This is a genomic window from Nocardia macrotermitis (genome assembly GCF_009604405.1).
GTDB lineage: Bacteria > Actinomycetota > Actinomycetes > Mycobacteriales > Mycobacteriaceae > Nocardia > Nocardia macrotermitis.
In genome coordinates this window covers 1-57671 of sequence record NZ_WEGK01000009.1, presented here as the reverse complement: position 1 = coordinate 57671, position 57671 = coordinate 1, and the positions used below count along the sequence as shown (strand labels likewise).

Genomic DNA, 57671 nt, shown 5'->3' with positions numbered 1-57671 from the left:
TGCGGACGGCCCTGTAGCAGCGCGGCGAGATAGCCTCCGGCGAAGGCGTCGCCTGCGCCGATCGCCTCGGTCACCCGCAGGCGCAGCGCCGGGGTCTCGCACCGGTCCTCGCCGAGGAATCCGGTGACCGAATGCGCGCTGTTCTTGACCACCAGATGCCTTGGCTGCGGGAACATTTCGCGCAGCCGAGTGGGGTCGCCGGTGCCGAAGACCTCCAGTGCCTCGTCCGCGCCGAGCAATGCCACATCGGCCGCGCGTACCTGCCGGGCCAGAATGTCGGCGGCCGCGTCGTCGCGCCGGATCCACAGTGCCGGACGGTAATTCAGGTCGAAGCTGATCACCCTGCCGCGTCTGGGCAGCGCGAGGATCGCGTCGGTCAGGGCGGTCGCCGACGGGGACAGTGCGGTGGTGACGCCGGTGAAGTGGATCAGCTCGCAGTGTTCGAGTACGTCCGCCGTGAGGTCCTCCGGTGACAGGGCGCTCGCGGCGGATCCGGTGCGGTAGTACAGCATTCGGCTCATGCCGGCGGCCAGATCGGTCGGCAGTGCCGAACCGCCGCCGCGTTCCTTGACGTACATGCCGGTCGGCCGGTCCGGGTCGACGTGGACCGCGGAGGTATCGATGCCGCGCTCGTTCAGATGACGAATCAGGTAGCGGCCGAAGCCGTCTCGGCCGACCCGGGATATCCACGCCGTGCCGATGCCCAGTTGGGTCAGTACGGTCGCGACGTTCACCTCGGCCCCGCCCGCGGTGCGCTCGAAGACGGGGGAGTCCTCGAGCGGGCCGGGGCGCGCGACGAGGACGGCGAGCCCCTCGCCCACGGTGACCGCCCGTATCCGGGGCGGCGTAGGCCAGATCACACTCAACTCCTTCGAACGGTTGCGACTGCCGGGCATCCTGTGCAGAATAACCAGGGATAACACGATATGCAATTTGCGTTGCAAATTACGCAATAGCTGTTCGTTATGGTCTGTTCGGGCACGGTGAGAGGAGTGTTGTGGCGAACGTCGGCGCACCGTCCATCGACACCGCGATGGTTACGGCCCTGCACGATCGGGTCCTGGGGCCGGAACACAAATCGCTGCCGCCCGCTGCGTGGGGTTCCACCGTGCGCGAATTCCTCGCCACCGCACCGCATCTGGATGATCTACAGACGCCGGTACTGACCGTGGAACGGGCCGCACTGGATGCGAACCTGCGGTTGATGGCCGGCTGGGCCGCCGCGGCCGGAGTGTCGCTGGCTCCGCACGGCAAGACGACCATGTCTCCGCAGCTGTGGGGTGAGCAGCTGGCGGCCGGTGCGTGGGGTATCACCCTGGCCACCGGCTGGCAGGTCCAGGTGGCGCGGGCGTTCGGGGTGGCCCGGATCCTGCTGGCGAACGCGCTGGTCGATCCCGTCGGATTACGTTGGCTCGCAGCCGAACTCGACCGCGATCCGGGCTTCGAATTCCGCAGCTGGGTGGACAGTGTGGCGACGGTCGAGACGATGGACCGGCATCTGGCCGACGCGCCCGAGGGTGTGCGGGTGGCGGTGCTGGTCGAATTGGGCGGGCCCGGCGGACGCACCGGGGCGCGCGGTGTCGAGGCGGCGCTGGCCGTCGCGGACGCGGTGCGAGGTTCGGCGCGGCTCGAGTTGGCGGGCGTCGGCGGCTATGAGGGCGCGTTGGCGCACGACCGGCAGGACGCGGCGGTCGCGGCGGTGCGCGGCTATCTGGACGAACTGGCCCGGCTGCATCGCGAGCTCGTCGGGAGTTATGCGCGACCGGCCATCGTCACCGCGGGTGGTAGCGCTTTTCAGGATCTGGTGGTCGATCGGCTGGCCGGGCTCGCGGACGATGAGGCGACCACCGTCGTATTGCGGTCGGGCGCGTATCTCATCCACGACGACGGCTTCTACTCCGGTATCTCGCCGCTGGCCGCCACGCGCACCGAACATCCGCTGCGCTCGGCCATGCACGGCTGGGCCCGTACGGTTTCGCAGCCGGAGCCGGGGCTGGCACTGTTGGACGCCGGTAAGCGGGACCTGCCGTTCGATGAGGGATTGCCGGTGCCGCAACAGCTTTCGGCCGGAGGTGCGCTGCCCGGCGAAGCGTACGTGTCGGCGCTCAACGACCAGCATGCCTTCCTGCGCCTCCCCGGTGAGGGTGCGGTGCCGATCGGCAGCGTCGTACGACTCGGCCTCTCACACCCGTGCACGGCCTTCGACAAGTGGCGGCTGATCCCGGTGATCGATGACGCCGCCGCCGACCGTCCGCGCGTCGTCGATCTCCTGCACACCTTCTTCTGAGACGGCGAAAGATGATGGGCAGCATGCTGATTCGCGGAGCGAACGTAGTCGACGGAACGGGCTCGCCCGGCTTCCGCGGCGATGTCGTGGTGGCGGGCGGGCGCATCACCGAACTCGCCGGGCCCGGCACGATCGCCGGGGCCGACCGTGTCCTCGACTGCGAGAACCTGGTGCTGGCACCGGGTTTCATCGATATGCACGCGCATTCGGATCTGCATCTGCTCACCGAACCGGGACATTTCCCGAAGATCAGCCAGGGCATCACCACCGAGGTGATCGGACAGGACGGGCTGTCCTATGCGCCGATCGACGCGGCGACGCTGGCCGTGGTGCGCCGCCAGATCGCCGGGTGGAACGGCAATCCCGCCGATCTGGACTTCTCCTGGCACACGGTCGGGGAGTACCTGGACCGGCTCGATGCGGGGATCACGCCCAATGCCGCTTATCTGGTACCGCAGGGCACGCTGCGCCTGCTCGTGGTCGGCTCCGAGCGGCGTCCGGCGACCGCGCGAGAGATCGGCCGCATGTGCGCGCTCCTGGCCGAGGGTCTGGCGCAGGGTGCGGTCGGGATGTCCAGCGGGCTCACCTACACGCCCGGAATGTACGCCGACACGGCGGAATTGGCGGCACTGTGCGAGGTGGTCGCGGCGGCCGACGGTTTCTACGCTCCGCACACCCGCTCCTACGGTGCCGGTGCGCTGGAGGCATACGCCGAGATGATCGGGCTGGCCCGCACCACAGGCTGCGCGGTGCACCTGACCCACGCCACCATGAATTTCGGCGAGAACCGCGGGCGCGCACCGGAATTGCTCACCATGATCGACGACGCCCTGGCACAGGGCTGCGATATCAGCCTCGACACCTACCCCTACCTGCCCGGCTCGACCACTCTGTCGGCGCTGCTGCCGAGCTGGGCGTCCGCGGGCGGGCCGGATGCGACGCTGGCTCGCCTGGCCGATCCGGCGGACCGGGCGCGGATCACCGACGATGTCACCGTGCGCGGCTCGGACGGGTGTCACGGGGTCACGGTCGACTGGGAGACGATCCAGATCAGCGGTGTCGCGGATCCCGATCTGAGCGAATACGTCGGCCGGAGGATCGCCGATATCGCTGTGGCACAGGATGTTCCGCCGGTGGAGGTCTTCTTCGACCTGCTGCTGCGGGACGAGCTGGCCACCACGATCCTGCAACACGTCGGACACGAGGAGAACGTGCGCGCCATCATGCGCCACTCCCGGCACATGGGCGGCAGCGACGCGCTGCTGGTCGGGGACCGGCCGCATCCCCGGGCGTGGGGCACCTTCCCGCGCTACCTCGGCCACTACGTGCGTGAACTCGGTGTACTCGGCCTCGAGGAGTGCGTACACCATCTGACCGGACGTCCCGCGCAACGCCTGCGCCTGCGGATGCGCGGTCTGATCCGGCCCGGACACGCCGCGGACCTGGTGTTGTTCGATCCCGAGACGATCTGTGACACAGCCACATTCGAGCAGCCGAAACAGCAGGCGCGCGGAATCACCCACGTCCTGGTGAACGGTGAATTCGCCATCGACGGCGGTACACCCACCGGAGCTCTCGCCGGGCGTGCGTTGCGTATGACCACACGCGGCACCGATGTGAAAGGCGAACAATGACATTCGTCGCTCTCCAGCTTCACGGCGCGGGTCGCCTCGGGACCGAGTCGAACGGGGATACCAAGCGGTGCAGGTGAATACAGCTCTGGACGTGATCCGGGCCGACCGGGTGCTCACCGTCGTGCGTGCCCCATCGATCCCCGATCCCGCCGCGTTGGTCGAGGCGCTGGCGGGTGCTGGAATACGTGCGGTGGAACTGACTTTCACGACACCGGGCGTCCTGGACGCCCTGACCGCGGCGTCGGCGGTGCCGGACGCTGTGGTCGGCGCGGGCACGGTCCTGACCGGTGAGCAGGCCGAACAGGCCATCGACAGCGGAGCCCGATTCCTCGTGACACCGGGCCTGCGTCCGGCGGTGGCGGAAGTGGCGGCGCGACACGATATTCCGGTCGTCATGGGCGCTCTCACACCGAGCGAGGTGATGGCCGCGCTGGATCTGAACGCGGCGGCGGTGAAGATCTTCCCCGCCCGCATGTTCGGTCCGGGCTATCTGAAGGATTTGCGGGGGCCCTTCCCCGATGCGGCGCTCATCCCGTCCGGCGGTGTCAACGCCGGTAACGCCGCCGAATTCCTGGCGCACGGCGCGGTGGCGGTCACGGCCGGTACCGACGTCGTGGCACCGGGCGATGTCGCCGCGGGCCGATGGTCCGATATCGCCTCGCGGGCGGCATCTTTCGTTTCATCCATGAAGTGAGGTATGTATGGCCGCCACCGTCGATTGGCTGCGGACCACCACCCCGGGACTGCTCATACTGTGCGGTCTCGCGATCGTCGTACTACTCGTGGCGATCATCCGGTTCAAACTCGAGCCGTTCATCGCACTACTACTGACCGGGCTGTTGCTCGCGCTGGCCGCCGGGCTACCGGTGTCCAAGATCGTTGGCACACCGCTGAAATCCTCGGATTCCCTGTTGGAGACGGGATTCGGCGGAATTCTGGGCCACATCTCGGTGATCATCGGCCTGGGTACGGTGCTCGGCGCGATCCTGGAACGTTCCGGCGGCGCGGACGCGCTGGCGGAGAAACTACAGAATCTGTTCGGGCCCAAGGGCGCTCCGGTCGCGATGGGTCTGGTCGGCCTCATCTTCGGCATCCCGGTGTTCTTCGACATCGGTATCTTCGTGCTCGCGCCGCTGATCTACGTCGCCGCCAAACGGGGTGGCCGATCGCTGGTGCTGTACGCGATGCCGATGGTGGCGGGCCTGTCCATGACGCACGCGTTCCTGCCGCCGCACCCGGGCCCGGTGGCCCTGGGCGGGCTGATGGGGGTGAGCCTGGGCTGGCTGATCATCATGGGTCTGGTGTGCGGCCTGCCGGGATTCGTTGCGGCGGGCCTGGTTTGGGGCACGTTCATCGGCAAGCGCATCGTCGTGGACGTTCCGGCGGAATTCCTGGTGCGGCCCTCGGGCGATGCCGCGGAGCCCGACGGGGACGCGAATTCGTCCGGGGCACAGCAGGAGACGGCGACCGAGGTGCGACGCCCGTCGGTCGGCCTGATCGCCGCGATCATCGCCATCCCGCTGGTGCTGATCCTGGGCGCGACGTTCGGCAGCCAGCTGTTGCAGAAGAAGTCCGGGCTGCTCGAGGTGCTGACCTTCCTGGGCAACCCGGCCGTCGCCCTGTTGATCGCGGTCCTGGTCGCCTTCTACATCCTGGGGCTGCGGCGCGGTTCGACGGTGCAGCAGCTCAGCGTGCTGACCGCGGAATCGCTACGGCCCGTGGGCATGTTGCTGCTGGTGATCGGCGGGGGCGCGTTCTTCGGCGCGGTCATCTCGGCCACCGGAATCGGAAAGGTGCTCGCGCACACCATGTCCGAGGCCGGACTGCCGGTGATCGTGCTGGCCTACATCATCAGCTGCGGGCTGCGCATCGCCCAGGGGTCGGCCACCGTCGCGATCGTCACCACCGGCGGCATCGTCGGGCCACTGGTTGCCGGACACGGGTATTCGCAGATTTCGCTGGCCTTGATCGCGATGTCGATCGCGGCCGGTTCGATCATCCTGAGCCACGTCAACGACGGTGGTTTCTGGATGATCTCGAAATTCTTCAACCTGTCGGTGAAGCAGACGCTCCAGACCTGGAGTGTGCTCGAAACCGTGCTGTCGGTGGTGAGTTTCGCGGTCGCGGCGATCCTGTTCGCCCTGGTGAGCTGATCGCGGCGGGTTAGGCTTTCGCGGGTTCCGGTTCGCTGCCCAAGCCGCCGAACATCTTTCGTTTCAGCGGGGGCAGCGCACCGGCCAGGCGGAAGACCGTGCGAACCATGGTGCGCGAGACGCGGCTGTCCGAGACGGATTGTTCGGCGGCTTGCAGCGAGGCACGCACGGCGGCGAAACCGTAGGTGATCATCTGCGCCTCGTACTCGTGCAGGGCCTCGAGCAGCGGTCGCTCATCGCGGGCCGCGGCGATCAGCGCGCCGGTCAGCTCGTGCGCGTCGCGCAGGGCGACATTGGCGCCGATGCCGCGGAACGGGGTCATGGAGTGGAGGGCATCGCCCAGCAGCGTGACATTCGTCGTCTCCCAGGGCTCCACCGGGACCGAGGTGCGGATCGGCAGCAGCGTCACGGTGTCGGTGTCGCATCCGGTGACCAGCTCGCGCAGCTGCGGTGACCAGTCGGCGGTGAGTCGATCGGCCAGATCCTGAAGTTCTTTGGGCCCCAACGACTCCAGATCCTCCGCGAAGTCGGCGCGTTTGGCGGCGTAGCTCCACAGCACGTAGGGCCGGGTGTTGTCGAACAGCGCGCCCGGATACCGCTGCGCGGCACCGTCGTTGCCGCCGATCGTCGCGGAATCACCGTCGGCGGCACCGAATTCGTGCGGCGCGACGAACATTCCGCAACTCCGGGGCGGAATGACGCTGACCGGGGCGACCTGTAGCCGGGGCGCGAGCCGGCGGCGGCTCTGCTCGGTCAGCATGTACTTACCGGCGATGGCGACGATTCCGGTGTCGACGCGCTGGGCGTGCGGGAGCAACTGGGCGCGCACCCGCGAGGTGGCGCCGTCCGCGCCGACCAGGACATCGCCGCAAGCCGTGGTGCCGTCGGCGAATCGGGCCTCGACGCGGCCGTCCGGCAGCCGGGTGTAGCCGGTGATCGCCTTGTCGTAGTGCACCACGTCGTCCAGGTCGGACAGCAGGATCTGACGCAGCGTGATGCGGCTGACCCCGAAGTTGCGGTCGACGTCGCCGGTCGGATTGCCCTCGATGGTCTCGCGATCCAGATCCAGCAGGGTGCTCATCCGCTCGGTGGCGAAACCGAAGCCGATCTCGCTCTCGACCGCGTTGGAGTGCGCGACGAACGCGCGGTACAGATGGTCGGGCAGGAGCTCGTGCAGGGCGCGGCTGCCGCGTGGGCTGATGTGAATCCGGAAGCCCTGCAACCGATCCGTGCGATGCCGATCGCGTTCGTACACCGCGACGTCGATTCCGGCCTTGCGCAGCCCGTGCGCCAGCGCGAGGCCGCCGATCCCGCCTCCGGCGACGATGACCCGCAGAGATGTCTTGGCGGACATGGTATCCACTTCCAATCCTGATCGATTATCAACAGGGAGAACGAATTTCGCAGGTCTCAGCCCTGGCTCCAGCCGAACGGCCGGTTCCGCTTGCGCGCGGCCTGCTGCTGCTCGGGCCCGTGCCGTTCCCAGTCCTGGGTCAGGCGGGCGAGCAACTCGGTGAGGGTGACCACGTCGGCGGCGGACCATTCGGCGATGACCGCGCCGAAGACCTGCTCCCCGACGTCGAGGAACTGCCGCAGTTCCGCGCGGCCGGTGTCGGTGGCGGTCAGCAGGACCGCGCGGCGATCGGCCGGATCGGGTTCGGTGTTCACCAACTCGGCCTCGGCCAGCGCCCGGATGTGCCGGGTGATGGAGGAGGGGAGGGCATCGAGCCGCTCGGCGACCTCGCCCGCGCGCAGTGGCCCGTGCTCGACGGCCAGCCGCAGCACGCCGAGCCGGACCGCGTCGTACATCCGCGCCTGACCCTGCCGATTGGCCTCGGCGAACTGGAAGACGGTGCGGATCAGATCGGCGATCTGCGACTTGTTTGCTTGCATGAAACAACGGTAAAGTATTTGATCCTGTGAAACAAGTATTATTTCCGGCAACCCCGCTATGAATGGGATTGCATGATCGTGCATAATCATCACATGGCGGATACCTCGAGTGGGCCCGTACTGCGGGTCGCGGTGGCTGGTGCGAGCGGATACGCGGGCGGTGAGATCCTGCGATTGCTGCTGGGGCATCCGGCATACCGAAGTGGGCGCCTCGAGATAGGGGCGCTGACCGCCGGGGCCAATGCGGGGACGCCGCTGGGGGAGTCGCAGCCGCATCTGCTGCCGCTGGCCGATCGGGTGCTGACCGAGACGACGCCGGAGATCCTGGCCGGGCACGACATCGTGTTCCTGGGCCTGCCGCACGGCCAGTCGGCGGTCATCGCCAACGCGCTGCCCGAATCCACGGTGATCATCGACTGCGGCGCGGATTTCCGGCTCACCGACGCGCAGGTGTGGGAGCGGTACTACAAGACCCCGCACGCGGGGACCTGGCCCTACGGCCTGCCCGAACTCCCCGGCGGGCGCGAGCGGTTGCGCGGTGCGACCCGGATCGCGGTGCCGGGCTGCTATCCCACGGTGTCCAGTCTGGCGCTGGCGCCGGCGGTGGCCGCCGGAATCGTGGAGCCGACAGTGCATATCGTCGCGGTGAGCGGCACCTCCGGCGCGGGCCGCAAACCCGATGTGGGACTGCTGGGTTCGGAGGTGATGGGTTCGGTCCGCGCCTACGGCATCGCCGGGGCGCACCGGCACACCCCGGAGATCGCGCAGAACCTGAGGATCGCGGCCACCAGCGCCGCGCAGGGGCGTGAATTCGATTGCGCCGGAGCCGATATCGCGGTCTCCTTCACTCCCGTGCTCGCGCCGATGCCGCGCGGCATCCTGGCCACCTGCACCGCGCCCACTCATGTGGATCTCGCGCAGGCCCGCGCGGTCTACGAGAAGGCCTATGCCGACGAACCTTTCGTGCATCTGCTGCCCGAAGGTCAACTGCCGCAGACGGGTTCGGTACTCGGGTCCAACGCGGTGACCCTGCAGGTCGCCGTGGACGCCGACGCCGGACTGCTGGTCGTGATCGGCGCGATCGACAACCTCACCAAGGGCACCGCGGGGGCCGCGGTGCAATCGATGAACCTGGCGGTCGGCTACGAGGAGACCGCCGGACTTCCCACCGTAGGAGTGGCACCGTGACATCCAGCGATAATTTGGTCCGGAACCAGGGCGTCACCGCGCCGCTGGGGTTCCGTGCGGCCGGGATCGCCGCCGGGATCAAGGCGACCGGTAAACCCGATCTGGCCCTGGTGGTCAACGAGGGCCCGGAATGCGCCGCGGCCGGGGTGTTCACGCGCAACAAGGTCAAGGCCGCGCCGGTGCTCTGGTCGCAGCAGGTGCTCACCGGCGGCCGGTTGCGCGCGGTGATCCTGAACTCCGGCGGCGCGAACGCCTGCACCGGCCCGGGTGGCTTCCAGGACACCCACGCCACCGCCGAGGAACTGGCGAAAGCGTTGAGCAACTGGGGAACCGAGACGGGTGCGGGCGAGATCGCGGTCTGCTCAACGGGTTTGATCGGTGACCGGCTGCCGATGGACAAGGTGATCGCGGGCGTCACCGAGATCGTGCACGAGATGGCCGGTGGGCTGTCCGGCGGGACCGATGCCGCGCACGCCATCATGACCACCGACACCGTGCCGAAGGAGGCGGCGGTCCACCATCACGACAAGTGGAACGTCGGCGGCATGGCCAAGGGCGCGGGCATGCTCGCCCCCTCGCTGGCGACCATGCTGGTGGTGCTGACCACCGATGCCGTGGCCACGCCCGAACAGCTGGATTCCGCACTGCGCAAGGCGACTTCGCGCACCTTCGACCGGCTCGACGTCGACGGTTCCTGCTCCACCAACGACACCGTGCTGCTGCTGGCCAGCGGCGCGAGCGCGGTGACGCCGTCGCAGCAGGATCTGGACGCGGCGGTGCTGGCCGTGTGTGACGATCTGGCGTCGCAGCTGATGGCCGACGCGGAGGGCGTCACCAAGCGGGTGCTGGTCACCGTGCGCGGTGCGGTGGACGAGGAGCAGGCCCTCATCGGTGCGCGCGCGGTCGCCCGGGACTCGCTGGTCAAGACCGCGTTCTTCGGCTCGGATCCGAACTGGGGCCGAGTGCTGGCCGCGATCGGCATCGCGCCCATCGAACTGGAACCCGATCGAATCTCGGTGTCGTTCAACGGGAATCCGGTGTGCGTCGGCGGGACCGGTGCGCCGGGTGCGCGGGAGATCGATCTGTCCGGTGCGGATATCCACGTCGTGATCGATCTGGAGTTGGGCGAGGGCGAGGCCACCATCCGCACCACGGATCTCTCGCACGGTTACGTCGAAGAGAATTCGGCGTACAGCTCATGAGCGATTCCGTTGTGTCGCAATCGGTTCCCGATGTCGTGGCCGGATTGTCCGCGCTGGACAAGGCGCACGTGCTGGCCGACGCGCTGCCCTGGTTGCAGAAATTCCGCGACACCATCGTGGTGGTGAAGTACGGCGGTAACGCCATGATCGACGAGGATCTCAAGCGCGCCTTCGCGGCCGATATGGTCTTCCTGCGCACGGTGGGTGTGCATCCGATCGTGGTGCACGGCGGCGGGCCGCAGATCAGCGCCATGCTCAAACGCCTCGGCCTGGAAGGGGAATTCCGCGGCGGGCTGCGGGTCACCACGCCCGAGGTGCTGGACGTCGCGCGGATGGTGCTGTTCGGTCAGGTCGGCCGGGAGCTGGTCGGCCTGATCAACGCGCACGGTCCCTACGGCGTGGGCCTGTCCGGTGAGGACGCGCGGCTGTTCACCGCGACCCGCCGTACCCTCGAAATCGACGGTGAGACAACCGATATCGGCCTGGTCGGCGATGTCACCTCGGTGAATCCGGACGCGGTGCTGGACATCGTGCGCGCGGGCCGCATCCCGGTGGTCTCGACGCTGGCCCCCGACGCGGACGGCGTGGTGCACAACGTCAACGCCGACACCGCCGCGGGCGCGCTGGCCGCCGCGGTGGGCGCGGAGAAACTGGTCGTGCTCACCGATGTCGAAGGGCTGTACACGAATTGGCCCGACCGGTCCTCGCTGACCACGCACATCGACACCGACACGCTGGCCCAACTGCTGCCGTCGTTGGATTCGGGCATGGTGCCCAAGATGGAGGCGTGCCTGCGCGCGGTGCGCGGCGGGGTGCCGACCGCGCATGTCATCGATGGCCGCGTCCCGCACGCGGTGCTGCTGGAACTGTTCACCGGGGAGGGGATCGGCACGATGATCTCCCCCTCGACCCCGGCGCGGACGCCCGCGTCGTAGGAGGGCACGAAAACCCATGAGTACTCAGGATATTCAGCAGCGGTGGTCCGCCTCGCTGATGAACAACTACGGCACGCCCGCGATCGCGCTGGTGCGCGGGTCGGGCGCGGAACTCTACGACGCCGAGGGCAAGCGCTACCTGGATTTCCTCGGCGGGATCGCGGTGAACAGCCTCGGGCACGCCCATCCGGCCATCGTCGAGGCGGTGACCGCGCAGTTGAGCACGCTCGGTCACGTGTCGAATCTGTATGCCAGCGAACCGGTCATCGAACTCGCCGAACGTCTGCTGGCGCATTTCGGTGACGGCGCGGGCCGGGCGTTCTTCTGCAATTCGGGCACCGAGGCCAACGAGGCCGCGTTCAAGATCGCGCGGCTGACCGGGCGCAGCAAGATCGTCGCCTGCGAGGAGGCGTTCCACGGCCGCACCATGGGCGCGCTCGCGCTGACCGGGCAACCGGCCAAGCGCGCGCCGTTCGAACCGATGCCGCCCGGCGTCGTGCATGTGCCCTACGGTGACGCCGAAGCCCTTGCGGCCGTGGTCGATTCGGATACCGCCGCGGTATTCCTGGAACCGATCATGGGTGAGAGCGGGGTCGTGGTGCCGCCGCCGGACTATCTGGCCACCGCCCGCGCGATCACCGCCGAACACGGCGCGCTGCTCATCCTGGACGAGGTCCAGACCGGCATCGGCCGCACCGGGCATTTCTACGCGCATCAGGCCGCAGGGCTGGTGCCCGACGTGATCACCCTGGCCAAGGGCCTCGGCGGCGGCCTGCCGATCGGCGCGGTCCTCGCCCAGGGCCGCGCGGCCGAACTGCTCACCCCGGGCCTGCACGGCACCACCTTCGGCGGCAACCCGGTCTGCGCCGCGGCCGCCCTCGCGGTCCTGCGCACCATCGACAAGGAAGACCTGCTGCACAGCGTGGAGAAGGTCGGCAAGGTGATCACCGACGGCATCGCCGAACTCGGTCATCCGCTGGTCGAGCACGTGCGCGGCGCGGGCCTGCTGATCGGCATCCAGCTGACCCGCCCGGCGTCCGCGCAGGTGGAACTGGCCGCCCGCGAGCGCGGCTACCTGGTGAACCCGGCCAAACCCGATGTGATTCGGCTCGCGCCGCCGCTGATCTTGACCGAGACTCAAGCCGGGAGCCTACTGTCGGATCTGCCCGGCATCCTGGACACCGCCCTGGAGCAGCACACCACCCTGGAGAAGGGGGACAAGTGAGCATCCGTCACTTCCTACGCGACGACGACGTCAGCCCGGCCGAACAGGCCGAAATCCTCGCGCTGGCAGCGGAACTGAAGGCCGCGCCGTTCTCACGGCGACCGCTCGAGGGCCCGCGGGGGGTCGGGGTGATCTTCGAGAAGAACTCCACCCGCACCCGGTTCTCGTTCGAGATGGGCATCGCCCAGATCGGCGGGCACGCGGTGGTGGTCGACGGCCGCACCACCCAGCTGGGCCGCGAGGAGACCCTCGAGGACACCGGCCGGGTGCTCTCGCGCTACGTCGACGCGATCGTGTGGCGCACCTTCGAACAGCATCGCCTGGACGAGATGGCTTCCACGGCAACGGTTCCCGTGGTCAACGCGCTGTCCAACGAGTTCCACCCCTGCCAGGTGCTGGCCGATCTGCTGACCCTGACCGAACGCAAGGGCGACCTGTCCGGCCGCACCCTGGCCTACTTCGGCGACGGCGCGAACAATATGGCGCATTCGCTGCTGCTGGGCGGGGTTACCGCGGGCCTGCACGTGATCATCGCGGCCCCAGCGGGTTTCGAGCCCGCGGACTGGGTGCTCGACGCTGCCCGCAAGCGCGCCGCGGAGACCGGCGGCAGCGTCGCGGTCACCGCGGATCCGGTCGCGGCGGCCACCGGGGCGGACGTGCTGGTCACCGACGCCTGGACCTCCATGGGCCAGGAGGGCGACGGTCTGGACCGGGTCGGCCCGTTCCGCCCCTTCCAGGTCAATGCCGGACTGCTCGCCCGCGCGGCCGCGGATGTGGTTGTGCTGCACTGTCTTCCGGCGCATCGCGGGGAGGAGATCACCGACGAGGTGATCGACGGCCCGCACAGCGTGGTCTGGGACGAGGCGGAGAACCGGTTGCACGCGCAGAAGGCGCTGCTGGTGTGGTTGTTGGAGAAGAACAGTGCGCGGGAGCGACGATCGTGACGGGTAGACGTTCGTGAGCAGCGTGGATAGGGCGGGCGCCGAGTCGGGCAGATCCGGCCCGGCGACCGCCCGCACGCGCGCCGGTCGCCAGCAGCGCATCGTGGAGATCCTGTCCGGACACGCGGTGCGCAGCCAGACCGAACTGGCCGCGCTGCTCGCCGAGGATGGCATCGAGACCACCCAGGCGACGTTGTCGCGGGATCTGGACGAACTCGGCGCGGTCAAGCTGCGCGCCGCGGACGGCGGTGCCGGGGTCTACGTGGTGCCCGAGGACGGCAGTCCGGTGCGCGGGGTGACCGGCGGCACCGACCGGCTCTCCAAACTCCTGGGTGACCTGCTGGTCTCCACCGACCACAGCGGCAATATCGCGGTGCTGCGCACCCCGCCGGGCGCGGCGCACTTCCTGGCCAGTGCGCTGGATCGCGCGTCGCTGCCGGAGATCGTCGGCACCATCGCCGGGGACGACACCATCGCCGTGATCGCCCGCGAACCGCTCACCGGCGCGGAGCTGGCCGCGAAGATCGAGCGGTGGGCCTGAATCGGTTGGGCGCGTAGCGCATTCAGTCCGGCAGCGCCTGACCCCGGGTTTCCGGTGCGAGCCCGACCATGGCGATGCCGATCAGGAATACGACCGCGGTCGCGCTGAGCGGGATGGCCAGCGATCCGCTCGCGTGGATGCCGTATCCGATCAGGAACGTCCCCGCCGCGGCGAACCAGCGCGAGAGCGTGGTGGTGAACGCGAACGCCGTCGCCCGCATCCGGGTCGGATACTGTTCGGGCAGCCAGATGGTGAAGATCGCGAAATTGGCCCCGCCGAGCCCGAGTATCGGCAGGAAGACGAAGGTCAGCACGATCGAATGCGCCGGATAGGCGATCCCGTAGACCCCGACCGCGCCGATCGCCATCAGCACGAACAACCCGGCCAGCGCGACGCGTCGACCGAACCGGTCCGCCACCCGCGGAATCAGCACGCACCCCAGAATCGTGAACGCGGCCACCGTCATCGAGGAGATCCCGGCCAGCCGCACCGTCGCGGCCGAACCGTATCCCGCGTGATGCGCGAGCTCGGTGATCGCGGTGGGCACGTACGTCGACCCGGCCCACAACCCGATCACACAGACCACCAGCAGCGCCAGATTACCCAGGGTACGGGCCCGGTAGGGTGGGGTCAGGACTTCAATCACGGGCTGCCAGAACGACTTTCGATCATGCTCCGCCGAATCCACGTCTTTGGCCTCCGCTCCGCTCCGGCGGTTCGCGGCCCCCTGGGTCTCATCGGCGAGACGGCCCGCGACCCGACGCCAGCGTTCTGGTTCGGGCGTGGTGCGGCGAATGATGAAGACCGCCAACGCCGGAATGCCGCCGATCAGGAACATCCCGCGCCAGCCCAGTTGCGGCCCGGCCGCGAGATACAGCGCCGAGACGATCAGCACGCCGACATACGCGGCCGAATGCATCAGCCCGCCGAAGCGCGCGCGCACGCGTTCGGGGAGGACCTCGGCCAGAAGCGTTCCGGCCATGGCCCATTCGCCGCCGACGCCGATGGCCGCGAGGAATCGGAAGGCGTTCCACTCCCACAGATTCGTCGCCAGTCCGGCCAGCGCGGTGAAGACGCCGTACATCGCGATGGACGCCGTCATCGCGGGCATCCGGCCGAAGCGGTCGGCCAGCGGCCCCCAGATCGCCGAACAACCCCAGCCGAGCAGGAACAGCGCCGCGCTGATCTGGCCGTACCAGCCGATATTGGCGGAGTTCGCGGCGATTCCGGCGCGCGGCAGCAGTTCGGTCATGGTGGGGGCGAGTACCAGGCCGAAGACGGTCCAGTTGAAACCGTCCATCGCCCAGCCGCCGAACGAACCCCAGAACGCGCGGCGTTGTGCCGAGGTCAGCGGGGGCGCCGAGGTGTTGTCGGAGGCGGCCTGGGCGGGATCGTCGTCGATCGTCACGGATAACTCGTTTCCGGGTGCTGCTGTACCGCGGACGGCCGCGGCGATGTGATCGTTCACACAGTAGTTGGCAGGGTTGGATTTCCGCAGGACTCCGGACGAGCCGATTTCCGATGACGCTCTCCGTTTGCTCACCGCGAAGGTGTCGGGAACGTGAAATCCGTTACCCGCAGTACCAATTGAATGCTCGGTCGGTCGGCGATAGTGTATGCGAACGCATGGAAAGCGTGCGGTTGTCGACGATGTGGAGGCCCTGACTCGTGCGCATTACGGTATTCGGGGCGGGTGGAATCGGACTGTATTTCGCGGGCATGCTGGCGCGTGCCGGTCATCAGGTGACGGTGGTCGGGCGGGCCGAGACCGTCGCGGCCGCGGCGGCCGGGCCGCTGCTGGTTTCCCGTGCGGGAGAAGAGAGTTCGATCCCCGACGTGCAGGTGGTCACCGAATTGCGTGGCGGCGGTGAGCCCGCCGATCTGGTGCTCGTCGCGGTGAAGGCGTGGCAGGTTCGCGATGCCGCCGAGGCGCTGAAACCCGTTGTCGGCCCGCACACCACGATCCTGCCGTTGCAGAACGGGGTCGAGGCGGCGAGCGATCTGGCCGAGGTGCTGGGCGCCGAACGCGTGCTGGGCTGCACCTGCGTGGTGATCGCCGAACGTATCGAACCGTGGTCGGTGCGCTGCCTGGGCTCGCACGCCGCGGTGGAAATCGGTGTGCTGACACCGGATTCGGCCGATCGGGTCGAGCCGGTGGTCGAGGCGCTGACCCCGGCGGGCATCACGGTGAGCCGCACCAACGACATCGAGGCCACGCTGTGGCGCAAGCTGATGCTGATCTCCTCCTACGGCGGGGTCGGCGCGCTGGCCCGGCAGCCGGTCGGGATCGTCTCGACCGAACCCGAGACCGTCGCGCTGGTGCGCGCGGCCATGGTCGAGGTGCTCGAGGTGGCGCGGGCCCGGGGCGTCGCGCTGGATGCGGACGATGTCGATCAGATGATGAAGGTCTACGCGGGTTTCGGGCCCGAGACCACAGCGTCGATGCAGCGTGATCTGGCCGCGGGGCGTCCGTCGGAGCTGCACTATCAGAGCGGTGCGGTCGTGCGGTTCGGCCGGGCCACGGGTGTCGCGACGCCGATTCATCAGACGATCTACGCTTCGCAGTTGCCGTCCGAGACTGCGGCTCGCGAGCACTAGTCAGCCCCTCGTACCACTGACGAAGCACGTCCGCGAACCTGACGGGGCCGTGTTCGAAGCGCCGAAGATATTGCGGCGGAAGCAAATCGGACATGGCCCTGTCGATCGGGCGGCATCTGTACCAGACTGGACGTGACGGACGGCCGATGTAGGAGGAACCGTGCGACGTGTGATCACTGTCGTGGGTGGTGTGGTGCTGTGCCTGATCGGCGCGTTGTGGATCGGGCAGGGCACCGGGAATCTGGCGGGCTCGCCGATGACCGGGCACTCGCAGTGGACCTATCTGGGTGTGGTGCTCATCGTGATCGGGGTGGCGGCGATCGGGCTGACGTTCTATCGGTCCAGGTCACGCTGATTCGGCGCGGAACCGCTGGCGGGTCCGGCCGATGCCCTCGATCTCGAGTTCGACCACGTCGTCCGGCCGTAGATAGGGGAAGCGACCGGACAGCGCGACGCCCTCGGGCGTGCCGGTATTGATCAGATCGCCCGGCTCGAGCACTGAGTACCGGGACAGATGCCAGATCAGGTACGGCACGTCGAAGATCAGGTCGGCGGTCGAGGAGTCCTGGCGCGGCTCGCCGTTGACGAACGAACGTAGCCGCAGATTGCCGGGATCCAGCTCGGTTGCCGGGATCAACGCCGGTCCGAGCGGATTGAAACCCTCGCAGCACTTGCCCTTGGACCACTGCCCGCCGGACTCCTCGAGCTGGAAGCGCCGCTCGGAGACGTCGTTGGAAATCGTGTATCCCGCAACGTATTCCATCGAATCCGCGGGGGAGTCGAGGTAGCGGGCGCGGCGGCCGATCACCACCGCGAGTTCCACCTCCCAGTCGGTCCGCTCCGAGCCGCGCGGGATCGGCACGTCGTCGTAGGGGCCGATCACCGTATTGGGCGCCTTGAAGAACAGCACCGGTGTGCTGGGCGGTTCTGCGCCGGATTCGGCGGCGTGCGCGGCGTAGTTCATGCCGATGCACCACACCGCCTGCGGTCGCGCGATCGGTGCGCCGATCCGTTCGCCGGTGATGTCCAGGGGTGTGAGCCGGCCCTGGGCGAGTGCCGTCGCGGCGGCCGAAAGTCCTTCGGCGGCAAGGAATGTGCCGTCGATATCGTGGGTGAGTGGGGACAGGTCGTATGCCTGTTCGCCGTCGAGGAGTACCGGACGTTCCGCGCCGGGTGCGCCGATCCGCTGGAATTTCACGCGTTGACTCCTTCGTCGTGGGAGGGTCCGTCCGGGAGCGGGACGGGCAGGCGATACACCCGCGCCGCCGTGGTCGAAAGTATCCGGACGCGATCGGCCGGATCGAGTTCGGACAGGGTGCCCAGGGTGGTGCGCCAGACCTCGTCGTAGGACGCGGCGGTGAGCGTGAACGGCCAGTCGCCGCCCACCATGAGCCGATCCGGGCCGAACACCTCGAGCGCGTGATCGACGTAGCGCTGCCAGTGCGCCGCGGCGAATCCGGGCGCGGAAACCGTTGCGAGACCGGAGATCTTGGCCACCACGTTCGGCGCGGCCGCGGCGGCGGTGAGCAGATCCGCCCACGGCTGCCAGCCGCCGCTCGCGATCGGCGGTTTGCCCAGATGGTCCAGCACCACCGTGAGCGTGGGATGTTCGGCGGCGATCCACGGCACCTGGGCCAGCAGTTCCGGAGTCTCGGCGACCGCGTCGAAACTCAGGCCGGTCGCGGCGAGCATCGCCAGGCTCTCCGAAACCTGCGGTCGCAGTAGCCATTCCGGATCCGGATCGCGGTGGATCAGATGCCGCACCCCGACGAGTCGCGGTCGCCGGAGACGCTCGAGTTCGAATGCGGCGCGGGCCGGGTCGTGCAGGGGCAGCCATCCGACCACCGCGATCGGCCGCGGCCACCGCGCGGCGGCGTCGAGCAGCGCGCGGGTCTCGGCCGTCGAATCCGATGCCTGGACCAGCACCAGCGCGCCCACCCGGTGCTCGCCCAGTTGCGGTGCGAGGTCGTTCAGGGTGTAGGTTCGATACAAGACATCGGATGTATCTGTCAGCCAATCGTATTCCACATGGAACTTTCCGCCGCCGATATCCCAGATGTGGACGTGGGAGTCTACAGTCATCGGATGCATGTATTCACATCCTTGAACGTGAAGGAATAGGTTTGTCGGTCACGGACGATGCGATAGCGAAGATCAAGGCGATGATCGTCTCGGGCGATCTGCGGCCCGGCTCCCGGCTGCCCCGCGAAGCCGACCTGGCCGCCGAACTCGGGGTCTCGCGCAATTCGCTGCGCGAGGCGGTGCGGGCGCTGTCGCTGGTGCGGATCCTGGACGTGCGGCAGGGCGACGGCACGTATGTGTCCAGCCTGGAACCGAATTCGCTGCTGGACGCGATGAGCTTCCTGCTGGAATTCCATCAGGACGATTCGGTGCTGGACATCCTCGGCGTGCGTCGCATCCTGGAACCGGAGGCCACCGCGATGGCCGCGCAGCGGATGAGCGAGGACGAGATCGTCCACCTGCGCACACTGGTGCGGCCCGAGGGGGTTTCGGTGACCGATCTGGTCGCCCTGGACCTGAACTTCCATGCCGCGATCGCGAACGCCTCGGGGAACAGAGTGCTTGCCTCCCTGCTGGATTCGCTGTCCATGCCCACGACCCGCGCGCGCATCTGGCGCGGCGTCACCGAGGAGGGCGCGTTCGAACGCACCATCGCCGAACATCGCGGTATCTGCGATGCCATCGACGCGCGCGATCCGCAACTCGCCCACGCGCGTGCGCTGGCACATGTGGCCGGGGTGATGGAGTGGCTGGAGCGGGCCGCGGGCTGAGGCGTTCACCACAGCGCGCCGCCGTCGAGTTCGGCCCAGAGTTCCTGCGGCACAGGGATATCGAGCATATCGAGACTGTCCTCGATTTCCTCCCTCGTGCCGGAACCGAGCACGATCGCGCCGACGGCGGGATGCCGCAGCGGGAACTGCACGGCCGCCGCGCGCAGCGGCACATCGTATGCGGCACAGGCGGTGTGCATCGCGCGGGCGTGCTCGATGATCGCGGGATCGGCGGCGACGTAGTCGAAAGTGCCCTGCCGCAACGGATCCGCGAGGACCCCGCTGTTGAGCACCCCGGCGACCAGCACCCGGATGCCGCGGCGGGCGCATTCGGGCAGCAGTTCGGTCTCGGCGCGGCGATCCAGCAGTGAATACCGTCCGGCGATGAGTACGTGATCGATCGGGGCCTCGCGGACGAACCGCAACGCGACGTCGACATGGTTGACCCCCACACCGATTCCGGTCGCCACGCCCCGCGCCCGCAGCCGTTCGAGTTCGGGTAGCGCCTCGGACAGGGCCTGATCCATATGGTCGTCGGGGTCGTGGACGAGTAGCTGATCCACGCGATCCAAGCCCAGCCGCAGCAGCGATTCCTCGACCGAGCGTCGCACCCCGGCGGCCGAATAGTCCCGTCGCCGTGAGCGTTTGGGCGCGCCGTAGAACATCTCCGCGCCATCGGGTGCGGCCGGATCGTCGTAGAGCAGTCGCCCCACCTTGGTCGACACGGTGAACTCGGCCCGGCGCGCCGAACCCAGGAACCGGCCCAGACGCTCCTCGCTCAGCCCGCCGCCGTAATGCGGTGCGGTGTCGAACGCGCGAATCCCGTTGTCCCAGGCCGATTGCAGCGCCGTCGCGGCGGTCCGCTCGTCCACCGCCCGATACAGTCCGGCGTATCCGGCGCCACCCAGGACGACGCGGGAGCTCGTTGGTCGCACCGGCTTCGTAACGGCCCGGCCGACCGCACCGTCCTCGCGACCCGCGATTCGAAAGTTGGCTTCCTGCTTCGTCTCTCACTCCTGTCGTCGGCCGCTGGCGATGCGGGTGATGACGAGCGCGACCAGGATCAGCGCGCCGTTGATGAACTTCAGCGAATCGGCGCTGACCCCGCCGTAGGACAGCAGTTTCTGGATCAGGGTCAGGATCGTGATGCCGAAGAACGCGCCCAGCACCGAACCGCGCCCGCCGTTGAGCGAGACGCCGCCGATCACACACGCGGCGAACACGTTGAAGATCATGCCGTCGCCCTGGGCCACCTGGACGCTCGCGAACTGCCCGGAGTAGATGAGTCCGCCGATCGCGGCCAGGGCCCCGGCCAGGATCAGCACCACCATCACCACCGAGCCGGTGCGGATGCCCGCGGCCCGCGCGGCGGCCTGGTTACCGCCCACGGCGTAGAGCGCGGGTCCGGCGGTGGTGTAGTTGAGCACCAGGTAGCCGATCACGAACAGCGCCAGGCAGATCAGCACGTTCACCGGGACGCCGCCGAGCCGCGAATTGCCCAGCCACAGTACCGAATCGGGGATCTTCGTCAGGGTGAAGCCGCCGGTGAGGAAGGTCAGCAGGCCGCGCAGCGCGATCAGCATGGCCAGTGTCACGATGAATCCGTTGAGGCCGAACCGCACGATCAGCAGCCCGTTCACCACGCCGACCGCGAGCCCGACCAGCAGGGCGATCGGAATCGTCATCCACGGCGCGGCCCAGGTGAACGCGCCGACCTTCGCGGTGCCCATGGTGCCCCAGATGGCGACGCCGGGCGCGAGCCCGAAGGTCGACTCCAGCGACAGGTCCATGTACCCGACCACCAGGACCAGCACCTCGGCCAGGACCAGCAGGGCGATACCGCTCATGGTGGTCAGCACGTTCGTCAGGTTGGCGGTCGAGACGAAACTCGTATTGATGACGTAGCCGACGATCAGCACCAGCACGATCGGCGGCACCAGCAGGAAATCCCGGAGTGCGGCCCAGCGCACCGGGCCGCGTGGACGGGGCCGGGTGGCGAGGGCATCGGATTCGGTCGCGGTCCGGGTCATGCCATTCCTTCCATGGCGGCGACCAATTCCCGGTCGTCCCAGCCTTTCTCGTATTCGGTGCGTAGCTGGCCCTGCACCATCACCAGCACGCGGTCGCAGTCACGCAGATCGTCCAGTTCGTCGGAGACCACCAGGACCGCGGTGCCGCGATCGGCGGTGTCCCGGACCACCGCGAGCAGGGTCTGTTTGGACCGCACGTCGACACCGGCGGTGGGAGTGATGAGTACCAGCACCGCCGGATCGGTGGCCAGCGCGCGGGCGAAGACGACCTTCTGCTGGTTGCCGCCGGACAGTTCCGACACACCCTGCCCGGGGCTGTCGGCTTTGATGTCGAGACCCTCGATCGCGTTGCGTACCAGGGTGTCCCGGGTGCGGCGGGACAGCAGCCCGAACCGGCCCAGCCGCTGCGGCACGGTGAGGGTGGCGTTGTCGGCCACGCTCATCGCCGGAACGAGACCCTCGTCGTGCCGATCGCGTGGCACGAATCCGATCCCGGCCGCCAGGGCCGCGTGAGTTCCGCTGCTCCGCAATCGAACTCCGGAGACGAGCACCGATCCGGCTGTCGCACGCCGCGATCCGACGATCGTCTCGGCCACCTCGACCCGCCCGCTGCTGCCGCCACCGGCCAACCCGACCATCTCCCCGGGCCGCACCTCGAATTCGACATCGGCGAATTCACCGGTGCGGGTGAGCTTTTCCAGTCGCAGCGCCGGTGCGGCCGTGGGGTCGGGACGTTCTCGCGGTACCGCCCGCGCCAACTCGGTGGATTCACCGGTCATCGCGGCGATCAGCTCGGTCTTGCCGAGATCGGCGACCGGGGCGGTGAGCACATGCCGCGCGTCGCGGAAAACCGTGACATCGGAACAGATTTCGTAGGTCTCGTCCAAATGGTGGGAGATGAACAGGAAGGTCACCCCCTGGGTCTGGAGATCGCGGATGCGGCCGAACAGCCGTTTGATCGCGGTGCCGTCCAACTGCGCGGTCGGCTCGTCCAGGATGATGAACCGCGCGCCGTACGAGAGCGAACGCGCGATCTCCACCAGCTGCCGATGCTCCACCGACAACTCCCGGGCCGGTGTCCGCACGTCGACGGGGACCGACCAGGTGTCGAGCAACTCGCGCGCCCGCGCTCTCATGGTGCGCCAGTTGATGATTCGCCCACCCAGCCCCTGACGGCCGATGAAAAGGTTCTCCGCCACCGACAGCTCCGGGATGATCGTGGAGTGCTGGTACACGCACGCCACCCGGGACCGCCAGGCGTCCCGGTCGGCGATCGCCGGCGCCCGCTGGCCCCGGAATCGCACCTCCCCCTCATCAGGAGGTGCGAGACCGGTCAGGATCGACACCAGCGTCGATTTCCCGGCGCCGTTGCGGCCGACCAGCGCGTGCGTCCGCCCGGCGTGCACCCGCAGCCCGACCCGGTCCAGCGCGAGGGTGCGGCCGAACCGCTTGGTCACGCCGATCGCCTCCGCGATCGGCGGTTCCGCGGACGAATCCGGTTCGGGTGCAGCGGTTTCCGTCATCGTCATCCGCCCGTCAGTGCCCGCGGCCCCACAGGCCCGGGTCGGTGGTGGCCACGGTGTCCATATCGCCGACCTTGCCGCCGGTGTGGGTGACGACCGGGGCGGGCAGCTGATCCTCGAGCATGCCGCCGACACCGGTGTCGATGATGGTCGAGTTGTGGTCGGTGGGGCCCGGCGCGAATTTCTTGCCGTCGATCGCGGCTTTGGCGTAGTAGGTCGCGTACTGCGCGTAGAGATCCGCGGGCTGGGACACCGTCGCATCGATCGTTCCGGCGTCGATGGCGTCGAGTTCGGACTTGATGCCGTCGTTCGACACGATCGTGATGTGTCCGGGTTTACCGGCCTCGACCAGCTTGTTCTCGCGTTGCAGCAGCGCCAGGGTCGGTTGCAGGAAGACGCCGCCCGCCTGCATGTAGATGCCGTTGATATCGGGGTCGGTGAGCAGTTTGTCCTGCAGGCCCGAGACGGCCTTGTCGCCCTTCCACTCGGTGGGGATCTCGATCACCTTGATCCCCGGGTACTTCGAACTCATGCAGTCGGCGAACGCCTCGGACCGGTCGCGGCCGTTGATGGAGGTCAGATCGCCCTGGAATTCCACCACCTTGCCCTTGCCGTGCAGGGTTTCGCCCAGGTAGGTGCACGATTTGGTGCCGTAGGCGCGGTTATCGGCGCGCACCACCATGTAGGCCCCGCCGGTGTCCGGGCGGGTGTCGACGGTGACCACGGGGACGTGTTTCGCGGCCGCGGCCTCGATCGCCGGTTTCACCGCGGCGGTGTCCTGGGGTGCGAGGATCAGCGCCTTCACGTTCTTCGACAGCAGGGTGTCCACATTGGACTTCAGGCGGTTGGAATCGTTGTCCGAGGAGGTGTTCTCCAGTTTCACCCCGGCCGCGGCGGCCTTCGGGCCCAGGTAACCGGCGTAGGCGCTCCAGAAATCGGTATCCGAGCGCGGCTGATCGGCGCCGACGAGAACGCCGTCGGGGGCGCCGGTGCCGACGTTCACCGCCGTGCCGCCACCCTCGCCGGTGGACTCTCGGGAACAGCCCGCGGCCGCCGCCACGAGCAGCACGGCGGCCAGGGCCGCGCCGATGATCCTGGTGTTCATGAGTTCTCGTGCTCCTTTGCCGAAACCTGTGCTGCCGGTGGGGAAGTGGCGGTCGCCCGCCAGCTGCTGCCGTCGGGATAGCGGTGGTCGCGCAGGGTGGCGGGCAGCATCTCGGCGCTGAATCCCGGTGCGCGCGGGGCGATATAGCGCCCGCCGACCACCCGCGCCGGATCGCGGAAGTGCTCGTGCAGATGGTCCACGTATTCGATCGAGCGGCCGGCCATCGTGCCCGAGATCGCGACGTAGTCGAGCATCGCCAGATGTCGCACCAACTCGCACAGTCCGACCCCGCCCGCGTGCGGGATCACCGGAACGCCGAATTCGGCCGCCAGCAACAGGATTGCCAGATTCTCGTTGACCCCGCCGACCCGGGCCGCGTCGATCTGTACGACATCGACCGCTCCGGCCTGCAGCAGCTGCTTGAACAGGATCCGGTTCTGCCCGTGTTCACCGGTCGAGATCCGCACGCCCGGACACGCTTCGCGGATCGCGGCGTGCCCCAGGATGTCATCGGGGCTGGTCGGCTCCTCGACCCAGGACAATCCGGCGGGTGCGAGACGGGAAATCCATTGTGCCGCTTCGGAAACATCCCAGCGCTGATTGGCATCGACAGCCAGGCCGATATCTGGACCGATCGCGTCGCGGGCGATCCGCAGCCGCCGGACGTCCTCCTCGACGTCGCGGCCGACCTTGATCTTGATGGTCTCGAATCCGTCGGCGACGGCCTGACGCGCGAGTCGCGCGAGCTTGGCATCGGAATAGCCGAGCCAGCCGGGGGAGGTGGTATAGGCCGGATACCCCACGGCGCGTAGGTGTTCGGTGCGTTCGGCTCTGCCCGGTTCGGCCCGGCGCAGGATCTCGAGCGCCCGGTCCGGAGTCAGCGCGTCGGTGAGATAGCGGAAGTCGATAAGCGCGACGATCTGCTCCGGAGACATCTCGGAGACGAACTGCCACAACGGTTTTCCTGCTCGCTTGGCGGCCAGGTCCCAGACGGCGTTGACGACCGCGCCGACCGCCATGTGCATGACGCCCTTTTCCGGTCCGAGCCAACGCAATTGGGAGTCATCGGTGAGACTGCGGGCGAATCCGCCCAGGTCGCCGAGGATGCCGTCCAGCGTCCGGCCGACCACCAGATGACGGAGTGCCTCGATGGCGGCCCGCTGGACCTCGTTGCCGCGACCGATGGTGAAGGCGAAGCCGTGGCCCTCGTGGCCGTCCGGATCGTCGGTCCGCAGGATGACGTAGGCCGTGGAGTAGTCGGGATCCGGATTCATGGCATCGGAGCCGTCCAGCTGTGCCGATGTCGGGAATCGGATGTCGAGCGTGTCCAGTGTCGTGAGGTGTGACAGCAAGTGCACCTGCCTTCCTACAGTGATCTGGATCACGACTATACATCCGATGTCTTCTGAGGCAAGGGGTGATGAAAGAAATCCGAAATACGGCCGGTATCCGGTGAATCTGTACGAGTTCGGTCGGGCGGTGTTATCGTCACCGGCGTTAAACATCGGATCAGTGGGCGGTAGGGCTGATTATGGCGAACGGGCAGTTCGACGGGCTGGCAGCGCTGGTGACCGGGGGTGGATCGGGTATCGGGAAGGCTGTCGCGGCGGCGTTCCTCGCGGCCGGTGCCCGGGTGGCGGTGCTGGATCTGGACCCCGGCGCGGCATCGGGACCGGACTGCCTGACGCTGACCTGCGACGTCCGCGACGACGTCGCTGTGCGTGCGTCGATCGCGACCACGGTCGAGACCTTCGGCCGCCTGGACATCGTGGTGAACAACGCCGGGATCGGCGCGCAGGGCACCGTGGCGGACAACACCGACGACGAGTGGTTACGCGTCCTCGACGTGAATGTGCTTGGTGCCGTACGTGTTTCACGCGCAGCGCTACCGTACCTGCGCGAATCGCCCGCCGCTGCGATCGTGCACACCTGCTCGATCGCCGCGACCACCGGTCTACCCGACCGCGCCGCCTACAGCGCGAGCAAAGGCGCGATTCTCGCCCTCACCCGGGCGATGGCCGCCGATCACCTACCCGAGGGCATCCGCGTGAACTGCGTGAACCCCGGCACCGCCGACACCCCGTGGGTGCAGCGCCTGCTCGCGGCCAGCGTCGACCCGGCCGCCGAACTCGCCGCGCTGGCCGCGCGTCAACCGCACGGCCGCCTCGTCACGCCCGAGGAGGTCGCCGCCGCGGTGCTCTATCTGGCGAGCCCGGCTGCCGCCTCGACCGCGGGCACGATGCTCGAGGTCGACGGCGGCATGCACTCGCTGCGCCTGCGCCCGCCCACCGACTCGGACCGCTGAACAGGCCCGACGATCGCGTCCGGGGTCAGCCGAGCGGGTACTGTCCGGGCGGGACGGTGCCGCCGCCACCGCCGCCGAACGTCCCCGAATTCAGCAGATCACCGATGATCTGAACCACCGACTGCCCCAGCGACAACACGTCACTGGCGATAAGTTCGAACAAGCTCCCGATCCCCGAAAACATCACCGAACCACCTTCCGCCGCCGGACCGCTGGTCGTACCAGGCTCGCACACGCGCGGCATCGATGCGGCAATCTCGTTGAACCCGTGGCGATTTCAGGGCAATTGTCCGCATCGGACCGGAGTGTCGCGCACTGTGTCGGATCTCGCCCCACCCCCGGCTATGAATGGGATTGCATCATCATGCATAATCATTTGTGCGGGGCGGGCGCACAGACTTGGATACGTACGAACACTCGAGGAGTTACAGACATGGCCGATCGCGTCGTACTCGCCTACTCCGGCGGGCTGGACACCTCCGTTGCCATCAGCTGGATCGGCAAGGAGACCGGGGCCGAGGTCGTCGCGGTCGCGATCGATCTGGGGCAGGGCGGCGAGGATATGAACGTCGTGCGCCAGCGCGCACTGGACTGCGGCGCCGTCGAGGCGGTCGTGGTCGACGCGCGCGACGAGTTCGCCGACGACTACTGCCTGCCGACCATCCAGGCCAACGCCCTCTACCAGGGCGAATACCCGCTGGTCTCGGCGATCAGCCGCCCGCTGATCGTGAAGCACCTGGTCGAGGCCGCGAAGTTCCACGGCGCCAGTACCGTCGCGCACGGCTGCACCGGTAAAGGCAACGACCAGGTTCGCTTCGAGGTCGGCATCGGCGCGCTCGCGCCCGATCTGAACGTCATCGCGCCGGTCCGCGACTACGCCTGGACCCGTGAGAAGGCCATCGCCTTCGCGGAGGAGAACAGCCTCCCGATCAACGTCACCAAGAAGTCGCCGTTCTCCATCGACCAGAACGTGTGGGGTCGCGCGGTCGAGACCGGCTTCCTCGAGGATCTGTGGAACGCCCCGACCAAGGACGTCTACGACTACACCGTCGATCCGACCATCAACTTCGAGGCCCCCGACGAGCTGGTCGTCAGCTTCGACAAGGGTGTGCCGGTGGCCATCGACGGCCGTCAGGTCACCGTGCTCGAGGCGATCGTGGAGCTGAACAAGCGCGCGGGACGGCAGGGTGTGGGCCGGCTGGACATGGTCGAGGACCGGCTGGTCGGCATCAAGAGTCGTGAAATCTACGAGGCGCCGGGCGCGATCGCGCTGATCACCGCGCATCAGGCGCTGGAGAACGTCACCCTCGAGCGCGAGCTGGGCCGGTACAAGCGGCAGGTCGAGCAGCGCTGGGGCGAGCTGGCCTACGACGGTCTGTGGTATTCGCCGCTGAAGCGGGCGCTGGACGCGTTCGTGCAGGACACCCAGGAGCACGTCACCGGTGATATCCGGATGGTGCTGCACGGCGGCAGCGTCGTGGTGAACGGCCGCCGCAGCGAGGAGTCGCTGTACGACTTCAACCTGGCCACCTACGACGAGGGCGATTCCTTCGACCAGTCGCTGGCCAAGGGGTTCGTGCAGATCCACGGCCTGTCCTCCAAGGTCGCCGCGCGCCGGGATCTGACCAAGAAGTAAGGCCGGATTCGGTTCCGAGGGCGCGGATCCGCTGTGGTCACGCAGTGGATGCCGCGCGACTCGGCCGTCGGTCGCGGGCGTGGGAAGCAGGAGTAGCGTGCGAACGGCCGGGTGATCTCGCTCGGCTGTCGTGCGAAGCGGTGTTTCGGATATCGCGACGAGGACCGGCCGCGCGGATGTGTGCCGTCGACGTCGTGATCGAGCGGCGTTCGCGCGAAAGGGGTTGGCCGACAGGAGGATCCGATGCGTACCGACGACGACAGCTGGGATATCACCGAGAGCGTGGGCGCGACGGCCGTGGGCGTCGCGGCGATGCGCGCCCGGGAGACCGCGCGTGCGGACGCGTTGTTCCAGGACCCCTACGCCGCCAAGCTGGTCGAGGCGGTCGGGTCCGGCTGGGACAAGATCCTGCGTGGTCAGGTGGGGACCGATCCCGAGCGCAGCCGGTTGTACGGTCCGCTGAACGCCATGATGACCGCCCGCACGGTGTACATCGACGAATACTTCGGCGCGGTGGGCGCGGCCGGGATCCGGCAGGTCGTCATTCTGGCGGCCGGGCTGGACGCGCGCGCCTATCGGCTCGAATGGGCTTCGGGCACAGTGCTTTTCGAACTGGATCAGCCGAAGGTGCTGGAGTTCAAGGCATCCGCGCTCGCGGGGGAGCCGCTCACCGTCGATCGTCGCGAGGTGGCGATCGATCTGCGGCAGGACTGGCCGAAGGCGTTGCGTGGCAACGGCTTCGACCCGGCACTGCCCACCGCATGGCTGGCCGAGGGACTGCTGCGCTATCTGCCGGGTGCGGCGCAGGACCGGCTGTTCGACAATATCGCCGCACTCAGCGTCCCGGGCAGCACCATCGCCCTGAACATGGGGCAGGGCCAGCGCACCCTGAGCCCCGAGATCCGCGCCGAGCGGGAGAAGCTGATGGCGCAGGCCGGGATTCGGATCGATGTGGAGAACCTCTGGTACTCCGCGGACGACCGCACCGACCCCCGCGACTGGTTCGCCGAGCACGGCTGGAAGGTCACCGCATCCGACCCGGTCACGGTGCTGACCGAACACGGGCGCGAGGTGCCGGACCCGGTGCGCGAGGGATTGCGCAACCACCTGCTGATGACCGCCGTACGCCCCTGAGCGCGACGGCACCGACGACCGCGATGCGCGGGTGAGGAGAGCACGACCGATGACCGATGGCGGCAGCACCAACGAAGGGGCGCTGTGGGGTGGGCGGTTCGCGTCCGGCCCCGCCGCGGCGATGGCGGCGCTGAGCAAGTCGACCCAATTCGACTGGGTGCTGGCACCTTACGATGTGCGCGCGTCGAAAGCCCATGCGCGCGTACTGCACAAGGCCGGTCTCCTCTCGGCCGAGGATCTGACCGCCATGCTGGCCGGGCTGGATCGCCTTGCCGCGGACGTGGATTCGGGTGCCTTCGCCCCCGCCGAGGCCGACGAGGACGTGCACGGCGCGCTCGAACGCGGACTCATCGAACGGGTCGGCGCCGAACTCGGCGGTCGCCTGCGCGCGGGACGTTCCCGCAACGATCAGGTGGCCACGCTGTTCCGGATGTGGTTGCGCGACGGGGTGCGTCGCGTCGCGGCCGGGGTGCTGGAGGTGGTCGACGCGCTGGTCGCGCAGGCCGCCGCGCATCCCGAGGCGGTCATGCCCGGCAAGACCCATCTGCAGGCCGCGCAGCCGGTGCTGCTGGCCCATCATCTGCTCGCGCACGCGCATCCGCTGCTGCGCGACATCGATCGGCTGCGCGATTTCGACAAGCGCGCCGCGATCTCCCCATACGGGTCCGGCGCGCTGGCCGGTTCCTCGCTGGGACTGGATCCCGAGGCGATCGCCGCCGACCTGGATTTCGATGCGGCCGCGGCCAATTCGATCGATGCCACCTCCTCCCGCGACTTCGCCGCCGAGGCCGCCTTCGTGCTGGCCATGACCGCGGTGGATCTGTCGCGGATGGCCGAGGAGATCATCCTGTGGAGCACACCGGAATTCGGCTACATCACGTTGGCCGACGCCTGGTCCACCGGTTCGTCGATCATGCCGCAGAAGAAGAATCCGGACGTCTCCGAGCTGACCCGGGGTAAGGCGGGTCGGTTGATCGGCAACCTCACCGGTCTGCTCGCCACGCTCAAAGCCCAACCGCTGGCGTACAACCGGGATCTGCAGGAGGACAAGGAACCGCTGTTCGATTCGGTGGCTCAGCTGGAGTTGCTGCTGCCCGCGATCGCCGGTCTGGTGTCCACGTTGACCTTCCACACCGAGCGGATGGCCGAATTGGCTCCCGCCGGTTACACACTCGCCACCGATATCGCCGAATGGCTTGTCCGCCAGGGGGTTCCGTTCCGGGTCGCGCACGAGGCGGCCGGGGCCTGCGTGCGGGCGGCCGAATCGCGCGGTGTGGGGCTGGACGAGCTCACCGACGCCGAATTCGCCGCCGTGGACCCGGCATTGACGCCGCGGGTGCGCGAGGTGCTGACGGTCGCGGGTTCGATCGCCTCCCGCAATGCGCGCGGCGGTACCGCGGGCGTGCAGGTCGCCGAGCAACTCGACGAGGTTCGCCGGTCCGCCACCGAGGCGCGTACCTGGCTGGGCTGAGTTCGCGCGCCGTACCACCGTCGGCGAGTGCCGCGAGTCGCGATTCCACTGGTCGGATCCGCACCCTCCAGCGGGCTGGGTCGTCCTCGGCAGAGGTTCGGTGAGCGAGGCTCGCGGCGCGGGCCGGTGCCGCCCGACGTACTGTGGCTGTGACGAAGGGAGCCGGGAGTGGTTGTCGAGCTGGGTACCGGCCGGGGCGTCGGCGCATGACGAATTCTGCTGCCGCCGAACGTATTCGCGGCAATCTGGCCGGATTCACCCGGATCGCCGCCACCGGTGGCCGGGCGGCCGCGGTGGTGATCTGCGTCGTGGACGATCCCGACGAGCCGCACGTGCTGCTGATCCGGCGGGCCTATCGCGGGATGAACAGTGGTCAGTGGGCATTTCCCGGCGGCAAGATCGAACCCGGTGAGCGCGCGGTGGCGGCCGGGTTGCGGGAGGTCGGGGAGGAGATCGGCCTGGCTCTCGAGGAATCCGATGTACTGGGTGTGCTGGACGATTTCGTCACCGACTCCGGCTTCGTCATGACGCCGTTCATCGCCCTGACCTCGGCCCCCGTGCGACTCGAACCCAATCCGGACGAGGTCGATTCGGTGCATCGGGTCACCCTGGAACGCCTGGTCGGCGACGATCTGCCGGGCTGGACGATCACCCCGTCCGGCGCGCGGCTGCTGAACATGCCGCTGCGCGAGCGGATGCGGATCCACGCGCCCACCGGGGCGATCCTCTACCAGTTCCGCGAGGTGGCGCTGCTGGGCCGGCCGACCCGCGTGCGCGATCTGCAACAGCCCGAATTCACCCGCGAGTGAGGGTTTTCCATGCCTGACTACCAAGGTCCCTGCCGGATCACCGTCACCTCGGTCGAGGCCCTGTGGCCGCAGCGGGTCGCGGTCCGGGTCGGGCACCAGACCCACACCTTCGCCGCGGTGCTGCCGGGCACGCCGGGCGCGTCCTGCTCGATCGACGAGGACAACTGGGAGCTGTTGCTCCAGCATTGGATCGACGGTCAGTGGCGCACGAACATCCGCCTCATCATCGAGGACTGGATCACCGAGGGCAACGTGCAGCGCCAGGTGATCCACAGCAAGGATCACGACTGGCCGCAGGACCGCGCCGAACGCAACCTCGTGGTCACCCTGGAGCGCACCATCGAGGTCGACCACACCCGCGATCGCGACCGCACCCGCCCGACCGCGGCCCCCCGCGCCTCGGCCAGCATCTCCGATCAGACCGGCCCGCAACAGTATTCGTCGCCCATGCGCGCGTCATCGGCCAGCCGCCGCACCGCCGCGCGACCCACCGGCCCCGTGGTGCGTCCGCTCGGGTCCGACCCCGGCAGCTGAGCCCCCCGGATATCCTCCGCCCATGACGTTCCTGCTGCTAGCGCTGGCGATCGCCTCCGAGGTCTCGGCCACGGTCTCGCTCAAACTCTCCGAGGGCTTCACCCGCCTGACCCCCTCCATCATCGTGGTGATCGGCTACCTCGCAGCCTTCTTCTTCCTCTCCCAAGCCCTGAAACGCGGCATGTCCATAGCCGTCGCCTACGGCATCTGGTCCGCCATCGGCGTAGCCGCGGTAGCCGCCATCGGCGCCCTCTTCCTCCGCGAATCCCTCACCCTCATCCAACTCGCCGGAATAGCCCTCGTAATCCTCGGCGTCCTGGCCCTCGAACTAGGCCGCGCCTGACCCCACCCCGCGCTCACCGAAACCAACCCGAACCAACAGTTCCATTCCGAGCACCCGCACTCCGACCACGTTCCACTCTCAGAATTCCCCGGACACAACCCTTGTCCCGCTATAACGTCCGTGTTATGAATTGGGGAGAGGTAGAACTTGAGCAGGAGGTGAGGCGGTGGTTCCTGTCGCTCACTCGAGACGATCAGGAGACTGTGATCTTCTATGTCGATCTGCTGGCCGACCGCGGAGTGCTCTTGGGAGAGCCGTATACCAAGCAGTTGGATGGAAAGCTCCGGGAGCTGCGCTTCTTTCTGATGCGCGATTCCGTGCGGATCACATACTGGATTGCTTCAGGCCGACGCATCATCCTGTTGACGGTGTTTCGCAAACATCGGATGCGAGAGACTGCCGAGATCGCACGGGCGAAACGAGCGATGATGCGCTGTATTGCGGAGGCTCATGTCGTCGAAGAGGAGGGATAGGTCCCATGGACGAACGTAGTAGCTGGGCGGAGATGCGCGCGGAGGTCATGGCACGTCCGGGGGCCGGTGCCGCCTACGAGGCGGCACGGATCAGGTTCGAACTCGGTGCTGCGGTACGCGGTCTGCGTGAGAAAGCGGGGCTGACCCAGATTGAACTCGCGAACCGGGCCGGTTTGAAGCAGCCTGCGGTCGCGCGCCTGGAAGCCGGTGGCACAATGCCGACGATTCCTGTGCTGGAACGGATTGCTGAGGCATTGGGCACGCGTTTGAGTGTGGAGTTCCGGCCGTTGCGAGAGGCAGGGTAGTGCCGGTCGCGGGAGCCGCCTCTCCCGCGTGCCGATCTTCGTCCCTGGAAATCCGCCCGGTGTCAGCCGTGCAGGCTGCCGACGGGTGGGTGGGTGATTGCCAGTACGCCCGGCAACCACGGGGTGAAGCGGGTGGGTTCGGATTCGAGTGCGGTGCGCAGATCGGCCGGGTACAGCCAGGCGTGATCGGCGATCTCGGCGGGATCCGGGTCCGGGGGAGTGCCGTCGAAACGGCCCACCAGGACGTGGTCCCATTCGTGTTCGACTCGTCCGGTGGCCGGATCCTCCGCCTGATAGCGGAACACCCCGAGCTCGGTCAGCTCGGTCGCGATCCCGAGTTCCTCGCCCAGACGCACCGCCGCCGCCGCGGTGATCGACTCACCGGGCGCGGGATGCCCACAGCAGGTGTTGGCCCACAGCAGCGGGAAACGGGTCTTCACGCCGGCCCGCTGTTGCAGCAGCATCCGCCCGGCCGCGTCGAACAACTGCACCGAGAACGCCCGGTGCAGCCGTCCGGGCGCGGCGTGCGCCAGCCCCACCGGGCACGAGCCGAGCGCCCGGCCCTGCTCGTCCACGAGCTCGACGAGCAGGGCCTCACGATCGATCGGTGGCGCTCCGGCGCTGTCTTCTGGTGCGGCGGTCACCGCCCCACCTTATCGGCGGCGATCATCAGGTACTGGAAGCTGCCCTCCTTGTAGGAGGTCAGGAACGGCTCCTCCACCCCGGTCGCCAGTTCGGAGTGGGTGCGCAGTTCCCAGTACGGAATGGTGGCCGCGGTCAGATCGGTGACCGCGATCGGCACCAGATTGTTCGCCGCCATCGCCCGGAAATATTCGCTGCGCGGATGGATCATGCAGCCGTAGTGCGCATCGATCCAGCTCACCGCCGACGACCGACCACCGGTCACGTCGTTGGAGCAGCCGGTGATGCACACGTAGCGCCCGCCCGGTTCGAGCAACCGCGCGAATTCGCTGAACAGATCCGGCAATTCGACGTACATATCGGTCTCGTTGGTCCAGATCCCGCGCATGGACCGCGCCTCGAAACCGGTGTCGAGCATATTCCGGAAGTGGAACTGCACCCGATCGGAAACCCCGCGCTGCTGGGCCTGCTCGTTGGCGAAACCGACCTGGTATTCGGAGATCGTCACCCCGTCCACTCGGCAGCCGAACCGCTGATTGGCCATGATGCTGGTGCCGCCGCGGCCCGAACCGCCGTCCATCAGTCGGTCCCCGGGCCGCACGTCGCCGAGATTGTCCAGCAGCAGATCGGCCTGCGCGGTTTCGAGCCGGTGCAGTTCGCGCACGATCCGGTCCTGCCGGGTGTCCTCGGGACCTTCCAGCACCGACAGATCCGGCTCGCCGATGCCGTAGTGATGGTGATAGAGGCCGTCGACCTCGCCCAATTTGACGTTCACGCGGTCGTCGTTGGGATTGTCGTTCCAATACGCCGCCACCGAACGCTGGTAGCTGGTTTGCAGTACGCCATCGGTCTGGGGGTCGAGCGTGGTCATGACGAATCAGTCCTCTCGATCGTTGGTGCTGCGGGCAGTACTCATCGCGCCGATCGCGCGGCGTCGGGTGGATCGGGATGGAGCGGTGGATCGGAGTGGGTCAGGTGAAGTCGTTGTAGCGCCGGCTGGCCGCATGCCAGGCACGGTTACCGCCCATCCAGGCCCACAGCCCGCTCAGGAATCGGTGCAGCTCCGGTGAACCGTTCGCCGCGAGCACGCCTGCCTCGCGTTCGAAACGATGCATCAGTTCGTCGTGCACCTCGGCGGTGTGCAGGATCGCCTCCCGGCGGCTGCACTGCTGCTCGGCGGCGTACACGGTCGGCAGATTGAACTCCCGGCCGTTGGACAGATCCTCGCGGGCCATCGAATACAGGTCGTTGACCATCTGCGCGGCCAGCGCGGCGGTGGTGACCACCCGCCGCACCCGCGGATCGGTGTACTCCGCCGCCCCGAGTTCGTATCCGCCGACCGCGTCGATCGGCGCCATACAGGGCAGGAAACTGTGCGGCTGCCGGTTGGCCAGGTACTCCCACACCGGTGGCATCCGGTGCGCGGCCCGCCAACCGGCCTCGGCGGTGAGCGCGATGAACCAGCCGGCGATCTCGGTGCGCAGCCGAGCCGCCTGCTGCGGTGTGGCGAACTGCGCGAGATGCTCGAACGAGGTGCGGAAGGCCCGCAGGATCGGATCACCCTGCAACGCCCGCTCCAACCGCACCTGATATCTCGCCGGGAGATGCACCGGATCCATCACCGCGGCAGCCATTTCCAGCTTCGGACCGAGTTCGGCCTCGGCGCTGGAGGGGCTGCCGTCGGGCGCGGTGTTCGCCGCGTCCTCCTCACAGTAGTAGTCGTCGACCGACCATTCCGAGACCGCGCATTTCGCGGCCGCCAGCAGGCGGTCGGCGTCGTCGCAATCCGGATGGGCCAGCATGATGAGTCGTCCGAAATCGGCCTTGCGGAGGTCGTCCAAGCGACCTTCGTAGAGCCCGATCGACTGGGCCCACAACAGGATTCCCTCGTTGACGGCCTCGGCGAGAGCGGGATCGTCGCGGATCGGCGGGGGACAGTACAGCGCCGGGATCGGCGACTGCGCCTCCGGTCCCGATTCGGTCCGGGGTGCCGTGTGTTCGGGAGCGGCATCCGGCCCGTTCCTCGAGATACGGGACAGACCCGAATCCATTGCGCCGCCCGGAAATCCGGATAGTGGATCGTCGCGGGCGGGCCGCACGATCGATCCCGGACCGACCTGGCCGGTGCCGCGCAACGCGTGGACCCTGGTCGACACGGTCCCGATTCTGGTGGGCCCCAACGGGATACGTGACCGTGCGCCTGGTATACCGCTGCCCGCCGACGTTCCCGGATCCAGGCGAGCGGCCGATTCCCTTGCCGCGGCGGTGGATTCGCCCCCGATACCGGAGGCCGAGGTGCCGGAGATCACCTCGTCCGCGGGTGGTGGCGTGAGCAGCAGCCCCGCCGCGCCCAGCCCGGCCGGGCCGAGCAGGCGCAGCGGGACGACGCCCGTGGTCATGACGGTCAGCGGATCCGAATCGGGTTGGGGGAGTGCGGTTTCGGACTGCCCTGGCCACGTCAGGGTGGCCGGGGGAGCGTTGTCGAGATTGCCGAGCAGCGCCGCGATCACCGCGGCCGTCTCCGAGACGGCCGGGGGTGCGGCGGCGCGGGAGAGTACCGACATGCCAGGGCCTTTCGTCAGTCGCTCTGCCGGGCGACCAGGACGTTGTCCAGGATGCCCAGCGCGTCCGGCACCATGACCGCCGCGGAGTAGTAACAGCTGATCAGGTAGGAGATGATGGACTGATCGTCGATGCCCTTGAACCGGACGTTCAGGCTCGGCTCGTACTCGTCGGGAATGCCGGTCTGGTGCAGCCCGATGACGCCCTGCTCCTTCTCGCCGGTGCGCATCGCCAGGATCGAGGTGGTCTGGTTCTCGCTCACCGGGATCTTGCCGCACGGATAGATCGGCACCCCGCGCCACGACGGCACCCGATGCCCGTTGATCTCCACCGGGTCCGGGTACAGCCCGCGCTTGTTGCACTCACGCCCGAACGCGGCGATCGCTTTCGGATGTGCCAGAAAGAGTTTCGTGCTGCGGCGCATGCTCAGCAGCTCGTCCATGTCGTCCGGGGTCGGCGCGCCGTGCTCGGTGTAGATGCGCTGCTTGAGGTCGCAGTTGTGCAGCAGGCCGAAGTCCGGGTTGTTGACCAGATCGTTCTCGCGACGTTCGTACAGCGCCTCGATGGTCAACCGCAGCTGCTGTTCGATCTGGTTGTGCGGCTCGTTGAACAGGTCCGCGACCCGCGAGTGCACGCGCAGCACGCTTTGGGCCAAACTCAATTCGTACTCCCGCGGCGAGGAGTCGTAGTCCACGAACGTACCCTGCAACAGCGGCTCGCCCGCGTGCCCGGAGGAGACCTCGATCTCCGCCTCGCCGTGCTTGTTCTGCGCCTTGGCGGGCATCGTGGCGATCCGCTCGAGCTGCTCGCGCAGCGCGGGGATCTCCTCGACGATCTGGTCCAAGGCGGTCCGCGGCAGGCTCAGCAGCGTGGTGTGCGTCGCGCTGCGGACGGTCACCGGCCAGATGGCGTTGGGATCGACGAGCATGTCGTCGCCGAAGTAGTCGCCGTCGGCGAGCATGCCGAGCTTGGTCGTCTCGCCGTAGTCGCCGGTGCCGATCTTGCTGAGTTTGCCGTGCACGATCAGCAGCACCTGGTCCATCGGATTGCCGAATTCGGCCAGGACGGTACCGGGTTCGACCACCCGCTGTTCGAAACGCTGCGCCAGCGCGCGCAGGACGTCCTCGTCCTCGACGTCGCGCAGTTGCGGCAGCTCCTGCAATTCCATCGGGATGACGCGGGCGTGTCCGCCGTCGATGACGAACTCCACCTCGCCGTTGCCGACGGTGTGGGTCAGACGCCGGTTGACCCGGTAGATGCCGCCGTGCACCTGCACCCAGGGCAGGGCGCGGGTCAGCCAGCGCGAGCTGATGCCCTGCATCTGCGGTTCGGACTTGGTGGTGTGCGCGAGTTGGTGAGCGGCTGTGGTGGACAGGGTTTTACGGACGTGGTTGTCGGTATTCACCGGCAGTTCAATGGTCATGCTGCGGTCCTCACCTCGAATTGCCACACGACATTGGGGGGCGGAATGCGTACAGGGAGATGCGGCAGGCGACAGATGCCTGCAGAAACCGGACACTCGAGCGAATTGAATAGCGCGACAGTGCGATCCAGCAGTTCGATGATAGGCACGGGGTGTGCGCGATCGTGGCGGAATTGCGTAAGACGACCACCCAGCAAACGACCCGTAACGATGTGGCAACGGTGTGCCGGGCGGACCAATCCGAATCGAATTCCGGCCGACACGCGGAGCGCGCCCGAACCGGTCGCTACGGTGGATCGCGGCACTCGCCGCACTCTCCCCGTCAGCCCGTATTACCGTGCACGCCTTGGGAGTTCACATGTTCGCCTGGCTCAACGACCTACCCGTCTGGCTCGGCTTCCTGATCGTCACCGGCACCCTGGTGGTGGTCACCTGCGCGGGCATCGCACTGCTGCGACCGTTCGTGCTGAAGGTGTTCGGCCCGGAACCCGGCCGCAACGAACAGGTCACCATGGTGCTCACCGTCGGCGGCGTCTTCTACGGCCTGCTGCTCGGCCTGGTCGCCGCGGCGACCTATCAGGCCTACGACTCCGCGCAGGATCTGGTCTCCAGCGAGGCCGCCGCGGTCGGCACCCTGTACCGCGAGGTGTCGGCCTATCCGGAGCCGGAGCGCGTTGTGCTGCAACAGGATCTGGTCGATTACACGAACAATCTGCTGACCGTCGCGTTCCCGGATCTGCGCGCCGGGCAGGACCCGCCCGGCGGCACCGCGATCGTCGGCCGCTTCCAGCAACATCTGCTGGCCTTCGAGCCCCGGACCCGCACCCAGGAGATCGTGCACACCGCCGCCATCGAACAGTTCGCCAAATTCGACGATCAACGTCGCGAACGCATCAACGCCACCGCGGGCGGCCTCCCCGACGTCCTGTGGGGCGTGATCGTCCTGGGAGCCTTGGTGAACCTGGCCATGCTGTGCTTGTTCAGCCTCTCCACCCGAGGCGCCCACCTCCTGCTCGGCGGCCTGTTCGCCTTCTTCCTGGGCACCATGATCTTCCTCATCGCGGCCCTGGACTACCCCTTCCGTGGCGACCTCAGCGTCAGCCCCGACCCGGTCGAGTCGATGTACCACAATGTGATGAACCGCTGAGGCTGTATCTTCGGCCTCCGCTCCGCTCCGGCGGGTTTGCGGCGCCCTGAGGCTCACCGCCCGGCCCCGTGTCGGGCACTCGTTCCTCGCACCCGCTACGCGTCCGGGCGGCAAGCCGCGCCGCAAACCTTGCTGTCGGCGTTGTTCGGGCCCGGCGCGACCAGGTACGGGAGCGGTAACGGAAACCCGGCTAAGCTCGACTCGTAAGTCAGGGGTCGCGGTGAACAGCCGCGTGCCGCGCACAAGGGTGAGGGCTGGGTGTACCGGTGAAGTTGACAGGGCGATCGGTCATCGGATCGGTGCGGCGGCTGGTGGCCACCGCGCAGAACGGGCTGGAGGTGATCCGGTTCGGCGGGCTGGCCCATGACGTGGTGGCCTCGCCGTACGAGGTCACCGAACGCAAACGGATGTACCGGCTGCGGCACTACTTCCCCGACAACGCGCCCGACGCGGACCGCCCGGTCGCCCTGCTGGTCCCGCCGCTGATGGTCAGCGCCGACATCTACGACGTGAACGCCGAGGGCGGCGCGGTCGGCATCCTGAACCGCGCCGGAATCGACTGCTGGGTGCTGGATTTCGGCTCCCCGGCCACCGAGGAGGGTGGTTGGCAGCGGGATCTGGCCGATCACGTCGTCGCGCTGAACAGCGCCATCGATACGGTCAACGAACTGACCGGTCGCGGCGTGCACCTGATGGGCTACTCGCAGGGCGGCATGTTCGCCTATCAGACCGCCGCCTACCGCTACGGCAAGGGCGTGGACAGCATCGTCACCTTCGGCAGCCCGGTCGACATCGTCGCCGGACTACCCTTCGGCCTACCACAGGGGCTGGTGACCGAGGTCGCGGATTTCGTCGCCGATCACGTGCTGACCCGGCTGCCGATCACCGATTCGATGGTCCGGCTGGGCTTCCAGATGCTCGATCCGGTCAAGACCGCCAAGTCCCGCCTGGACTTCCTGCGGCAGTTGCACGACCGGGAGGCGTTGCTGCCCAAGGAACGTCAGCGCCGCTTCCTCGAACACGACGGCTGGGTGGGCTATTCCGGCCCGGCCGCCGCGGACCTGCTCAAGCAGTTCGTCGCGCACAACCGGATGATGGTGGGCGGCTTCGTGATTCGCGACCGTCCGGTCTCCCTGGCCGAACTCGAATGCCCGATCCTGGCCTTCGTCGGCGAGGTGGACGACATCGGCCAGCCCGCGGCCGTGCGCGGTATCGTGCGCGCCGCGCCGAACGCGGAGGTCTACGAGGCGTCGGTGCTGGCGGGACATTTCGGTCTGGTCGCCGGGAGCACGGCCACCAACCGGACCTGGCCGCTGGTGCGGGACTGGGTGCACTGGCTCGGCGGCCGGGGCGAACTGCCCGAGGCGATCGCCCCGATGACCGAGCACGTCGAGGTGAACCCGCAGCGTTCGGCGGCGACCCGGGTCGTGCACACCGTGGGCACGCTCGCCGAGGCCGGGGCCGGACTGGGTAGTGCGCTGGGGTCGATCGCGAACAGCACGTTGCGCGGTTCGGTGGAGCTGACCGGTGAGGCCGCCCGCGCGCTGCCCCGGCTGACCCGCCTGGGCATGATCCAGCCGCACACCCGGATCTCGTTGGGGCGCTTGCTGACCGAGCAGGCGCGTCGCGCACCGCTGAAAGACCTGTTCCTGTTCGACGATCGCGTACACACCAACGAGGCGGTCGCCGCCCGGATCGACAACGTGGTGCGCGGGCTGATCGCATCGGGCGTGCGCCCGGCCGCCAGGGTCGGGGTGCTGATGGAGACCCGGCCCAGTGCACTCGCCGCGGTCGCCGCACTCTCGCGCCTGGGCGCGGTCGCGGTGCTGCTCGCGCCGGGCAGTGAGATCGCGCGGGCCGTCGAGTTGACCGGCGTGAACACGATCATCGCCGATCCGGAGAATCTGCGCGACGCCGCGACGGTCGGCCGGGTGCTGGTGCTCGGCGGTGGCGACGCGCGGGGGCTGACCATCCCGCCCGGCGCCGACGTGATCGACCTCGAACAGATCGATCCGGCCCAGGTGGCACTGCCCGGCTGGTACCGCCCGGACCCCGGCCTCGCACGCGAGCTCGCCTTCGTCCTGGTCACCGGCACCGGCGCGAAACTGGAGCTGAAGTACATCACCAATCACCGCTGGGCGCTGTCCGCGTTCGGCACCGCGACCGCGGCCGACCTGGATCGCCGCGACACCGTGTACTGCCTTGCGCCGCTGCATCATTCGTCCGGTCTGCTGGTCAGCCTGGGCGGCGCGGTGGCGGGCGGCAGCCGGATCGCGCTGGCCCGCTCGCTGGACCCGGCCCGATTCGTCGAGGAGGTGCACCGCTACGGCGTCACCGTCGTCACCTACACCTGGACGATGTTGCGCGACATTCTCGACGCGGACACCTTCCCCAACGGCCACCCGCACCCGATCCGGCTGTTCATCGGCTCCGGCATGCCCGCGGGTCTGTGGCGGCGGACCGTCGAAAGGTTCGCTCCCGCACGGGTGTTGGAGTTCTACGCCTCGATCGAGGGCGATGTGGTGCTGGCCAATGTGGCCGGGACCAAACTCGGCTGCAAGGGCCGTCCGGTGCCGGGCACCGCGCGGGTGGAGCTGATCGCCTACGATTCCGCGACCGGCCGGATCCGCACGGACGCACAGGGTTTCGCGCGTCGCACGGCGGACAACGAGGTGGGCCTGCTGATCGGCAAGGCGTCCGAGGCCGTCGACATCTCCCAGGGCGGTCTGCGTGGCGTGTTCGCCCCGGGCGACGCGTGGATGCCGACGGAGAATCTGTTCCGCCGCGACAGCGACGGCGACTACTGGCTGATGGATCGCCGCGACACCGTCATCCAGACCCCGCGCGGCCCGGTCTACACCCAGCCGATCGTGGACGCGCTCAACGACATCAGCGCCGTCGACATGGAGGTCGCGTTCGGCTACCCGGCCGCCCCGGGCCGCACCCTGGCCGTGGCCGGGGTGAGCGTGCGCGCGGGCCACCGCCTCGAACCCAAGGACGTCACCGAGGCGTTGCGCTCCCTGGACCCGGTCCGCCGCCCCGACCTGGTCTACCTGGTCGACGAGATCCCCCGCAGCTCCACCTATCGCCCGTCGACCCGCGCGATCCAGGCGACCTTCGCCCTGAAATCCGGCCCCACCGTCTGGCGTCACGATCCGGCCACCGAAACCTACGAACCGCTGAGCGACGCAGTCCTCGCGACGCTGACCGACTGAATCCGAGCCGCTGCAAGCGCTATCGCGTGAGCTGCTCGGATCCTGTCGACAGATCAGCCTTGCCGGACGCCGGCGGTGTGGGTGCGGGACGCAGGCTCCCCGGCGACGCTGTCGGCAGGCGTCGGTCTGACCGACCGCGCCGCCCGGGCAGTCGGCACTGTTCATCGGCGGCCCGGTAGGTTGTCGGTCATGCCGGAGGAAACCTTGGACCCCACTCTGCTGAGCCTGCTGGCCTGCCCGCAGGACAAGGGCCCGCTGTCGCTGGTCCGTACCGAGGACGGCGCGAGCGTGCTCTACAACCCGCGGCTGCGCCGGGCCTACCCGATCGACGACGGCATTCCGGTGCTGCTGGTGGACGAGGCCCGTGAGGTCGGCGACGCCGAGCACGAGGCGTTCGTCGCCCAGGGCTGAACACACTCCCGAACACCGCCGCCGAGTCGTCAGGAGGGCGGCAGGTCCAGATCACCGGTGAGATACCGCTGCAACGACGGCCCGACGAGCCGCCCCAGCTCCTCGGCACTCATCGACACGATCGGTTCGATCCCGATGATCTTGCGCGCCATGAGTACCCCGCCCATCTGCGCGACGGCCAACGCCACCCGCGTGCCCCCGGCCCCGGGTGGCGAATCCACCCGGTGCCGAACATCTTTCAGGATGACCTCGAGCACGAAACTGCGCACCAGCCCCGCGTCCCCGCCACCGAGTATCGCCCGGAACGCGGCGATCGCGGACGCGCCGACGGGGGAGTCCCACACGCCGACCACCGTCCGCACGATCGTCTCGCCGAGCTGGTCCACCGGCGCGGCCGCGATATGCGCCCGGATGAGATCGGTATCCACCGGCAGATCCACCACGGCCGTGAGCAATTCCTGTTTGGTGCCGAAATAGTGATGCACCAGCGCGGGATCGACGCCCGCGGTACTCGCGATGGAACGGATCGACGCCTTGTCGAATCCGACCTCCGCGAACCGCGCCCGGGCGGCGTCGAGGATGGCCTCGCGAGTCCCGGACTGTCCGGGCCGCCGACCGCTGCGGCCGGACCCGGCGGCTTCACTGGTCTCATCCGCCCCGTGCGGAGATAAGCTCACCCGGCATCCTTCCCGGCCCGGGCCGGACCTCGCGCGGTCGCCCTCATGCCGTACGTCTGCGTAGTGTCGCCGCGCCCAAAGCCAGTGCGACAACAGCGAATACGGCCACGATACCCAGATCCCGCCACATCAGCCCGGTCGTCCCGGTGTACCGCGACACCTGCTGCAACGCGTCGACCGCATAACTCAGCGGCAGCACATCGCTGATCACCTCGAGCCAGCGCGGCAGCTGACCGCGCGGCACCAGCAACCCGCACAGGAACAGCTGCGGCCCGACGATCAGCGGCATGAACTGCACGGCCTGGAATTCGGTGCGCGCGAACGCACTTGCCAACAGTCCCAGCGCCACCCCGAGCACGGCGTCGAGCACCGCGATCAACAGCACCAGCCACACACTGCCCGCCGACTGCATCCCCAGCAACCAGAATGCCACCAGACAGGCCAGCCCCGCCTGCACCGTCGCCGCGAGCGAGAAGGCCGAACCGTATCCGGCCAGCAGATCCAGCTTCGACAGCGGCGTGGTCATGAGGCGTTCCAGTGTGCCGGAAGACCTTTCGCGCTGCATCGCGATGGCGGTGATCAGGAACATCACGATGAACGGCAGGATGCCGAGCAGGCTGATGCCGACCCGGTCGAACAGCGTCGGCATGCCCGGCATCGAGGGCGTGTCGTGGTAGACGAAGTACACCAGCGCCAACAGCAGCGTCGGCACCAGGACGAGCATGGCGACGGTGCGCCGATCCGCCCGCAGCTGCCGCAGAATTCGTCCGGTGGTGGCGGTGTAGCAGGTGAAAGTCGTTGTCATGACGGCTCTCCCATTCTGATCAGGGCGAGAAACGCGTTCTCCAAACTGGTTTCGCCGGTCTCGGCGCGGAGTTCGGCGGGGCTGAGCTGGGCCAGTAGCCTGCCCTCGCGCATCAGCAGCAGCTGATCGCAGTGTTCGGCCTCATCCATCACGTGACTCGAGACCAGCAGCGTGCGGCCCTGCGCGGCCAGCGCGTGGAACTGCTGCCACAGGTCCACGCGCAGCACCGGATCCAGCCCGACGGTCGGCTCGTCCAGCACCAGCACCTCCGGATCGGCGACCAGCGCGCAGGCCAGCGAGGCGCGGGTGCGCTGCCCGCCGGAGAGCTGATTACCGCGTTGGCGGGTGTGCTCGGCGAGTCCGACCGCGGTGATGGCGGCGTTGGCGTCGTTGCGCGAACGCCCGTACAGCGCCGCGAAATATCCGACGTTGTCCAGCACGGTCAGGTCGTCGTAGATGCTCGGGGCCTGCGTCACGTAACCCACCCGCGCCCGCAGCCCCGGTGTTCCGGCCGCCTCGCCGAGGACGCGCACACTGCCCGCCTCGACGAGTTGGGTTCCGACGACGCTGCGCATCAGCGTGGTCTTTCCGCACCCGGACGGGCCGAGCAGCCCGGTGATGCAGCCGCGCGGCACGGTCAGCGAAATATCGTGCAGCACTTCGTGTTCGCCGCGACGCACGCGCAGGTGCTCGACCTCGATCGCGGGGGACGGTTCGGATGCCGTCATGGGACGCCTCATATTTCATCGAGCGTTGAATTCACTGTGTGATGAATTCTGCGCCCCGTCCCGAGAAACACGCAACCCCTGGCCGCCGCACTCCGGCGTGTCGCTGTCCACCCCTCTTGACGTGTGGTTGTTCGCTCGCGTCCCGTTCAGTCGCGCTCGGGCAGCGCGCAGCCGTCCGGCCCGCACGCATCCGCGCCACCGACGACCTCGAGGACCGGATTCCGATCGCCCCACGCGCGCTCGAGCGCCTGCGCGAAAACCTCCGGCGGCTGTGCCCCGGACACCCCGTAGGTGCGGTCGAAGACGAAGAACGGCACACCCGTGGCACCGAGCCGGGCCGCCTCCCGCTCGTCGGCGCGAACCGCGTCCGCGTACGCCTCGGCATCGGCCAGCACCGCCCGCACGTTGGCCTCGTCGAGTCCGGCCTGCACCGCCAGCCCGACCAGACGCTCGGAATCGCCGAACAGCGGCGCGTCCTCCGCGAAATTACCCCGGTACAGCGCGTCCAGCAGCTGCTCCTGCTGACCGTGCGCGAGCGCGTAGTGCAGCAGCCGATGCATATCGAAACTGCTCCCGAAATCCCGCCCCGACGTGCGATAGGTCAGTCCGGCCGTCTCGGCCTGCGCCCCGATGCCGCGCTCGTTGGCGGCGGCCTGCGCCGCGCTGATGCCGTACTTCTCCGCGATGTGCTCGATCACCGGCCCGCTGTGGCCCGGCGCCAGCGTCGGATCCAGCTCGAACGAGCGATGCACGACCTCGACCTGCTCACGATGCTCGAACCCGGCCAACGCCTGTTCGAAACGGCGCTTGCCCAGATAGCAGAAAGGGCAATTTATATCGGTCCAGATCTCCACCTGCACGGCCATGGGTACCTCATTTCGACTCACGATATTCCCGACAGTGCAACGGGTGCGCAGCTTCGAATCATTCCCCGGCCTCTCGGTATTCACGCTGGTGACGCCGGTATCGGGACCGCGCGCCGAAGCATCGGGTCGCGGGTCGCGGCATCGGGAGCGAGGGCGCGAAGCCCCTTGCGGAAGATCGGTGGTTCGTTACGCTCGCAGGCGAGGGATATTCCTGCCTGATGACGGTGCGGCTACCTGAGCGGTGTTCTGTTCGGTCGAAACCCCCTGTGGCAGAAAGGCAGTCCCATCATGACCCAGGTACAGCCCGATCCCGCCCTGGCCGTCAAACAACCCACGGACGCGACGCGCGCGGCCCAGCTGGACTTCATCGCCGGGCTCCCCTTCGACGACGTGCGCGACCTCGAGGACTCCTCGCGCGGGTTCATCGCGACGCTGGATCCGCCGCGGATCACCTTCCCCGACGGCAGCCTGGTGTTCGATCTGTCCGGCTACGAATTCGTCACCGACGCCGAGGCCCCGCCGAGCGTGAACCCGAGCCTGTGGCGGCACGCGCTGGTCAACAAGCCGCACGGCCTGTTCGAGGTGATGGAGGGGGTGTATCAGCTGCGTGGGCTGGACATTTCCAATATGACCATCATCGAGGGCGACACCGGAATCATCGTCATCGATCCGATGACGTACATGGAGACCGCGAAGGCCGGCCTGGAACTGTACTTCCGGCATCGCCCGGCCCGCCCGGTCAAGGCCGTGATCTACACGCACAGCCACGCCGACCACTACGGCGGCGTGCGTTCGGTGATCGACGAGGCCGATGTGCGCGCCGGACGTACGCAGGTCATCGCACCGGCCGGATTCCTGAAGGAGGCGGTCGCCGAGAACGTCTACGCGGGCAACGCGATGGCCCGCCGCGCCATCTACATGTACGGCAACGTGCTCAAACGCGGTATCCAGGGCCAGATCAACGCGGGACTGGGCAACGGACTGCCGCACGGCGGCACCGCCTCGCTGATCGCGCCCAGCGACACCATCACCACCACCGGCGACCGGCGCACCGTCGACGGCGTCGAGATGGTCTTCCAGATGGCGCCCGGCACCGAGGCCCCCGCGGAATTCCTCATCCACTTCCCCGGCAAACGGCTCATGTGCGCGGCCGAGGACGCCACGCACACCATGCACAACCTCTACACGCTGCGCGGCGCGCAGGTTCGCGACGCGGCGACCTGGTGGAAGGTGCTCGACGAGACGATCGAGATGTTCGGCGCGGACACCGACGTGGTGATCGCCCAGCACCAGTGGCCGCGCTGGGGCAACGCCGATGTCGTGCAATTCCTCGAACAGCAGCGCGACCTGTACAAATACCTGCACGACCAGTCGCTGCGGCTGGCCAATCAGGGCTACACCATGTCCGAGGTCGCCGAACGCATCGAACTGCCGCCGGGGCTGGCCGGGCAGTGGCACTGCCGCGGTTACTACGGTTCGGCCAAACACAACTCCAAGGCCGTGTATCAGCGCTATCTGGGCTGGTACGACTCGCATCCCGCGCATCTGGATCCGTTGCAGCCGCAGGACTCGGCCCCGAAGTACGTGGAGTACATGGGTGGTGCGAAGGCGATCCTCGAGCGCGCCCGGGCGGCCTACGCGGCGGGTGAATACCGTTGGGTCGCAGAGGTTCTCACGCACGTGGTGTTCGCCGATCCGCGCAACACCGACGCGCGCGACCTGCAGGCCGACGCGTTCGAGCAACTCGGCTACCAGGCCGAGAACGGCACGTGGCGCAACGAATACCTGATGGGTGCCAAGGAATTACGCGAGGGCGTGCACGATCTCGGCGCGATCCAGCTGGCCGGATCCGATGTGCTCGCCGCGATGCCGGTGGAAATGTTGCTGGACTACCTGGGCATCCATCTCGACGGTCCCGCCGCCTGGCTGCGCACCGGCGCGTTCAACTGGGTGTTCGCCGATTTCGACGGCGTGGAGAAGCGTTTCGCCGTGCGGCTCAGCAACGGCACCCTGGTCTACACCGCCGAGAAGACCCTGCCCGATCCGGACGCGACCGTGTACTGGGATCGTGAAGCGTTCCAGAACATCATCCTGGGCACGACCACGCTCGACCAGGCCATCGCCTCGGGTGCGGTGCGGGTCGACGGTGATACCGCCGCGCTGTCCGGCCTGTTCGAACTGTTCGACACCTTCCCGTTCTGGTTCCCCATCGTCACGCCGTGAAGATCGGCCTCGCGTGGCGCCCTTCGCCGGGTGCCACGCGAGGTGCGGGACCGATCCGAGCGATTGTGATGTGGGTCACCATCTCGGGTGTCACGGATGGGTGCGCTGATCTGTCCCATGGACGACAGCGAATCGCGACCCCCATCGGAGGACGTCATGAACACCACCCCGGCCCACGAGATCGTCGTACTCGGCGGCGGCTACACCGGCCTGCTCGCCACCGTCCGGCTCGCCCACCGCACCCGCCGCGCGAACGTGCGGATCACCCTGGTCAACCCGGCGGACCGATTCGTCGAACGGCTCCGCATGCATCAGATCGCCGCCGGCCAGCAACTGGCCGATCGGCGCATCACCGACCTGCTCGACGGGACCGGGGTGCGGTTCCACCGAGCGGCCGCGACCGGTATAGATCCCGTCGCCCGGCGGGTCACCCTGTCCGACGGTGCGAGCCTGCCCTACGACACCCTGATCTACGCACTCGGCAGCAGCACCGACACCGAGCGGGTGCCGGGCGTCGCGGAGCACGCCTGGACCTTGAACGATCCCGTACGGGCACACCGCTTTTCGCAACGTCTCACCGAACTGGCCCGCGACGGCGGCGCGGTGACGGTGGTCGGCGGCGGGCTCACCGGAGTCGAGGCGGCGACCGAGATCGCGGAGAGCCACCCGGACCTGACGGTCACCCTGGTCGCCGCCGCCGAACCCGGCTCGATGATGGGTCCCGGGGCCCGCGCCCACCTCGACCGCGCCTTCGAACGTCTCGGCATCGTCCGACGGACCGGAGTGCAGGTCGAGAAGGTGCTGCCGCAGGCCGTCCGGCTGAGCACCGGTGAGACGATCGCGTCGGAGCTGACCCTGTGGACCGCGGGCGTGCGAGTGCCGCGCCTCGCCGCCGATGCCGGAATCGACACCGACACAACGGGTTCGGTGATCACCGACGCGACGTTGCGTTCGGTCTCGCATCCGGAGATCTACGCCGTCGGCGACGCCGCGAGCGTCCAGCAGGCGTTCGGACGGCTGCACGGCACCTGTCAGAGCGGCATGCCGACCGCCGCCTACGTCGCCGACACCATCGCGCGCAGGCTGCGCGGGCGCGAGGTCCGTCCGTTCCGGTTCGGGTACATCCACCAGCCGGTCAGCCTGGGACGGCGTGACGCGGTCATCCAGTTCACCCACGCCGACGACACCCCCCGACGCTGGTATCTGACCGGTCGAATCGCGGTGCGCTACAAGGAAACCGTGAGCGCCAGCCCGTGGCCGACGTACGGCATCAGCCGCAGGATGTCCGTGCCCGTGCAGTTCTCGCACGGCGGCAGCCGCACCCGGGAACGGGTATGACCGGAGAAAACCCGGCGGTCACCCCGCGCGATCCGGTAGGCATGACTCCCATGCGGGACCTCATGCCTCCGGAACCCGGATCCGCCGACCCCTTCACCGAACATCGGCGGCTGCTGTTCGGCACCGCCTATCGGATGCTCGGCACCGTCACCGATTCCGAGGACGTCCTGCAGGACGCCTGGATCACCTGGCACGGCGCGGACCGCTCGGCGGTCCGCAACCCCAGGGCATATCTCGTGCGAACGGTGGTCAACCTGGCGCTCAACCGCCTCACCTCCGCCCGCGCGACCCGCGAAACCTATGTGGGCCCTTGGCTTCCCGCGCCCATCCTCACCGAACCGAGTGCCGAGCAGGAGTCCGAGATGGCCGACACCGTCTCGACCGCGATGCTGGTCGTATTGGAGACGTTGACTCCGGTCGAACGCGCGGTCTTCGTGCTGCGCGAGGTGTTCGGCTTCTCGCACGCCGAGATCGCCGGATTCATCGACCGTCCCGAGGCGACCGTCCGGCAGATCGCGCACCGGGCCCGCGCGCATGTGCAGGCCCGGCGGCCGCGCTGCGACAGCGATGGCGCCGAGCGGCGCGAGATCACCGAGAAATTCCTGGCCGCGGCGCACGGTGGCGACGTCAACGCGCTGATGGAACTGCTCGCCCCCGACGTCACCCTCTGGAACGACGGCGGCGGCAAGGTCACCGCGGCCCGTCGCCCGCTGTACGGGCCCGACCACGTCGCGCGCTGGATGCTCGGGGTGCTGGCCAAACCGGTGGCCGCCGGGATCCGGATGGCGCCGGCGACGATCAACGGCGAACTCGGCCTGCTGGTCCTGTTCGGCGAGATGCCGATGGGCGCGCTCACCTTCGACATCCTCGACGGCCACATCCTGAACGTGCGTTTCCAGGTGAATCCGGACAAGCTCGCGGGCCTGCTCCCGGGCCAGTAGCGGCCGCAACGCATTTCGGCATTTCGCGACCGATTACCACTGTCACCGATCCGGGGACGAAAGTCCCCGATCGCCGCGCGCGGCTCCTACGCGGCGTGCGTGCGGGTTAATTTCGATCTCTCCAGCCCGCTGGAAGGCCGGAACCGCACTGCCGTAGGAGCCCTCACCCATGCACACCGGACCACACCCCACGTCGCGTCGCCCCGGCAATCGCCGACCACTCGGCCGCCGAATCACCTTGCTGCCGTGGGTATTCGCCGCAGTCCTGGGCACCGGCTCGCTGATCGGCACCCCCGTCGCCGCGGCCGCCCCCGCCTTCATCTCCTGCCCGGCCCAGGACTACCAGAACTCCAGCGGCAACTGCATCCCCCGCCCCGAAGCCGCCCCCGACGGCAGTGCCCCCGCCGGCGCCACCGCCCAGTGCCGCGACGGCGAATACAGCTTCAGCCAACACCGCCGCGGCACCTGCTCCGGCCACGGCGGCGTCGCCCGCTGGCTCTGACCGAGTCGCCACTCGTCCCCGAGGTGCATCGGCCTGGACGGTCATGAACCATAGTGGCGTCACAGCGTCTCTGATCGAGCCGCCCGCCGACTCCGACCGAGTCGTCGTTGGACCCAGAGGTGCATTGACCTGGACGGTCACGAATCACGGCGGTGTTGCTCGCGGCAGTGGTCGGGTCGCCGTTGGTCCCAAGTGAGTACGGGCGTGACCGTCACGGGCCAAGGTGTGACCGGATCTCCGTCGGTGCAGGTTGCTGCGGTCGGCATCGAATCCGGTCGGGTCGCGGTGTGGCGCACGGTCTTTGGGCATCACTCGCGTGTCGAGGCTTCGCAGGGGGAGCCGACGATTCGGGGGTGCGTGCGTGGGCGCGGGGCCGGTCTGGACAATCGGGGATTGTGTGTGCGGAGGAACTTGCGGTGGATCCGGTGTCGGCCGCGCGGCGGTTGCTGGGATCGACGTTGTGGTCCGGGCAGGTCGGGGTGCGGATCGTGGAGGTGGAGGCGTACGGCGGTGATCCGGCGGGGCCGTGGCCGGATCCGGCGGCGCATTCCGGGCGCGGGCGGACGCCGCGCAGTTCGGTGATGTTCGGTCCGCCCGGGGTGCTGTACGTCTACTTCAGTTACGGCATGCACACCTGCGTCAATGTGACCTGCGGCCCCGACGGCACCGCCAGCGGTGTGCTGCTGCGTGCGGGCGAGGTGGTCGCCGGACACGACACCGCGCGTGCCCGGCGACCTGCCGCCCGCACCGACGCCGACCTGGCCAGGGGCCCGGGGAATTTCGGCAGCGCCCTCGGAATCACCTTGGACGACTACGGAACTCCGCTGTTCGCCCCGGACTCGGCTATTCGCCTGGAGTTGGTCGCACCGCCCTTGCCGCCCGAGAAGATCAGCGTCGGCCCGAGGGTCGGTGTCCGCCTGGAGGCCGACCGCCCGTGGCGTTTCTGGCTGACCGACTCACCCGCCGTATCCACCTACCGCCGCAGCCCCCGCGCGCCCAAGGAGGACGCCTCCGCCTGAGTTCGCCGTCGCGATCCGGGCCGCCGATCTCGTTGAGCAGCAGGGTATTTCCCTCGCTCGGGCTCTCTCCGAGAATCGGTCGGCCCGGATGGTGACGGTCTTTCTACGCGGTCGGCACCCGGTCGGCCGGGTCCATATCACTTGTCGCGACTCGTGCAGCCGCCGCGAGTACCGCGCGACAGGACGCGTCGGTGGGAGAGTTCCCGATTCCCATGGCCCACTGGACGATTCCCTCGGAACGGTACTCGAGGTAAGCGATCCGCATATCCTGCCCGATCCGGTCGGCCGTCTGACGCGTCAGTGAGAGAATTTCCACCGGCAGACCCACCCCGGTGGCGATCGCGGCCAGCAGTTCGGCGGGGTTGTCGGTGTCCGCCGAACGCTCGAGGATCCGACCGTCCACCTCGAGCGCCAGGCGTACGGACGAATCACCGATCACACACTCCGACAACCGAATTCGCCCGGATCGCGGCGCGTACACGGTGATCAACAACGCGTACAACATCGCCGCGGTGACCTCGTCCCCGGTCGCATCGGTGAGCCGCTGCACGTGCCCGGCGAAATCGATCTGCAACCGCCGAGGCAGTTCGACGCCGTACCCGGTATCCAGCAGATACGCGATCCCACCCTTGCCGGACTGGGAATTCACCCGGATCACCGCATCGTACGAGCGGCCCACATCCGCCGGATCGATCGGCAGATACGGTACCTCCCAAGGGATCTCGCTCTCCGGCAGACCCGCCCGCGCGGCTCGTTCGCGATGCGCGGCGAACCCCTTCTTGATGGCATCCTGATGCGTCCCCGAGAACGCGGTGTACACCAGATCGCCGACGTACGGATGCCGCTCGGGCACCGGCATCCGGGTGCAGTACTCGACCGTGCGCCGGACCCGATCGATATCGGAGAAGTCGATCATCGGATCCACCCCCTGCGCGTGCAAATTCAGTGCGAGAGTGGCGATATCGACATTCCCGGTCCGCTCGCCGTTGCCGAAGATGCAGCCCTCCACCCGCTGCGCCCCCGCGAGCACGGCCAACTCGGCGCAGGCGATCCCGGTACCGCGATCGTTGTGCGGATGCACCGACAGGATCACCCCGTCCCGGCGGGCCAGATTGTGGTGCATGTACTCGATCTGATCCGCGTACACGTTCGGCGTGGCGACCTCCACGGTCGCGGGCAGATTCAGGATCACCGGACGTTCCGGCGTCGCGTCCCACAGCGTCGTCATCGAATCACACACGTGCAGCACGAAATCCGGCTCGGTGAGGATGAACACCTCGGGCGAGAACTCGAATCGGACGTTCTCCCGATCCCCGGCCAGCTCGAGGATGTCGCGCCCACCGGCCAGGATCAACTCCGCCACCTCGGCGCGGCCGCGGCCCAGCACCTGTTCGCGCCAGACCGGCGCGGTCGCGGTGTACATGTGGATCACCACGTCGTTCGTGATGCCCTCGACCGAGGCGACGGTGCGTTCGATGAGATCGCGCCGGGCCGGGGTGAACACGACGATCGTGACGTCCTCGGGCGCGAGGTTCGCGTCGCGGATCAGGCGCACGAAGTCGAAGTCGGTCTGCGAGGCGCTCGGATAGCCGACCTCGATCTCCTTGTACCCCATGGCGACCATGAGTTCGAACAGAGCGCGCTTGCGTTCGGGATCCATCGGTTCGGCCAGGGCCTGATTGCCGTCACGCAGATCGACCGGCACCCACAGCGGGGCCTCGGTGATCCGCGCCGACGGCCACCGCCGATCGGTGAGCGGCACCGAAACCCGTTCGTACACATCGCGATAACGATGCGAGGGCATGACGGACGAGCACTGGCGATTCCAGTGGAATGACATGAGTTCGGAAACTTTCGCGTCGAAGGACGACCGGCGCAGCCCTGCAACCCGCGGGCAGGGTGCCGGTCGATCAGACCCCGCCGCGGCGAAGGAGCAGAAGGTTCCGGTATCCCATGTGGCCTACACTAGACGGCAACAACTCCTCAGACAAGTAGAGAGGTGAACGGACCTTGGTGCACGTGCAGCGTCATCCGCTGGCCGCGCAGGCGGCGGAGTTACTCCTGGACCGGATCCGCGCCGGCGAATGGCGGCTCGGCCACAAACTGCCGGGGGAGACGACCCTGGCCGCGCAACTGGGCGTCGGCCGCTCCACACTGCGCGAGGCGATCCGCGAACTGGCGGGTCGGGGCGTGCTCGAAAGCCGCCAGGGCGCAGGCGTTTTCGTCACGGCCCTGGATGTCGCCGAGGACTGGGACACCGTCCTGCGCCGCACCGACATCGTCACCGTCATCGAGGCGCGCATCGCCATCGAGGCCGAGGCGGCCGCCCTGGCCGCACGCCGCCGCACCCCCGCCGACCTGCGCGCCATGTGGCGGGCCCTGGCCGCGCGAGCCGAGCGCCACGAATCGGTGCCCGACCTGGTCGACGCCGACACCACGTTCCATCGCACCGTCGTCCTCGCCGCGCACAACGATGTGCTCACCGGAATGTTCGACGCCTTCGTCCCACGCCTGCGGCACGCCATGATCGATATGCTGCGCATCCGCCCGCTCGCGGACGAACAAGCCGACCACCACGCGCACAAGATCCTGCTCGACGCCATCCGCTCCCGGGACACCGCCGCTGCCGCGACCGCGAGCCGACTCCACCTGACTTCACTGAAGGACGCCTTCGCATAAGGCGTTCCGGCCGCCGATGAATTTCCCGGGACCGCCTCGTCGTATCGAGCAAGCGCGCTCGACAGCACACCGGCAACCCGAAGGACATCGCATGACCGCCATCACCCACCCCACCTCGACCGCCTCGACCGGCAAGATCCGCACCCGCATCGTGTGGACCCTGCGTATCGTGCTCGGCCTCTTCTTCATCATCGCCTCCGGCCTGCCCAAACTGCTCGGCGACGCCACCGCGGTACACGTCTTCCAGCAGATCGGCTGGGGCGAATGGTTCCGCTACCTCACCGGCGCGGTCGAGGTGTCCGGCGGCCTGGGCCTGCTGATCCCGCGCCTGACCCGCGCCGCCGCCGCGGGCCTGACCATCACCATGGTCTGCGCCGCCGCGACCCAGGTCTTCCTCGTGCACGCCCCCGCCACCGCGATCTTCCCGCTGGCGCTGGCCGTCCTGTTCGCCTGGCTCACCACCCAGCGCCGCTGACCCGAGCCCCCGCAGCCCGCCGCCGATCACCGTATCGGCGGCGGGCTCACGTCATCCGTCTGTACCGGAACCGGTGAGGTCCATTGCTGGTTCGTCATCGCCGGAGGTCAGGTTCGCGCCCCGCCGATGTGCACCCGGACTGATCCCGTAACGCCGTTTGAACGCCGCGCCGAGACTGAAGGCGGTGCCGTAACCCACTTGCCGCGCAATGGATTCCACGGTCGCGTCGGTGCCGCGCAACAGATCCGCGGCGCGGGCCAGCCGCCATTCGGTGAGATAGGCGATGGGCGGCTCACCCACCAGATCGGTGAACCGACGCGCGAGTGCGGCCCGCGAGACACCCACCGCGGCGGCCAGGTCGGCGACCGTCCAGTCGGTCGCGGGATTGTGCTCGAGCAGCCGTAGCGCCTGCCCGACCATCGGATCGGCATAGGCGTGATACCAGCGCGGCGCGCGTTCCCGCGCGAACCAGGCGCGCAGCGCGGCGATGGTGAGCAGATCCAACAGCCGGTCCAGCAGCGCGGCCTGCCCCGGTGCGTCACGTCCGGACTCGTCGACCAGCAACCCGAGCAGCCGCGCGTCGACCTGATCTCCGTCGAGTACGGCCAGTGGCGGCAGCGCACGCAGCAGTCGCTCGCTCACCGTTCCGGCGAACTCGTACGTCCCGGTCAGCAGCGCGGTCGCGCCGTCGGGATCGGTGCCCCAGCTGCGGACACCCAGATCCCATGTCTCACACAGTAATTCGCCGTCCGGAGTGGTCGTGGTCTGCCCAGGGTGCACGATCGCCCGCGGCGGCGTGCCCGGATCGTCGGCGACGACATAGGCATCGGGGCCACGCACGATCGCCACCGCCCCGGTCCCCAGCCGGGTGGGTTCGGCATCGTCCGGAACGAACCACGCCGAACCCCGCGTCACCACGATCACCGCGAGCGGCGCGCGGTCGGCGATGCGCAGCGACCACGGCGGATCCAGCAGCGACCGCATGACGAAGGCGCCGCGTGCGCGCGGACCGTCGAGCAGATCGGCGAGTGCGTCCATCCACCGACCATCGTCCACCGTGCGACGACGATCAACCCGGATATTCGGCGCGGCCGTATTTCGTTCGACCGCGGCCCGGCCCCGGGCGCACACTCGGTGTCGACCTGTCTGCGGGCAAGGCGCGGACGTGCGGAAAGATGGGATGGCGTGAGCCTCGACATCATCGATGAACTGACCTGGCGTGGACTGATCGCACAGTCCACCGATCTGGATGCCCTGCGGGCCGAGATCGCGAAGGGGCCCATCACTCTCTATGCGGGTTTCGATCCGACCGCCGCCAGTCTGCACGCCGGTCACCTGGTCCCGCTGCTGACGCTCGCGCGTTTCCAGCGCGCCGGGAATCGGCCGGTGGTGCTGGCCGGCGGCGCGACCGGCTTGATCGGCGACCCCCGGGACGTCGGTGAGCGGGTGATGAACTCGACCGACACCGTCGCCGAATGGGCCGATCGGATTCGCGGCCAACTCGAGCGGTTCGTCGACCTGGACGATTCGCCGACCGGCGCGGTCGTCGCGAACAACATGGACTGGACCGGCCCGCTGTCGACGGTGGACTTCCTGCGCGACGTCGGCAAGCACTTCTCGGTGAACGTCATGCTGGCCCGCGAGACGGTCAAGCGCCGCCTCGACGGCGACGGCATGTCCTACACCGAATTCAGCTACATGTTGTTGCAGGCCAACGACTTTCTGCAGTTGCGCCGCAAGCACGGGTGCACGTTGCAGGTCGGCGGATCCGATCAGTGGGGCAACATCATCGCGGGCGTCGAGCTGAACCGTCGGGTGGACAGCGCCCAGGTGCATGCGATGACCACACCGCTGGTGACCTCGGCCGACGGCAAGAAGTTCGGCAAGTCCACCGGCGGCGGCAGCCTGTGGCTGGACCCGGAGATGACCAGCCCGTACGCCTGGTACCAGTACTTCGTGAACACCGGTGACGCCGATGTCATCCGGTACCTGCGCTGGTTCACCTTCCTCGATCGCGAGGAGCTGGCCGAGCTGGAACTCGCCACGCAGGAACGTCCGCACGCCCGCGAGGCACAGCGCCGGCTGGCCGCGGAGATGACCACCCTGGTGCACGGCGAGGCGAACACCGCCGCGGTCCAGCTCGCCAGCCAGGCCCTGTTCGGTCGCGGTGACCTGGGTGAACTGGATTCCGGGACGTTGTCGGCGGCGCTGACCGAGGCGGCGGGGGAGAACTCCGTCGCCGTCGCGTCCGAGGGGGCCACGATCGTGGACCTGCTGGTGGAGTCGGGATTGTCCGAGAGCCGGGGTGCGGCCCGTCGTGCGGTGAACGACAACGGCGTCTCGGTGAACAACACCCGCGTCACCGATCCCGAATGGACCCCCGGCGAGGCCGACTACCTGCACGAACAGTGGTTGGTGCTGCGGCGTGGGAAGAAGAGTTTCGCCGGAGTTCGCCGGGCGGCCCGTTGACCGTCGGCATGACCTGAGTCACAATCGTTGACTCAGGTCGGCCGGGGCCGTAATCCCGGTCTTCTGACCTGCGTAAACGCGTGCTGTCTTGGCGATTTGACGTTCCGTTATCCGCCACGTAACTTATTCCAAGTCAGAGCGACACGGACACCGACCCGGGGCCGAGAGGCCAGGGAAACGAGGTAGTACGAGGAGCGCCTGACGCCATGCGCAACCGATCTCGATCCGCGAGCTTGACTCGAAGGCTTCGAGTGGTTAGGCTGGAAAACCTGCCTCCAGAGAGGGTCGAGACTAAATCGGCCGGATCTTCAGTGCGTGTGTTCTTTGAGAACTCAATAGTGTGTCGATGAATGTCAGTGCCAATTTTTTATTGGTTCCGGCCTCTTGCACCCCCGTGTGGGAGTGTCGGACATTTAGTCAGCAAATACTTTTGCTGGTGTTTGATTTTTTGCCATGGTTTTCGGACTCTGGTTAATTCTTCCGATTAGCCCT

General features: G+C 68.1%; 55 protein-coding genes (1 of these 55 running past the window's edge). 33 read left to right on the top strand and 22 right to left on the bottom strand.

Features of this window, described 5'->3' with window-relative positions; all coding sequences use genetic code 11:
- A protein-coding gene (locus NRB20_RS20895; RefSeq protein ID WP_153411859.1) for a sugar kinase crosses the window boundary here: on the bottom strand, nt 1-896 show its 5' portion. It extends 166 nt beyond the left edge of the window; only the first 896 of its 1062 coding nucleotides appear in the window; the start codon lies at nt 894-896; its stop codon lies off the left edge, out of view.
- Between the two features lie 101 nt (nt 897-997).
- Here NRB20_RS20895 and NRB20_RS20890 point away from each other — a divergent pair, with 101 nt between their 5' ends.
- From NRB20_RS20890 to NRB20_RS20875, 4 genes are all read left to right on the top strand, one after another.
- Nucleotides 998-2287 (top strand): type III PLP-dependent enzyme domain-containing protein, encoded by a 1290-nt coding sequence (locus NRB20_RS20890; protein WP_406603861.1) that lies wholly within the window; start codon nt 998-1000, stop codon nt 2285-2287.
- Nucleotides 2288-2301: 14 nt separating this feature from the next.
- Complete coding sequence (locus NRB20_RS20885) at nt 2302-3921, top strand: N-acyl-D-amino-acid deacylase family protein (RefSeq protein ID WP_153411858.1); 1620 nt, start codon at nt 2302-2304, stop codon at nt 3919-3921.
- Nucleotides 3922-3994: 73 nt separating this feature from the next.
- On the top strand, nt 3995-4615 hold the full coding sequence (locus NRB20_RS20880; RefSeq protein WP_319945258.1) for a bifunctional 4-hydroxy-2-oxoglutarate aldolase/2-dehydro-3-deoxy-phosphogluconate aldolase: 621 nt from the start codon (nt 3995-3997) through the stop codon (nt 4613-4615).
- Nucleotides 4616-4622: 7 nt separating this feature from the next.
- Nucleotides 4623-6074 carry a GntP family permease gene (locus NRB20_RS20875; RefSeq protein ID WP_153411857.1) on the top strand — a complete coding sequence of 484 codons (1452 nt, stop codon included), beginning with the start codon at nt 4623-4625 and terminating at the stop codon, nt 6072-6074.
- A 10-nt stretch (nt 6075-6084) separates the two neighbouring features.
- Here NRB20_RS20875 and NRB20_RS20870 read toward each other — a convergent pair whose 3' ends face one another.
- Together NRB20_RS20870 and NRB20_RS20865 are read right to left on the bottom strand one after the other, a co-directional pair.
- Nucleotides 6085-7428, bottom strand: a complete 1344-nt coding sequence (locus NRB20_RS20870) for an FAD-dependent oxidoreductase (protein WP_153412046.1) — start codon at nt 7426-7428, stop codon at nt 6085-6087.
- Nucleotides 7429-7484: 56 nt separating this feature from the next.
- A complete protein-coding gene (locus tag NRB20_RS20865) occupies nt 7485-7967 on the bottom strand; it encodes a MarR family winged helix-turn-helix transcriptional regulator (RefSeq protein WP_194289947.1) in 483 nt (160 codons plus the stop codon).
- 93 nt (nt 7968-8060) lie between these two features.
- On the opposite strand from NRB20_RS20865, the gene argC reads away from it, so the two are divergent.
- From argC to NRB20_RS20835, 6 genes are read left to right on the top strand one after another with little or no spacing between them, the layout of a single operon-like run.
- A complete protein-coding gene (gene argC / locus NRB20_RS20860) occupies nt 8061-9155 on the top strand; it encodes an N-acetyl-gamma-glutamyl-phosphate reductase (RefSeq protein ID WP_153411855.1) in 1095 nt (364 codons plus the stop codon).
- The gene (argJ, locus tag NRB20_RS20855) at nt 9152-10357 is read left to right on the top strand and encodes a bifunctional glutamate N-acetyltransferase/amino-acid acetyltransferase ArgJ (RefSeq protein WP_319945197.1); all 1206 of its coding nucleotides are present in this window, start codon (nt 9152-9154) and stop codon (nt 10355-10357) included. The genes argC and argJ overlap by 4 nt, the downstream gene beginning before the upstream one ends.
- Nucleotides 10354-11292: an acetylglutamate kinase gene (gene argB, locus NRB20_RS20850; RefSeq protein ID WP_153411854.1), complete on the top strand. Its 939-nt coding sequence runs from the start codon at nt 10354-10356 to the stop codon at nt 11290-11292. Before argJ ends, argB begins: the two co-directional genes overlap by 4 nt.
- 16 nt (nt 11293-11308) lie before the next feature.
- A complete protein-coding gene (locus NRB20_RS20845) occupies nt 11309-12517 on the top strand; it encodes an acetylornithine transaminase (RefSeq protein ID WP_153411853.1) in 1209 nt (402 codons plus the stop codon).
- On the top strand, nt 12514-13461 hold the full coding sequence (gene argF / locus NRB20_RS20840) for an ornithine carbamoyltransferase (protein ID WP_319945196.1): 948 nt from the start codon (nt 12514-12516) through the stop codon (nt 13459-13461). The genes NRB20_RS20845 and argF overlap by 4 nt, the downstream gene beginning before the upstream one ends.
- A 13-nt stretch (nt 13462-13474) precedes the next feature.
- Nucleotides 13475-13999, top strand: coding sequence for an arginine repressor (locus NRB20_RS20835; protein ID WP_319945195.1), 525 nt, complete (start codon nt 13475-13477; stop codon nt 13997-13999).
- A gap of 22 nt (nt 14000-14021) precedes the next feature.
- Here the strand turns inward: NRB20_RS20835 and NRB20_RS20830 are convergent, their stop codons facing one another.
- Complete coding sequence (locus tag NRB20_RS20830; protein WP_153411852.1) at nt 14022-15407, bottom strand: MFS transporter; 1386 nt, start codon at nt 15405-15407, stop codon at nt 14022-14024.
- A gap of 266 nt (nt 15408-15673) precedes the next feature.
- Here NRB20_RS20830 and NRB20_RS20825 point away from each other — a divergent pair, with 266 nt between their 5' ends.
- Both NRB20_RS20825 and NRB20_RS20820 read left to right on the top strand, forming a co-directional pair.
- The gene (locus NRB20_RS20825; RefSeq protein ID WP_406603866.1) at nt 15674-16597 is read left to right on the top strand and encodes a ketopantoate reductase family protein; all 924 of its coding nucleotides are present in this window, start codon (nt 15674-15676) and stop codon (nt 16595-16597) included.
- Nucleotides 16598-16757: 160 nt separating this feature from the next.
- Complete coding sequence (locus NRB20_RS20820) at nt 16758-16952, top strand: hypothetical protein (RefSeq protein WP_194289964.1); 195 nt, start codon at nt 16758-16760, stop codon at nt 16950-16952.
- On the opposite strand, the gene NRB20_RS20815 is transcribed toward NRB20_RS20820, so the two are convergent.
- Together NRB20_RS20815 and NRB20_RS20810 are read right to left on the bottom strand one after the other, a co-directional pair.
- Complete coding sequence (locus tag NRB20_RS20815) at nt 16944-17795, bottom strand: fumarylacetoacetate hydrolase family protein (RefSeq protein WP_194289963.1); 852 nt, start codon at nt 17793-17795, stop codon at nt 16944-16946. The two genes, NRB20_RS20820 and NRB20_RS20815, sit on opposite strands and share 9 nt — an antisense overlap.
- The gene (locus NRB20_RS20810; protein WP_153411850.1) at nt 17792-18679 is read right to left on the bottom strand and encodes an amidohydrolase family protein; all 888 of its coding nucleotides are present in this window, start codon (nt 18677-18679) and stop codon (nt 17792-17794) included. The genes NRB20_RS20815 and NRB20_RS20810 overlap by 4 nt, the downstream gene beginning before the upstream one ends.
- Nucleotides 18680-18720: 41 nt before the next feature.
- On the opposite strand from NRB20_RS20810, the gene NRB20_RS20805 reads away from it, so the two are divergent.
- Entirely contained in the window at nt 18721-19389 is a 669-nt protein-coding gene (locus tag NRB20_RS20805) for a FadR/GntR family transcriptional regulator (RefSeq protein ID WP_153411849.1), read from the top strand.
- 5 nt (nt 19390-19394) lie between these two features.
- Here NRB20_RS20805 and NRB20_RS20800 read toward each other — a convergent pair whose 3' ends face one another.
- The 5 genes from NRB20_RS20800 to NRB20_RS20780 all read right to left on the bottom strand — a co-directional run bounded on the left by NRB20_RS20800 (nt 19395) and on the right by NRB20_RS20780 (nt 25405).
- Nucleotides 19395-20324, bottom strand: a complete 930-nt coding sequence (locus NRB20_RS20800) for an aldo/keto reductase (RefSeq protein WP_319945193.1) — start codon at nt 20322-20324, stop codon at nt 19395-19397.
- A gap of 75 nt (nt 20325-20399) precedes the next feature.
- A complete protein-coding gene (locus tag NRB20_RS20795) occupies nt 20400-21419 on the bottom strand; it encodes an ABC transporter permease (protein ID WP_153411848.1) in 1020 nt (339 codons plus the stop codon).
- Entirely contained in the window at nt 21416-22942 is a 1527-nt protein-coding gene (locus tag NRB20_RS20790) for a sugar ABC transporter ATP-binding protein (protein ID WP_153411847.1), read from the bottom strand. Before NRB20_RS20790 ends, NRB20_RS20795 begins: the two co-directional genes overlap by 4 nt.
- Nucleotides 22943-22955: 13 nt before the next feature.
- Entirely contained in the window at nt 22956-24047 is a 1092-nt protein-coding gene (locus NRB20_RS20785) for a sugar ABC transporter substrate-binding protein (protein WP_153411846.1), read from the bottom strand.
- Nucleotides 24044-25405, bottom strand: a complete 1362-nt coding sequence (locus tag NRB20_RS20780; protein ID WP_454786545.1) for an enolase C-terminal domain-like protein — start codon at nt 25403-25405, stop codon at nt 24044-24046. The genes NRB20_RS20785 and NRB20_RS20780 overlap by 4 nt, the downstream gene beginning before the upstream one ends.
- A 173-nt stretch (nt 25406-25578) precedes the next feature.
- Between NRB20_RS20780 and NRB20_RS20775 the strand changes: the two genes are divergently transcribed.
- On the top strand, nt 25579-26352 hold the full coding sequence (locus tag NRB20_RS20775; protein WP_153411845.1) for an SDR family NAD(P)-dependent oxidoreductase: 774 nt from the start codon (nt 25579-25581) through the stop codon (nt 26350-26352).
- Between the two features lie 25 nt (nt 26353-26377).
- Here NRB20_RS20775 and NRB20_RS20770 read toward each other — a convergent pair whose 3' ends face one another.
- A complete protein-coding gene (locus tag NRB20_RS20770; protein WP_153411844.1) occupies nt 26378-26515 on the bottom strand; it encodes a hypothetical protein in 138 nt (45 codons plus the stop codon).
- Between the two features lie 270 nt (nt 26516-26785).
- Here NRB20_RS20770 and NRB20_RS20765 point away from each other — a divergent pair, with 270 nt between their 5' ends.
- From NRB20_RS20765 to NRB20_RS20730, 8 genes are all read left to right on the top strand, one after another.
- Nucleotides 26786-27988, top strand: coding sequence for an argininosuccinate synthase (locus NRB20_RS20765; protein WP_153411843.1), 1203 nt, complete (start codon nt 26786-26788; stop codon nt 27986-27988).
- Between the two features lie 243 nt (nt 27989-28231).
- Nucleotides 28232-29122: a class I SAM-dependent methyltransferase gene (locus NRB20_RS20760; protein ID WP_153411842.1), complete on the top strand. Its 891-nt coding sequence runs from the start codon at nt 28232-28234 to the stop codon at nt 29120-29122.
- Between the two features lie 49 nt (nt 29123-29171).
- Nucleotides 29172-30593, top strand: a complete 1422-nt coding sequence (gene argH, locus NRB20_RS20755) for an argininosuccinate lyase (RefSeq protein WP_153411841.1) — start codon at nt 29172-29174, stop codon at nt 30591-30593.
- A gap of 206 nt (nt 30594-30799) precedes the next feature.
- Entirely contained in the window at nt 30800-31402 is a 603-nt protein-coding gene (locus NRB20_RS20750) for an NUDIX hydrolase (protein WP_153411840.1), read from the top strand.
- A 9-nt stretch (nt 31403-31411) separates the two neighbouring features.
- A complete protein-coding gene (locus NRB20_RS20745; protein WP_153411839.1) occupies nt 31412-31936 on the top strand; it encodes a hypothetical protein in 525 nt (174 codons plus the stop codon).
- Nucleotides 31937-31958: 22 nt separating this feature from the next.
- Nucleotides 31959-32279 carry a DMT family transporter gene (locus NRB20_RS20740; RefSeq protein ID WP_153411838.1) on the top strand — a complete coding sequence of 107 codons (321 nt, stop codon included), beginning with the start codon at nt 31959-31961 and terminating at the stop codon, nt 32277-32279.
- 125 nt (nt 32280-32404) lie between these two features.
- Nucleotides 32405-32752 (top strand): type II toxin-antitoxin system RelE/ParE family toxin, encoded by a 348-nt coding sequence (locus NRB20_RS20735; RefSeq protein WP_153411837.1) that lies wholly within the window; start codon nt 32405-32407, stop codon nt 32750-32752.
- A 5-nt stretch (nt 32753-32757) separates the two neighbouring features.
- Nucleotides 32758-33057, top strand: a complete 300-nt coding sequence (locus tag NRB20_RS20730) for a helix-turn-helix domain-containing protein (RefSeq protein WP_153411836.1) — start codon at nt 32758-32760, stop codon at nt 33055-33057.
- Between the two features lie 62 nt (nt 33058-33119).
- On the opposite strand, the gene idi is transcribed toward NRB20_RS20730, so the two are convergent.
- The 4 genes from idi to NRB20_RS20710 form a co-directional block, all read right to left on the bottom strand.
- Nucleotides 33120-33701 carry an isopentenyl-diphosphate Delta-isomerase gene (idi, locus tag NRB20_RS20725; protein WP_319945192.1) on the bottom strand — a complete coding sequence of 194 codons (582 nt, stop codon included), beginning with the start codon at nt 33699-33701 and terminating at the stop codon, nt 33120-33122.
- Nucleotides 33698-34570 carry a geranyl diphosphate 2-C-methyltransferase gene (locus NRB20_RS20720; RefSeq protein ID WP_153411835.1) on the bottom strand — a complete coding sequence of 291 codons (873 nt, stop codon included), beginning with the start codon at nt 34568-34570 and terminating at the stop codon, nt 33698-33700. The genes idi and NRB20_RS20720 overlap by 4 nt, the downstream gene beginning before the upstream one ends.
- A gap of 100 nt (nt 34571-34670) precedes the next feature.
- Entirely contained in the window at nt 34671-36263 is a 1593-nt protein-coding gene (locus tag NRB20_RS38255; protein WP_227833722.1) for a family 2 encapsulin nanocompartment cargo protein terpene cyclase, read from the bottom strand.
- 14 nt (nt 36264-36277) lie between these two features.
- Complete coding sequence (locus NRB20_RS20710) at nt 36278-37684, bottom strand: family 2B encapsulin nanocompartment shell protein (RefSeq protein WP_153411834.1); 1407 nt, start codon at nt 37682-37684, stop codon at nt 36278-36280.
- Nucleotides 37685-38030: 346 nt separating this feature from the next.
- Between NRB20_RS20710 and NRB20_RS20705 the strand changes: the two genes are divergently transcribed.
- The 3 genes from NRB20_RS20705 to NRB20_RS20695 all read left to right on the top strand — a co-directional run bounded on the left by NRB20_RS20705 (nt 38031) and on the right by NRB20_RS20695 (nt 42457).
- Nucleotides 38031-38831, top strand: coding sequence for a bestrophin-like domain (locus NRB20_RS20705; RefSeq protein WP_227833721.1), 801 nt, complete (start codon nt 38031-38033; stop codon nt 38829-38831).
- Nucleotides 38832-39097: 266 nt separating this feature from the next.
- Nucleotides 39098-42046, top strand: a complete 2949-nt coding sequence (locus tag NRB20_RS20700; RefSeq protein WP_319945191.1) for an AMP-binding protein — start codon at nt 39098-39100, stop codon at nt 42044-42046.
- Nucleotides 42047-42235: 189 nt separating this feature from the next.
- A complete protein-coding gene (locus NRB20_RS20695) occupies nt 42236-42457 on the top strand; it encodes a Trm112 family protein (protein ID WP_153411833.1) in 222 nt (73 codons plus the stop codon).
- Nucleotides 42458-42486: 29 nt separating this feature from the next.
- Here the strand turns inward: NRB20_RS20695 and NRB20_RS20690 are convergent, their stop codons facing one another.
- The 4 genes from NRB20_RS20690 to NRB20_RS20675 form a co-directional block, all read right to left on the bottom strand.
- Nucleotides 42487-43134 (bottom strand): TetR/AcrR family transcriptional regulator, encoded by a 648-nt coding sequence (locus NRB20_RS20690; RefSeq protein ID WP_319945190.1) that lies wholly within the window; start codon nt 43132-43134, stop codon nt 42487-42489.
- Nucleotides 43135-43177: 43 nt separating this feature from the next.
- Complete coding sequence (locus NRB20_RS20685) at nt 43178-43939, bottom strand: ABC transporter permease (RefSeq protein WP_153411831.1); 762 nt, start codon at nt 43937-43939, stop codon at nt 43178-43180.
- Nucleotides 43936-44667, bottom strand: coding sequence for an ABC transporter ATP-binding protein (locus NRB20_RS20680; RefSeq protein ID WP_153411830.1), 732 nt, complete (start codon nt 44665-44667; stop codon nt 43936-43938). The genes NRB20_RS20685 and NRB20_RS20680 overlap by 4 nt, the downstream gene beginning before the upstream one ends.
- A 146-nt stretch (nt 44668-44813) precedes the next feature.
- Complete coding sequence (locus NRB20_RS20675; protein ID WP_153411829.1) at nt 44814-45533, bottom strand: DsbA family oxidoreductase; 720 nt, start codon at nt 45531-45533, stop codon at nt 44814-44816.
- Between the two features lie 288 nt (nt 45534-45821).
- On the opposite strand from NRB20_RS20675, the gene NRB20_RS20670 reads away from it, so the two are divergent.
- From NRB20_RS20670 to NRB20_RS20650, 5 genes are all read left to right on the top strand, one after another.
- Nucleotides 45822-47756 (top strand): alkyl/aryl-sulfatase, encoded by a 1935-nt coding sequence (locus tag NRB20_RS20670; RefSeq protein WP_153411828.1) that lies wholly within the window; start codon nt 45822-45824, stop codon nt 47754-47756.
- Nucleotides 47757-47912: 156 nt separating this feature from the next.
- Nucleotides 47913-49094, top strand: a complete 1182-nt coding sequence (locus NRB20_RS20665) for an NAD(P)/FAD-dependent oxidoreductase (RefSeq protein WP_153411827.1) — start codon at nt 47913-47915, stop codon at nt 49092-49094.
- 50 nt (nt 49095-49144) lie between these two features.
- Nucleotides 49145-50035, top strand: coding sequence for an RNA polymerase sigma-70 factor (locus tag NRB20_RS20660; protein ID WP_153412036.1), 891 nt, complete (start codon nt 49145-49147; stop codon nt 50033-50035).
- Between the two features lie 169 nt (nt 50036-50204).
- Nucleotides 50205-50537 (top strand): DUF3761 domain-containing protein, encoded by a 333-nt coding sequence (locus NRB20_RS20655; RefSeq protein WP_227833720.1) that lies wholly within the window; start codon nt 50205-50207, stop codon nt 50535-50537.
- Nucleotides 50538-50932: 395 nt separating this feature from the next.
- Nucleotides 50933-51556 (top strand): DNA-3-methyladenine glycosylase, encoded by a 624-nt coding sequence (locus NRB20_RS20650; RefSeq protein WP_319945189.1) that lies wholly within the window; start codon nt 50933-50935, stop codon nt 51554-51556.
- A gap of 103 nt (nt 51557-51659) precedes the next feature.
- Here NRB20_RS20650 and NRB20_RS20645 read toward each other — a convergent pair whose 3' ends face one another.
- Entirely contained in the window at nt 51660-53360 is a 1701-nt protein-coding gene (locus tag NRB20_RS20645; RefSeq protein WP_153411826.1) for a 2-isopropylmalate synthase, read from the bottom strand.
- Between the two features lie 206 nt (nt 53361-53566).
- On the opposite strand from NRB20_RS20645, the gene NRB20_RS20640 reads away from it, so the two are divergent.
- The gene (locus NRB20_RS20640; protein WP_153411825.1) at nt 53567-54235 is read left to right on the top strand and encodes a FadR/GntR family transcriptional regulator; all 669 of its coding nucleotides are present in this window, start codon (nt 53567-53569) and stop codon (nt 54233-54235) included.
- Nucleotides 54236-54326: 91 nt separating this feature from the next.
- A complete protein-coding gene (locus NRB20_RS20635; RefSeq protein ID WP_153411824.1) occupies nt 54327-54710 on the top strand; it encodes a DoxX family protein in 384 nt (127 codons plus the stop codon).
- A gap of 51 nt (nt 54711-54761) precedes the next feature.
- Here the strand turns inward: NRB20_RS20635 and NRB20_RS20630 are convergent, their stop codons facing one another.
- Nucleotides 54762-55748 carry an AraC family transcriptional regulator gene (locus tag NRB20_RS20630; protein WP_153411823.1) on the bottom strand — a complete coding sequence of 329 codons (987 nt, stop codon included), beginning with the start codon at nt 55746-55748 and terminating at the stop codon, nt 54762-54764.
- Between the two features lie 147 nt (nt 55749-55895).
- Here NRB20_RS20630 and tyrS point away from each other — a divergent pair, with 147 nt between their 5' ends.
- Nucleotides 55896-57179 (top strand): tyrosine--tRNA ligase, encoded by a 1284-nt coding sequence (tyrS, locus tag NRB20_RS20625; protein ID WP_319945188.1) that lies wholly within the window; start codon nt 55896-55898, stop codon nt 57177-57179.
- The last annotated feature ends 492 nt before the right edge of the window (nt 57180-57671 follow it).

Coding starts and splice junctions, on each gene's coding strand:
- NRB20_RS20695 (WP_153411833.1), top strand. CDS start 42,236: ATGCCGGAGGAAACCTTGGACCCCACTCTGCTGAGCCTGCTGGCCTGC.
- NRB20_RS20810 (WP_153411850.1), bottom strand. CDS start 18,679: ATGACTGTAGACTCCCACGTCCACATCTGGGATATCGGCGGCGGAAAG.
- NRB20_RS20750 (WP_153411840.1), top strand. CDS start 30,800: ATGACGAATTCTGCTGCCGCCGAACGTATTCGCGGCAATCTGGCCGGA.
- NRB20_RS20720 (WP_153411835.1), bottom strand. CDS start 34,570: ATGACCACGCTCGACCCCCAGACCGATGGCGTACTGCAAACCAGCTAC.
- NRB20_RS20875 (WP_153411857.1), top strand. CDS start 4,623: ATGGCCGCCACCGTCGATTGGCTGCGGACCACCACCCCGGGACTGCTC.
- NRB20_RS20785 (WP_153411846.1), bottom strand. CDS start 24,047: ATGAACACCAGGATCATCGGCGCGGCCCTGGCCGCCGTGCTGCTCGTG.
- NRB20_RS20635 (WP_153411824.1), top strand. CDS start 54,327: ATGACCGCCATCACCCACCCCACCTCGACCGCCTCGACCGGCAAGATC.
- NRB20_RS20645 (WP_153411826.1), bottom strand. CDS start 53,360: ATGCCCTCGCATCGTTATCGCGATGTGTACGAACGGGTTTCGGTGCCG.
- NRB20_RS20740 (WP_153411838.1), top strand. CDS start 31,959: ATGACGTTCCTGCTGCTAGCGCTGGCGATCGCCTCCGAGGTCTCGGCC.
- NRB20_RS20665 (WP_153411827.1), top strand. CDS start 47,913: ATGAACACCACCCCGGCCCACGAGATCGTCGTACTCGGCGGCGGCTAC.
- NRB20_RS20655 (WP_227833720.1), top strand. CDS start 50,205: ATGCACACCGGACCACACCCCACGTCGCGTCGCCCCGGCAATCGCCGA.
- argH (WP_153411841.1), top strand. CDS start 29,172: ATGACCGATGGCGGCAGCACCAACGAAGGGGCGCTGTGGGGTGGGCGG.
- argC (WP_153411855.1), top strand. CDS start 8,061: ATGGCGGATACCTCGAGTGGGCCCGTACTGCGGGTCGCGGTGGCTGGT.
- NRB20_RS20685 (WP_153411831.1), bottom strand. CDS start 43,939: ATGACAACGACTTTCACCTGCTACACCGCCACCACCGGACGAATTCTG.
- NRB20_RS20710 (WP_153411834.1), bottom strand. CDS start 37,684: ATGACCATTGAACTGCCGGTGAATACCGACAACCACGTCCGTAAAACC.
- NRB20_RS20730 (WP_153411836.1), top strand. CDS start 32,758: ATGGACGAACGTAGTAGCTGGGCGGAGATGCGCGCGGAGGTCATGGCA.
- NRB20_RS20760 (WP_153411842.1), top strand. CDS start 28,232: ATGCGTACCGACGACGACAGCTGGGATATCACCGAGAGCGTGGGCGCG.
- NRB20_RS20795 (WP_153411848.1), bottom strand. CDS start 21,419: ATGACCCGGACCGCGACCGAATCCGATGCCCTCGCCACCCGGCCCCGT.
- NRB20_RS20765 (WP_153411843.1), top strand. CDS start 26,786: ATGGCCGATCGCGTCGTACTCGCCTACTCCGGCGGGCTGGACACCTCC.
- NRB20_RS20745 (WP_153411839.1), top strand. CDS start 31,412: ATGCCTGACTACCAAGGTCCCTGCCGGATCACCGTCACCTCGGTCGAG.
- NRB20_RS20675 (WP_153411829.1), bottom strand. CDS start 45,533: ATGGCCGTGCAGGTGGAGATCTGGACCGATATAAATTGCCCTTTCTGC.
- NRB20_RS20845 (WP_153411853.1), top strand. CDS start 11,309: ATGAGTACTCAGGATATTCAGCAGCGGTGGTCCGCCTCGCTGATGAAC.
- NRB20_RS38255 (WP_227833722.1), bottom strand. CDS start 36,263: ATGTCGGTACTCTCCCGCGCCGCCGCACCCCCGGCCGTCTCGGAGACG.
- NRB20_RS20735 (WP_153411837.1), top strand. CDS start 32,405: ATGAATTGGGGAGAGGTAGAACTTGAGCAGGAGGTGAGGCGGTGGTTC.
- NRB20_RS20870 (WP_153412046.1), bottom strand. CDS start 7,428: ATGTCCGCCAAGACATCTCTGCGGGTCATCGTCGCCGGAGGCGGGATC.
- NRB20_RS20865 (WP_194289947.1), bottom strand. CDS start 7,967: ATGCAAGCAAACAAGTCGCAGATCGCCGATCTGATCCGCACCGTCTTC.
- NRB20_RS20660 (WP_153412036.1), top strand. CDS start 49,145: ATGCGGGACCTCATGCCTCCGGAACCCGGATCCGCCGACCCCTTCACC.
- NRB20_RS20670 (WP_153411828.1), top strand. CDS start 45,822: ATGACCCAGGTACAGCCCGATCCCGCCCTGGCCGTCAAACAACCCACG.
- NRB20_RS20885 (WP_153411858.1), top strand. CDS start 2,302: ATGGGCAGCATGCTGATTCGCGGAGCGAACGTAGTCGACGGAACGGGC.
- NRB20_RS20775 (WP_153411845.1), top strand. CDS start 25,579: ATGGCGAACGGGCAGTTCGACGGGCTGGCAGCGCTGGTGACCGGGGGT.
- NRB20_RS20790 (WP_153411847.1), bottom strand. CDS start 22,942: ATGACGGAAACCGCTGCACCCGAACCGGATTCGTCCGCGGAACCGCCG.
- argB (WP_153411854.1), top strand. CDS start 10,354: ATGAGCGATTCCGTTGTGTCGCAATCGGTTCCCGATGTCGTGGCCGGA.
- NRB20_RS20680 (WP_153411830.1), bottom strand. CDS start 44,667: ATGACGGCATCCGAACCGTCCCCCGCGATCGAGGTCGAGCACCTGCGC.
- NRB20_RS20630 (WP_153411823.1), bottom strand. CDS start 55,748: ATGGACGCACTCGCCGATCTGCTCGACGGTCCGCGCGCACGCGGCGCC.